Origin of the sequence: Streptomyces sp. NPDC026672 (assembly GCF_040638185.1) — a bacterium.
Classification (GTDB): domain Bacteria; phylum Actinomycetota; class Actinomycetes; order Streptomycetales; family Streptomycetaceae; genus Streptomyces.
Window position 1 is genome coordinate 57388 of sequence record NZ_JBEZXS010000016.1, and the last position, 55819, is coordinate 113206.

Here is a 55819-nt window from a genome sequence, read left to right on the forward strand (position 1 = left end):
ACCGACCTGATCCAATGAACTGTCGGGCCTGCCACACACCGTCCGGTGGCCCGTGACGTAAATCGGGAACGCCTCGTCGATCAGCCGACTCCCTCTTGACCAACAACTTGAGTCCCTGCGTTCGGTGCTCTCCCGTAACCACGTGTTGACGGAAGTGCTGGCGCGAACTGCGGCATTGGGCCTGCCCGGGTGGTACGTGACGGCCGGGTGTCTGTTCCAGACGGTATGGAACGTGGTCACGGAGAGGCCTCCGACCAGCGGTATCAAGGAGGCAGACCGGATACCGGCCGACGGACTCGGCGACCATCACTGACCACGGCCAGGATGTCCGCCGCGTCGGCCGTCCGCTCCCGTCGAGGCCCGTGCCGCCGACGGCCGCTGTCCGTCGAGGCCGAGGGCGCCGGCGTCAGGTGGTGAAGACCTTGCCCGGGTTGAGGATGCCCGCCGGATCCCACACCCGCTTGATGCCACGGTGCAGGTCCAGTACCGCCGAGCCCAGTTCGTCGGTCAGGCCGCGCATCTTCAGCAGGCCCACGCCGTGCTCGCCGGTGACCGTGCCTCCCAGCGCGAGCGCCTGGTCGACGACCTCTTCGAACACCCCGCGGCAGCGGGCGAGTTCCCGCTCGTCGCCGCGCGGCACGACCAGCATCGGGTGCAGGTTGCCGTCCCCGGCGTGCGCCAGGGTGGCGATGTGCACGCCGTGCCGCGCGGCGACGTCCTCGATGCGGGCGAGCATCTCGGGCAGGAGACTGCGGGGGACGCAGACGTCCTCGCTGAGCACCATGCCCAGGCGTTCCAGCGCGGGGTAGACCAGGCGCCGGGCGGCGAACAGGGCGTCCGCCTCGGCCGGATCGCCGGAACGCGCGCTCCAGGTGGCGTCGGCCGCCTCGAAGCAGGCCAGCACGGTGTCCGCCTCCTGGGCGCCCACCGCGCCGGGCGCATCGCAGCGGGCCAGCAACAGCACGTCGCCGCCGTCGGTGAGGCCCATGTTCTTCCACTCGTCGACGGCGCGCAGGGAGAAACGGTCGACGAGTTCCAGGGCGCTCGGGACCACACCGGAGGCCACCACCCGGGCGACGGCCCGGCCGGCGCTCGGCAGGTCGGCGAAGTAGCCCACGACGGTGTGCTCCTGGGCGCGCTCGCCCCGCAGCCGCACCGTAACCTCGGTGACCAGGCCCAAGGTGCCCTCCGAACCGACCAGCAGACCGGCGAGTTCGAAACCGGCCGAGCTCTTGGCGGTGCGCCGCCCCAGCCGGACCACGTCACCGCGACCGGTGACCACCTCGAGGCCCAGCACGTAGTCCCGGGTGACGCCGTACTTCACGCAGCACAGTCCGCCCGCGTTGGTGGCAACGTTCCCGCCGATGGTGGACCACGGGGCGCTGGCCGGATCCGGCGGGTACCAGAGGCCCTTGGCGGCACACGCGGCACGCAGGTCCTCGTTGACGACGCCGGGCTGTACGACGGCCAGCCGTTCGTCCGGGTCGATGCGCAGGACCCGGTCCATCGCCGAGAAGGACACCACCACCGCGCCCTCGACCGCGTTGGCGCCGCCGGACAGGCCGGTGCCTGCCCCGCGGGCCACGACCGGCACGCCGTGCTCCGCGCAGTAGGCCACGACGGCCGCCACCTCGGCGGTGCCGTGGGGCTGCACCACCGCCGCCGGGAGCGCGTAGGGCGCGCCCGCTGCTTCGTCGTGGGCGAAGGACGCCACCCTGGACGGGTCGGTGATCACCCGTCCGGCCGGGAGGAGCCCTGCGAGATCAGTCGGTGTCGTGGTCACCCCGGCGAGGTTGGCACCCGGGGCGACAGCCGTTCAATTGGCCGTTGGTACAGGCCGTGGCACCTGTACCAACGGCCAATTGCCCGGCCGTCGAGGCTTCGGCCAGCCTTGCTTGACGTCAGGTCAAGGCCGTGTCCGCGGTCCTCAGGAGGGTGAGTCGATGACGGCAGTGCTGATGGGAATCGGAGGCTTTCTCCCGCCCGTGACGGTCACGAACGACGACCTCTCCCGCACCCTGGACACCACGGACGAGTGGATCCGTACCAGGACGGGCATCCGGGAGCGGCGGTTCGTCTCCAAGGGCATGTCGACGGGGAGCATGGCCGTGACGGCAGGTGAGCGTGCCCTGCGGTCGGCCGATGTGTCCGGGGTGGACGCCGTGGTCGTGGCGACCACATCGCCCGAGCGTCTCTGCCCGGCGGTGGCGCCGGAGGTGGCGTCGCGGCTGGGTCTGGGACCGCTGGCCGCGTTCGACTTGACCTCGGCGTGCAGCGGCTTCCTGTACGGGCTCGCCACCGCGTCCGGCCTGATCGCCGCCGGCACCGCCGACACCGTGCTGTTCATCGGGTCGGAGGCGTTCTCCACGCTGGTGGACCCGGAGGACCGGTCCACGGCGCCGATCTTCGGCGACGGCGCGGGCGCGGTCGTCCTGCGCAGGGGCGAACCGGACGAGCCCGGTGCGCTGGGCCCGTTCGACCTCGGCAGCGACGGCGCGCTGGCCGACCTGCTGGCCATTCCGGCGGGCGGTTCCCGGCAGCGTTCCACCGACGGCGGCCTGGGGCACGCCACGGTGCCGACGGGTGACTGGTACCTGCGGATGGAGGGGCGTCCCCTCTACACGCAGGCCGTCGAACGGATGACGCAGTCGGCGCAGGCGGCCCTCAAACGCGCCGGCTGGTCCGCGGCGGACGTCGACTGGTTCGTCGGCCACCAGGCCAACGTCCGGATCGTGCGTGCGATCGCGGAGGAGCTGGAGCTTCCCGGGGAGCGGGTCGCGGTGAACATCGACAGGGTCGGCAACACCCTGGCCGCGTCCGTGCCCCTGCTGCTGAACGACTACGCCGCCCGCGGGGACCTGAAGGCGGGCCAGCGGGTGCTGCTCTCCGCCTTCGGGGCCGGTCTGTCCTGGGGCTCGACCACTGTCGTGTGGCCGGAGATCCAGGCGGAGTCCGTCGACTGACGGCTTCTCGGTTCCGCGTCCCCCGTTCCCTCTTCACCTCACGAACCCCTGCAGCCTTCCAGGAGGAGACATCATGAGTTCCGCCTACGACCGCGTCGTCGAGGTCTTCGTCGCCCGTTTCGATCTGGACGCCGAGGCGGTGGTGCCCGAGGCCACCTTCGACGACCTCGATCTCGACTCCCTGTCGCAGCTCGAACTGGCCACCGCCCTGAAGAAGCGCTTGGGCGTCGTGATCAGCGACGAAGAGCTGTCCGAGATCTCCTCGGTCTCCGACATCGTCGCCCTGGTCGAGAAGAGGGGCGCCGCGGTCCGATGACCGGCTACGCGACCGCCGTCACCGGCATCGGGCTGGTGACCCCCGCCGGTATCGGCGTCAAGGAGAGCTGGGACCGCGTGGTCGAGGGCAGGCCGACGGCGGCGCACCACGCCGACCTGGAGGGCCTGCCGGTGACCATGGCGTGCAGGGTGCCCGACTTCGCCCCGGCCGCTCTCGGGCGCACCGCCTGGCAGTGGGACCGCTACTCCCAGTTCGCCGTCGCCGCCACGCGCGAGGCGCTGGACCAGGCCGGGCTCGTCCCGGGCGAGTGGGCGGACAGCTCACGGGTGGCGGTGATCCTGGGCTCCGGCGCCGGCGGCACCGCCACGCTGGAGGCGCAGCACCGCGTACTGCTGGAGGAGGGACCGGAGGAGATCTCCGCCATGACCCTCCCGATGGGACTGCTCAACATGGCCGCCGGCCAGGTGGCGATCGACATCGGGGCCAACGGGCCGTGCTCGGCCCCCTGCACGGCGTGCGCGGCCGGGGCCAGCGCGATCGGCCTGGGCCGTGAGCTGCTCCGATCGGGGCTGGCCGACATCGTCGTGGCCGGTGGTGCCGAGGCGCCGATCACGCCGCTGTACCTGTCCTCGTTCGCGAGGATGCGGGCGCTGTCACGGCGGCTCGACGACCCGGGGACCGCATCGCGTCCCTTCGACACGGCCCGCGACGGGTTTGTGCTCGGCGAGGGCGCCGGAGTCGTCGTGCTGGAGTCCGAGGAGCACGCGCGGGCCCGGGGCGTGCGGCCGGTGGCCCGGGTCATCGGGTACGGCGCCTCCGCGGACGCGCATCACGTGACGTCCCCGCACCCGAAGGGCAAGGGCGCCGAGCTGGCGGTCCGTGCGGCGCTCGCGGACGCCGGGCTGACCGGCCGGGACATCGGCTATGTCAACGCGCACGGCACCTCGACCCCGCTCAACGACGTCATCGAGGCGGGGGTGATCCACCGGGTGGCCGGCCCGGACGTGCAGGTGAGCTCCACCAAGGGCGTCACCGGGCACCCGCTGGGCGCGGCCGGTTCCATCGAGGCGGCGTTCGCGGCGCTCACCGTGCACCACGGTGTGATCCCGCCGTCGGCGGGCACCGCCGAGGTCGATCCGCGGGTGGAGGTGGACGTGGTGCACGGCGCGGCGCGCCACGCCCGCGTCGACGTGGCCTTGAGCAACTCGTTCGGCTTCGGCGGCCAGAACGCGGCCCTGCTGATCGCCTCGGCCTGACCCTTTCCTGAGCTCCGCCTGATCGCGGCTGCCCCCTCCGCCGGTCCCCTCACAACCCCACCGCGGGAGTCACAGCCGCGGGAAAGGACCCACACATGACCTCGTCGGCCTCCGCCGAACTGTCCCGGCTGCTCTTCGACGGCAGGTACGAGCAGACGCACCAGGACCTGCACGAGCTGCTGCTGGACCCCGTCTTCGACTCCCGCGAAGGGCTGAACATGACCGAGGCCGGGAAGCTGGCCTACGAACGGTCACGAGCCGTGCACGCCGGACTGGAACGTCCGCAGGAGATCCTGGCCGATCCGTGGCGGCTGTTCGCGCTGGCCGAGTGGCCGTCGCTGGTGGACGTCTCCACGTTCTCGCTGCTGATGGTGCACTACAACCTGGCCCTCGGCACCGTCGTGGAGCACGGCGACCGGGAGGACCTGAAGGACCTGTTCGACGAACTGGACCGGCTGGACTCCTTCAGCCCGTACATGGCCACCGAGTTGGGCTACGGCAACAACGTGGCCGCTCTGCGCACCGAGGCGGTCTACGACCCCGCCACCGAGACGTTCGTCCTGAACACGCCCGACGCCCTCGCGCAGAAGTACATGTCCTACAGCGGGTTCCAGGACGTCCCCAAGCTGGCCGTGGTGATGGCCCGGCTGAAGGCGGACGGCAAGGACCACGGTGTGTACCCGTTCCTCGTCCGGATCAGCGACGGGAGGCAGTTGTGCGAGGGGGTGCACGCCGCGCCGTGCCCGGAGAAGCCGGTGCAGGGCCTCGACAACGGCCTCACCTGGTTCGACCACGTGCGCGTCCCGCGTCGCCAGCTGCTCCACGGTGACATGGGCGGCTTCGACGACGACGGCGTGTTTCGCCCGGCGTCCGGCAATCGGCGCAAGCGGTTCCTGCGCGCGATGAACCGCATTCTGCCCGGCCGGCTGTGTGTGTCCAGCGCGGCGACGGGTGCGGGCCGGGCGAGCGTGTACATCGCGCTGCGGTTCGCGGCGCAGCGGCTCACCAACGCGCCCGGCCGCAACGACCTGCCGATCATCGAGTACCGCAGCCACCAGCTCGCGCTGTACACCGCGTTGTCCCGGACGTACGCGATGACGCTGCTGCTCAACCGTGCCAAGCGGGAGTTCACGGCGGCGCCGCGGGATGCCGTCCCCGCCGAGCTGAACCATCTGGTGTCGATCACCAAGGCACTGTCCACCTGGGAGATGACCGACGTCGTCGCCACCTGCCGTGAGCGCTGCGGTGCGCAGGGCATCTTCAGCGCGAACCGGATCGCGGACTACGGGTCGTTGCTTCAGGGCCTGGTCACCGCGGAGGGCGACAACCAGGTGCTGCTGGCTACCACTGCGGGGCAGATCATCGCGCAGTACGGCGACGGCGCCGAGCCGGACCCGGCCCCCGACCCGGCGGGACGGGACCTGGAGGACCTCGCGTTCCTGGTGGCGGCGGTGAGGCACCGAGAGGCGGAGCTGCTCCGCGAGGCCGCTGCGGCCATGGCGGACGACACCGGCGATCGGACGTACTTCGAGGCCTGGAACGGCGCCATCAACACCGGCCTGGAGATGGCCCGGGCCCGGGGTGTACGGACCGCGCTGGAGTGCTTCGCCGCCGCGGTCGGCACGCTGGAGGACGAGTCGGCGCGGACGGCGCTCGGCCTGCTGGCCGCGCTGTACGGGCTGAGCGAGGTACGCCGGGACGCCGGCTGGTACCTGGCGCGCGGTGTGCTGACCGCCGAGCAGGTGGAGCGGCTGCCCCGGGAGGCGGACACGCTGTGCGCGCGGCTCCACCCGTACACCGACGTCCTGATCGGCGGCTTCAACCTCTCCCCGGAACTGCTGCGGGCGCCGATCGCCGCTGACGACTACGTGAGTGCCTTCCAGCAGCGCACCGGCGCCTTCGGACCGGCCGCCGGCGCGGTCGCCGAGGGGAGCTGAGCGCCATGGCGAGGCACAACTACTTCTGCCCGATCCGCTGGTCGGACATGGACGTCTACGGCATCGTCAACAATGTCTCGTATCTGCGTTACCTGGAGGAGGCGCGGGTCGACTTCATCTTCCGGATGGCGCCGAACGACGGCGACGCCTTCTTCAAGGACGGGTCGGTGGTGGTGGAGCACCGGATCCGCTACCGGCGCCAACTGGTCCACCGGCACGAACCGGTGGGGATCGAGATGTGGGTCTCCGACCTCCAGTCGGCGACGGTGGCCATCGACTACGTGGTCCGCGACGGCGACACCGTGTATGCCACCGCCTCGACCGTGATGGCGCCGTTCGACTACGGGGCCGGGCGGCCCCGGCGGCTGACCGACGAAGAGAGCCGCTTCTTCGAGAAATACCTCGAGACACAGGCGGCCGACTGAGATGCGGCTGCTGCGGATCGGACCGCCGGGTGGTGAGCGGCCCTGCGCGGTGGGCCCCGGCGGCGTGGTGCGGGACCTGTCCTCGTGGGTGCCGGACTGGACGGGTGCGGCCCTGGACCCCGACGCGCTGCAGGAGACGGCGGCGCGGCTGGCACGGGAGGCCACCGGGCTGCCGACGGTCGACCCGCTCGCCGGGCGGGTCGGCCCGCCCGTCCGGCCGGGCGGGCATCTGCTGTCGATCGGGCTCAACTACCGGGCGCACGCCGCAGAGGCGGGCCTGGCGCTGCCCGACGAGCCGATCGTGGCCAGCAAGGCGCCGACCACGCTGGTCGGCCCGTACGACGACCTGCTGCTGCCGCCGGGCGGTGACAAGACGGACTGGGAGGTCGAGCTGGCCGTGGTGATCGGTCGGCGCGCGCAGTACCTGCCGGACCCCGCCTCCGCGCTGCGTCATGTCGCGGGGTACGCCACCGGCAACGACGTGTCGGAGCGGAGCTGGCTCCTGGAACGCGGCGGGCAGTGGGTGAAGGGCAAGTCCTTCGAGTCGTTCAGTCCGCTGGGCCCGTACCTGGTGACCCCGGACGAGGTGGGCGACCCCGGCCGACTGCGGCTGACCTGCCGGGTCAACGGCCGGATGATGCAGGACGGGTCCACCGCGGACATGGTCTTCGAGGTGTCCCACCTGCTCTGGTACCTGAGCCAGTGCATGGTGCTGCACCCCGGTGACGTGGTGCTGACCGGGACGCCCGGCGGTGTCGCGCTGGGCCGCCCCGACCAGCCGTACCTGCGGGCCGGTGATGTGGTGGAGGCGGAGGTGTCGGGGCTGGGCGCACAGCGGCAGTGGTGCCGGGCGGTGGTACTGGGCGACGCCGGGGCGGAGGCCCCGACGGTCGCGGCCGCCCCCGTCCTGCCTGCCTCGCCCGTACGGACCCGGTCGTGACCGGGCGTCGGCCCCGGCGCGGTCCGCACCACCACGGTCCGGCCGACCACGGCGCCTGTGGGCGCGTGGATCCCGGAAGGAGAGGGAACGGATGACCGTCCAGCAGGGACTCACGGACCAGTCTTCGGCCACGCGCACCGGCATCGGGGCGCGGGTGGCCGACCTGCACGCGACCAGGGAACAAGCGCGCGGCGGTCCGAGCGAGCGCGCGACCCGGGCCCAGCACGCCAAGGGCAAACTGACCGCCCGCGAACGGATCGACGTGTTGCTGGACGCGGGGTCGTTCAACGAGATCGAGCAGTTGCGCCGGCACCGGGCGGTCGGCTTCGGCATCGAGGACCGCAGACCGCACACGGACGGCGTGGTCGCGGGCTGGGGGACGGTCGAGGGCCGCACCGTGTTCGTGTACGCGCACGACTTCCGGATCTTCGGCGGGGCGCTGGGCGAGGCGCACGCGGAGAAGATTCAGAAAGTCATGGACATGGCCATCGCGGCCGGTGCTCCCCTCGTCTCGCTCAACGACGGTGCCGGGGCACGCATCCAGGAGGGCGTCTCGGCCCTGGCCGGCTACGGCGGCATCTTCCGCCGCAATGTGCGGGCCTCGGGGGTGATCCCGCAGATCTCGGTGATCCTGGGCCCGTGCGCGGGCGGCTCGGCTTACTCCCCAGCCCTGACCGACTTCGTGTTCATGGTCCGCGGCACCTCGCAGATGTTCATCACCGGACCCGACGTGGTGAAGGCCGTCACCGGCGAGGACGTCAGCCAGGAGAAGCTCGGGGGCGCCGATGTCCACGCGGAGCTGTCGGGTGTCGCGCATTTCGTGTACGAGGACGAGTGGACCTGCCTGGGCGAGGTCCGGTACCTGCTGTCCCTGCTGCCGTCCAACAACCGGCAGAACCCGCCGCCCGTCCCGTGCGTCGACCCGGACGACCGGCGCAACGACGCCCTTCTCGACCTGGTTCCGGCCGAGGGCCGGCTGCCGTACGACATACGCCGGGTGATCGAGGAGATCGTCGACCACGGCGACTTCCTGGAGGTCCACGAGGGGTGGGCACGCAACGTCGTGTGCGGGCTGGCCCGGCTCGGCGGCCTGGTGGTGGGCATCGTCGCCAACCAGCCGCTTGCTCTGGCCGGGGTGCTCGACATCAAGGCCAGCGAGAAGGCCGCCCGGTTCGTGCGGACGTGCGACGCCTTCAACATTCCTCTGCTGTCGCTGGTGGACGTGCCGGGCTTCCTGCCCGGGGTGGACCAGGAGCACGACGGGGTGATCCGCCACGGGGCCAAGCTGCTGTACGCCTACTGCGAGGCCACGGTGGCGCGGGTCCAGTTGATCCTGCGCAAGGCGTACGGCGGCGCGTACATCGTCATGGACTCCCGCTCGATCGGCGCTGACCTCTCCTACGCCTGGCCGACCAACGAGATCGCGGTGATGGGCGCCGAGGGCGCCGCGAACGTCATCTTCCGCAAGCGGATCGCCGATGCCGACGCCCCGGACGCCCTGCGGGCTCAACTGGTCAAGGAGTACCGGTCCGAGCTGATGCACCCCTACTACGCGGCGGAGCGCGGCCTCGTCGACGACGTGATCGACCCCGTCGAGACCCGGGCGCTGCTCATTCGCGCCTTCCGGATGCTGCGGAGCAAGCACGCGGACCAGCCGTCCCGCAAACACGCCAACATCCCCCTGTGACCTGAGATCTCTTGCCCCGGAGCGCACCCATGACGATCACCTTCACCACCGAGACCGCCGGCCGCCGGCCGGCCGCCGAGCGGGCGGCAATGATGGAGTCACCCGCCTTCGGCGAGGTGTTCACCGACCACATGATCAGCATCGACTGGGAACGGGACCGTGGCTGGCACAACGCCCGGCTGCACCCGTATGGGCCGCTGGTGCTCGACCCGTCGGCCCAGGTGTTCCACTACGGCCAGGAGGTCTTCGAGGGCATGAAGGCATACCGGCGCCAGGACGGCACGGTGGTGACCTTCCGCCCGTACGCCAACGCGGCCCGGTTGAACCGCTCGTGCGCGCGAATGGCGATGCCGCAGCTGCCCGAGGAGACCTTCGTCGAGGCTCTCGAGCTGCTGGTCGGTGCCGACCGCGACTGGGTCCCGGACCGGCCCGGGCACAGCCTCTACCTACGCCCTTTCATGATCGCCACCCAGCCCACCATCGGCTTCTACGGCCCTTCCTCCGCCTACCGGTTCATGGTGATCGCCTCGCCCGCGGCCTCGTACTTCACGGCCGGGGCGAAACCGCTCACCGTGTGGCTCTCCCAGGACTACACCCGGGCGGCCCCCGGCGGCACCGGCGAGGCCAAGTGCGGCGGCAACTACGCGGGAACGCTGGTCGCGCAGGCGCAGGCCAAGGAGATGGGCTGCGACCAGGTGGTCTGGCTGGACGCGGCGGAACGCCGCTGGGTGGACGAGATGGGCACCAGCAACCTCTTCTTCGTCCACGGCGACCGGCTGGTGACGCCGGAGCTGTCCGGGACGCTGCTGGCGGGCGTCACCCGGGACTCGGTGCTGACCCTGGTGGCCGAGCTCGGCCACCAGGCCGAGGAGAAGCGGATCAGTGTGGAGCAGTGGCGGGCCGACGCGGAGTCGGGGGCGCTGACCGAGGTGTTCTCCTGCGGCACCTCGTCGATGATCACCCCGGTCGGCTGCGTCCGGAGTGCGGACGGGGACTGGACGATCGGCGGCGGCACGCCCGGCCCGGTCACCGAGCGGCTGCGCGCCGAGCTGACGGGGATCCAGGACGGTTCGCGACCTGACCCGTTCGGCTGGGTCCACAAGATCGCCTGACCGGCGTCCGCCGGGTGCGGGCCAACCAAAGGTGCAGAAGGGTGCGTGGAAGACATGAGCCGTTCGGTCCTCGTGACCGGAGGGAACCGGGGGATCGGCCTCGCCGTGGCGCGTGCCTTCGCGCAGGCCGGCGACAAGGTCGCGCTGACCTACCGCACGGGTGAACCGCCGCGGGCCGCGACCGACCTCGGCTGCCTCGCCGTCACCTGCGACGTCACCGACTCCGCGCAGGTGGAGCGGGCGTTCAAGGAGGTGGAGGCGGCACACGGCCCGGTGGAGGTACTGGTGGCCAACGCCGGCATCACCCGGGACCGGCTGCTGCTGCGGATGACCGAGAAGGACTTCACGGACGTGATGGACACCAATGTGACGGGCGTCTTCCGGGTGGTCAAACGGGCCGCCGAGGAGATGGTCGACGCACGGCGGGGACGGATCGTCCTGATCTCCTCGACGGTCGGCCTGTTGGGCGCGGCCGGGCAGACCAACTACGCGGCGTCGAAGGCGAGTCTGGTCGGCTTCGCCCGGTCCGTCGCCCGCGAGCTGGGCTCACGGGGGGTCACCTGCAACGTGGTGGCGCCGGGCATGGTCGACACGGACATGACCAAGGCGCTCGACGGGAAGCAGCGTACGGCCGTGTTGAGCAAGGTACCGCTGGGGCGCAGCGCGGAGCCGACGGAGGTGGCGGCTGCGATCCGGTTCCTCGCCTCCGAGGAAGCCGCCTACATCACCGGGACCGTCCTGCCGGTGGACGGCGGCTGGGGCATGGGGCACTGAAGCCGGGGCATGGGGCACTGGAGCCGGGCCGGCGCGCGTGCTCAGGAGTGCTCCGAGACGAGTACCGCGCGCGTGCCGGGCTCCAGCGCCCGGAAGACGTGCGGGACGTCGGCCGGGTAGCTGATGTAGTCGCCCGGGTGCAGTTCCACCGGTTCGTCGGCGGTGCCCACCAGGGCCCGGCCGGCGCCGATCACGACATGCTCCACGACGCCGGGCATGTGCGGGGCGGAAAGGCGCTGCGGACCCGGCTCGGCCGCGATGCTGTAGACGTCCCGCCGCGCCCCCGGGGGAGAGGCGGCCAGCAGGGTGGCCCGGTAGTCGCTCTGCGCCGAACCGATGGCCGGTCCCTCGCCGGCGCGGATCACCTGGACAGGGGGACGGGAGGCGGCCAGCAGTCGGGAGAAGGGGATCTCCAGGGCCACGCACAGCGCCCACAGCGTCTCCAGGCTGGGATTGCCGGTGCCGGACTCCAGTTGCGAGAGCGTGGACTTGGCGAGCCCGGCGCGTCGGGCGACCTCGGTGAGAGAGAGCCCCGCCCTGACCCGTTCCGCCCGCAGGGAGGCGGCGATCACTGCCAGGGGCGGCTTGAGAGTGGGGTCGACGTCGGACACGCGTGTTCGCTCCAATGGTCAATCGTTCGCCTTGACGAACACCCTCCAGGGTGTTCACTATAAACGCCATGCGTACGTTATGGGAAACACTGGGCAAGGGGCCATTGCGGGACATCGCGCTCGTCTGCCTGGCCGTGGGGGCCATCGGTCTGTCGTACGGGGCCATCGCGGTCACCTCGGGTTTCCCCTGGTGGTTCCCGGTGCTCATGGGCGCGCTCGTCCTGGCGGCGTCGTCCGAGTTCCTCTTCGTCGGGATCATCGCCGCCGGGGGAAGCCCGATCGCCGCGCTGCTGGCGGGTCTGCTGGTCAACACCCGCCACCTGCCGTTCGGTCTGGCGGTGCCCGATGTGCTCGGGCGGGGCTGGCGCGGGGTGCTCGGCACGCACCTGATGAACGACGAGACGGTCGTCTTCGCCATCGCCCAGGAGGGGCTCGCCCGCAAGCGGGCCGCGTACTGGGCCTGTGGCCTCGGCATCCTGGCCTGCTGGCCCGTCGGCGCCGCGCTCGGCGCGCTGCTCGGCAGCGTCATCCGGGACACCGACGCCCTCGGCCTGGACGCGATGTTCCCCGCGGTGATCCTGGCCCTGATCCTGCCCGCGACGAAGGACCGGGCACTGCGGCGGACCGCGCTGGCCGGCTCGGCGATCGCGCTGGCCCTCACCGCCTTCCTGCCGGCCGGACTGCCGGTTCTGGCCGCGCTGGCCGCGCTGCCGCTGTTCCGGATGAAGAACCTCGAAGGAGCAGCGCGATGAGCAATCCCTTTCCCCTGCTGCCGGCTCTGGCGACGATGCTCGCCCTGGCGGCCGGGACCTTTCTGCTGCGCCTCTCCGGTCCCGCCCTGCGGGCGAAGGTCACCTTCCCGAAGCAGGTCGAGAAGCTGCTGGAGGTCTCGGCGGTCGTGCTGCTGGCCGCACTGACGGCCACGGCGGCGCTCACCGAGGGCGACGGTTTCGCCGGCGCGGCCCGGGCGCTCGGGGTACTGGTCGGCGGAGTGCTCGCCTGGCTCAGGGCCCCCTTTCTCGTCGTCGTCCTCGCGGCTGCCGGGACGGCGGCGCTCCTGCGACTCGCCGGCGTTCCGTGACGTCATCCGAACACACCCGAGGAGCGCCCGGAGGCACCTCTCCGGGCGCTCTCGCTCATTTCACTGGGTGATGCATCGCCCGAGAATTCAAGCCTCATAGCGAAATGCAGCCACTCATCTCAGATATTGGATCTGGCATTGCTCAATCGGTAGCGACCGAGTAACTTAACGTAAGGCAACGACCTCCAAGGTCGGCCACCCGTGTACGCATTGCTCGGATTTCGTTCGGGATGCCGTTCCATCGAGATGCTCGGGGGGAACCATCGTGGGTGGGGGAGTCGGACTCCTTCCGTTGCTTGCACCGCAGGGCTCCCGTCGTGCGACCCGATCACGACGGGCGTTCGACCCGCCATCCTCCCCACGGCCGCCCGGAATTCCTTTTCGGCGTCGATGTCGGCCCTGCGCCTTGGCGACCGCCCAGAATTTCGAGGATGCTCCGGTAGGTCGCGGACGAAATTCCGCGCATTTGCTGCGCCCATATCGAGCCACCCGGAGCGAGGCGAATCGGCGGGTTGGGCCGAGGCCGGTCGAGCCGACTCCAAGTACGCCACCGGAAGCAGTCGAAATCCACACGCTTCGCAGCACAATTCGACTGGCCGAGAATTGACTGCCTGACGTGCCCCGAAGCCTGCCCTCATTCGTTTCCCGGAACGAATGACGCACCGTTCGCCACCCCCATGCGCCGCGGCCGACCGGCTGGACGACCTGCCCTTCCACTCACCCTGCGGGCCTCACCGGCGAGGCCCGCACGCGTCGGCGCGCGCAGACTCACCCCATGAGACGACCGCCCATCAGCCAGAGGACACCGAGGAACCGTCATGCGCCCCGCAGAACCCTTGACAACGTCCCACCACCTCGTCGCCGGCCAGCAGGCGGCCCTGGTCCACCACCACGTCTGGGACGCCGCTCTGACACGAGTGCCGCTGTTATCCGAGCGTGAACTCGACGTCTTCCGGAAGCTGGCGGAGGGGGCGTCGAACCGGGCCATCGCGACCCAGCTGGTCATCACCGAGCGCACCACCAAGGCCCATGTCGCCCAAATACTCGCCAAACTCGACGTGGAGTCCCGTCTCCAGGCCGGCATCGTTGGGTTCGCCTGGGAGATCCTCACCCACAGCACCGCGATCCCCTGCGCCACCGACCCGACCAGATGCCACACCCTGGGACTGAGAACTGCGAGTCCGGGTTACGGCTGAGTACACATCACGGACGGAACCGGTGCCATCTCAGTAGCTGAGTTGCAGCAGGCGGCCGACGACGCCCATCTCCCGCTGCGGCAGCTCGATGACCGCGTGGAACGCGACCGGCAACGCCGGACGCGGCTCGAAGCCACCGAGGAGCGCCGACTGGAAGCCGAATCCTGGTTTGCGTTGGTGACGCTCGCGCACCGCGACGCCTCTGCCGCGCAGCGCCGCACCGAGGTCGACGAGCTGGTCCACGGTGCGGTGGAGAGCGCCGTGGCCGCGCTGGAGGAGCTGGGCGGGCTCGGCACGGGGCACACACGCGCGGTGGAAATGGCGCGGCTGGGTGCCCTGTTGGACGGGATGGTGGTGCAACTGCTGGCCCGGCAGGCGCGGTTGAGTCCGCAGCAGGCGCGGGACATTTTGGTCCAGCATCTGGCGGAAATCTGCATCTGGGGGAGCGGTGCACAAGTTGGTGCCAGTTTGCCGGTCAGGCCAAAGCAGCCGTGCTGTTCGCGATGCTTTGCGAGACCGCGCAGAACACCCGCAGCGCGGTCAGTCCCGCCTTGTTGTACAGGGAGTTCAATCATGACTGTCACCACGCCCTACGGCTTTTCCAGCACAGCCACAGAAGTGGCGCAGGGCGTCGATCTCACTGGCCGCCGTGCGATCGTCACCGGAGCCTCGTCCGGCCTCGGTGCGGAAACGGCTCGCGTGCTGGCCGGAACGGGAGCCGCCGTCAGCCTGGCCGTGCGCGACGTGACGGCGGGAGAGCATGTAGCCAAGGGCATTGCCGAGGGGACCGGAAACCAGGAGTTGCACGTCGCCCACCTTGACCTGGCCGACCTTGGGTCCATCGCCGCCTTCACTGCGACCTGGCAGGGCCCGCTGCACATCCTGGTGAACAACGCGGGCGTCATGGCCTGCCCCGAGCAGTACACCGAGCAGGGCTGGGAGTGTCAGTTCGCCACCAACCACCTCGGCCACTTCGCTCTCGCCACTGGCCTGCACGATGCGCTCGCCGCTGACGGCGCCGCCCGCATCGTCGCCGTCAGCTCCACCGCCCACCAGCTGTCTCCGATCGTTTGGGACGACGTCCACTTCGCCTTCCGCCGCTACGACCCGTGGCTTGCCTACGGCCAGTCCAAGACCGCCAACGTCCTCTTCGCCGTGGAGGCGACCCGCCGCTGGGCCGAGGACAACATCACTGCCAACGCCGTGATGCCCGGCGCCATCCACACCAACCTTCAGCGCCACACCGAGGGCGGTCGCGGCAGCGGCAGGGTCTCACCCGAGTTCCTCAAGACGGTCGAGCAGGGCGCCGCCACTTCGGTCCTCGTCGCCACCTCGCCCCTGCTGGAGGGTATCGGCGGGCGCTACTTCGGCGACTGCAACGAGGCCGAGGTTCTGGACCACCGGGGCGCCCCATTGCAGGGCGTGGCCCGCTACGCGGTCGACCCGGACAATGCCCGGCGCCTGTGGACGCTCTCGAAGAAGCTGATCGCAGACGCCAACTGAACCGCCCTGCGCCCCGTTCGCCGCTGCGTCTGTCCACGGTTGGCAGGGCCAGTGGAAAGACGTCGGGCAAGTGCGGGAAGCGGATGGCATCCCTTTGTTGGCGAACGCATCCGCCAGTGTCCGGGGACAGGGCGGCCATGAACTACGTCGTCTCCGCCCGCCCGGAGAAGACCTCCCGGCTCCCGTGACAACGACGGCAGACCGAGAGCGGCAACGCCGCGGGGGCCGTCACCCCGGACACACCGCAGTTGCGGTACGCGTATGCGCAAATACAGTTAGTAGTGACATTTCGGGTGGTCCGGTGCGGTTGTTTCGCACTGGGCCACCCATTGTGTGTGACTCGAGGAGCACCTGGATGCAGCCCCAACCGGAAGACTTGCGCGCGGAGGCGACCTACCGCGACGACGGTGACATCAAGCTTGAGGGCATCTCCCTCAACTGGCGGATCGGCCAGAACGGCCCCGACCAGGGCAACACGCAACCGCCCGACTGGAACAACGGGCAGCCGCCCTACCCACACCACTACGAGGTGTGGCTGAACGGACGGCCGGCGCAGACGGTGGACGTGTACTGGGCGGTGTACTGGCCGCACTGGCAGGCGGCGAACCGGCACTGGGTGTGCCTGGGCGAGACCCCGGCCGACGAGTACCGGGTGAAGATCCGGGCCCGGCACGCCGACGGTCCGTGGGGGCCGTTCACGGACGAGCTCACCGTCGACACGGCCTCCTCCAAGCCCTACAACGCGTTCATCCCCGCGAGCACCGAGGAACGCGGAGCGGGCGGGGAGAGCGGCCGGGAGCGGCACGGGAGCCTGGAGGTGCCGGTCAGCCGCGCGATCCGGACGATCCGCGACCTGGACGATGCGCCGATCTGCCGGGAAGCGCGCAGTCGGAACACCTCCACCACCTGGCAGGAAGTCGTGCCGGTCGGCACGGCCGACGATCCGCCGTGGAACGACGGCCGCGGGTACCTGGAGTACCGGAAGTTCTTCCGCGACGCGGATGTGGCGTCGGCCGCCAACCCCGCCTTCCAGGGCCTTGACCTGGCCGGCGCGGACGGTCACGGCGACTGGCCGGTCACCACACTGGAGGCCGTCGACGGCCGGCACACCTTCACCTACCGCTACACGCAGAACCACATGGGTCCGAAGTGGACCCACCAGTGGTTCATCACCAAGGAAGGCTGGGACCCGGCTCAGCGCATCTCCTGGGACGCGCTGGAGCCGACTCCCTTCATGGTCGAGCACCACGGCGGCGGCACGCACGCTGACGAGCAACTGCGGTACACCACCGAGGCGCTGGCCAATCGGCGGGGACGGCACGCCATTGTCAACATCTGGGGCGGCGGCGACGCCGGCCCCGGGTCCAAGGGCGAGTTCTTCGTCAGTGTCTCCGACGTCGAACTCCGCTAGCCACCTGGCCCGGCGTGGTGCGGCGCCGCGGCCTCCTCGGCCGGGGGCTTTCGGAAGGTGATCCGACGCCGACCGCCTTGGCGTGGGCGCATGCCGACCTGGAGTCGACTTCCGGTCGGCGTGCGCTCGCCCGGACGGTCGGCGTCCGCCCATCGCGACTCAGGACGGCCACGTTGCGCCGACCGTATACGGAACTCGTACGGCCCGCCCAAGAGCTGGCTCCATGCCGCTCGGGGCTGTCCCGCGGCCACATGGGGCCGCCGGGCTTCGTCACCGCACGCCCGTACAAACGGGCCGGGTGCCGCACCCTCCCGTCCGACCCGAGAGGTGAGCCATGAGCACACGCATATCCACCACCCCGTCCCCCTCCGCGCAGTCGCTCTACCAGGCGATGTCCGGCCTCGGCGGCCCGCTGAGTTCCGGCGAGGGCGCCGCGCCGGACTTCGCCGCCGCACCGCGTGCCGCAGCCGGCGAGCAGCCGTCCGTGCTGATCCTGGGCGCGGGGGTCGGCGGCCTGACCGCCGCCTATGAACTGGGCAGACTCGGCTACCGTTGCACGGTCCTGGAACCCCAGCCCCGCACCGGCGGCCGCAACCGCACCGCCCGCAAGGGCGACAAGCTGTACGAACTCGACGGCGAGGGCAACGCCCCGGTACTCACCCACACCTGCGCCTTCGACCAGGACCTGTACCTCAATCTCGGCCCCGGTCGCATCCCATACCACCACCGCCGGGTCCTGAACTACTGCGCCGACCTCGGGGTGGCACTGGAGCCGTACATCATGGAGACCACGGCGAACGTCATGCACCGCGCGGGACACACCCCGCCCGGCCGTCCGTGGCGCAACCGCCGTGTCGCCAACGACACCCGCGGCCACCTCGCCGCGCTCCTTTCGGCCACCCTGACCGGCCGCGACGAGTTCACCGTGCTGCTGCGGGACCTGCTGCGCAGGTTCGGCGACCTGGACGAGGAGGGCGAGTACCACGGCTCCACCCGCTCCGGTTACACCGAGCCCCTCGACGTCCATGACTTCCCCACGCCCGCGTCCCCGCTGAGCCTGGCCGACCTGGTCGCCTCGGAGTTCTGGAAGCACCGCTTCTACCAGCCGGTGGACTACCTCTGGCAGGCCACGATGTTCCAGCCGGTCGGCGGCATGGACAAGATCGTCCACGCCCTCACCGAACGGATCACCTCCGAGTACGAGGTGACCGTCGAACTCCAGGCAGAGGCCACCTCGATCGACCTGGCGGGTGACGGCGTCCGCGTCACCTACCGTTCCGGCGGCCAGGACGTGACGACGAGGGCCGACTACTGCGTGAGCAACATCCCGCTGCCCGTCCTCCAGCAGCTCACCCTGACCGGCTTCTCCCCGGAGTTCAGGAACGCCGTGCGGGCGGTCGGCTTCGCGCCGACCTGCAAGGTCGGCTGGCAGGCCAACCGGCGGTTCTGGGAGGACGACCACAACCAGATCTACGGCGGCATCAGCTGGACCGACCACCCCATCACCCAGTTCTGGTACCCGTCCAACGACTACTTCTCCGAGACCGGCACCCTCACCGGGGCGTACAACTTCGGCGAGAACGCCGAGGACATGGGCAAGCGCGCGCCGGCCGACCGCCTGACCCTGGCCCGGGACGGAGCGGCGCAACTGCACAAGGAGTTCCTGGAGAAGACCACCGTGCCCCAGGACCTGGGCGTCACCATCGCCTGGCACAAAGTGCCCCACCAGCTCGGCGGCTGGGCCGACTGGGACCCGTCCGACCCCGCCCACCAGGTCGCCTACAAGCAGCTCCTCCAGCCCGAGGGCGACGGCCGCTTCTACGTCGTCGGCGACCAGGCGTCCCCGCTGCCCGGCTGGCAGGAGGGAGCCATGATGTCGGCGCAGTACGTCGTCGCCCAGATCCTCGGCATCCTCCCCCGCACTGCCCCCGACACCGTCCAGGTCCCCGATGCCGCCTTCCTCACCCAGGGACTCTGACCGCGGCCCCTCCGCGGTCCCACGCGGATGGCAGCCGATCACCGTGCGGCTCCGCCGCGCCTCGTGACGGCCGTCGGCTGCCCTGTTGCCCGTCGGGGCGGGAATGTGCGGTGGGTGTGGGTGGTTGTAAGGGGTGTGGTTGTGAAGGGGACAGTGTCCCCGGGCCTCACCTATTGCCCATGAGGACGATCGTTCGGCTGAAGCCTCATGGAGCCTTTCGCCGCGTAGGCGACCGCCCTTCACGACCACACCGCACCACCAGCCCCGGCCGGCGCCCTCGTCGACCGGGGCTGTCGTGTGCAGGTCGCCGTCGGCGAGCAGGAGCGCGGTGAGGCCGCCCATCGAGTGTCCGACGATGTGGAACCGGTCGATCTGCCGCGCCTTGAGCACCTGCTCGGCGACGGAGACGAGGAACGGGATGGAGACCGGACACTTCAACGCAGGTCGCACCGACGGTGAGGGGGAGCGTGAAGCGTTCGAGCTTCCGGCAAGGCTCATCGGACTGCCTCCATGTGGTGCACGGCCGGCTCGTACGAGCACACACGGATGCGCCCGGGCGCGTTGAACGCCTCGCCGGGTACGACCGCGAGGTGAACGATGCCGAGGAGCTTCCCCACCCAGTCCTATGGCGGCCGGGCAAGCCGGTGTGACAGGTGTGCGGGCTTCTGTCCTGTCGCCTACCCCACTTGGGCGATAGACGCGCCTTCACCGTCGCCCAGTTCTGCGCGGCGGTCTTCAGGACGCGGGCTTGCGCAGCAGCCACTGCCCGAACGTCCGACGTGGAGGCCGTACCGTCACTTTGCCGTGGGCCTTCTGGCCGACCAGCTCCACGCGCAGCGTCGTCGGTGTGTCCGAGGGCGCCCGCATGCGGCGATGTGTGAGTTTGCAGTGGACCAGGGTCAGCCCGTCGACATCGACCTCGACGCCCGGTCGCGTGATCAGCGTCAGGCTCTTCCCCGCCATGGCCACGTCGATCCTGAGGGTGTCCTGCGTGATCACGGCCTCGGTGAAGTCGAGCGTCACGTCGCACCAGGTGACCGCGAGCTCCAGCCTCCGCGGCAGTACCCAGCGGCCCGTCCGCTCGACCGCCCCGCTGAACACCTGCTCGATCCGGACGACGTCCTTGACCTCTGCCGCCGTACCGTCCGCGGCGGTCGTCAGGACCGGCAGGTCGGCGGTGAGCACGGCCAGTTCGCTCAGAGTCCGCGCGGACAGGGCGGTTTCCAGGCGCTCGTCCAACTCGTCCGCGCTCAGCAGACCGTCCCCCGCCGCGATGCGCAGCACATCCACCACCCGGTCCCGGTCCGCGTGAGAGGCCCGCAGCTCGGGCGACGAGCCGAGGTCGGAGCGCTTCCCGGTGGGCGAAATCTCTCCTGACATGCATCCGTCCTGGTCCTGTCGAAGGTCCCCGTGCGACGCCGGCGGCGCGAGGAGAAGACTAGCGCTATATCGCGACACGGTTCCCGGTTGGACCATTGCTCGGAGGAGGGGTGGGTGAGTCCGAAGGTCGCCCTTTTGTGGTGTCGCGTGGCGTCGAGTGGTGCCATCTGGTGCCACGTGGCGCCATTCCGGAGCCCCCAGGATGCGCGCGTGGGCCTGATGCCGCCGTGGGTCACGTTGGTGCCACAGCGTGAGGTGCCACTTGGGCTTGCATTTGGCGCCACGATGATGCCATCATGGCGCCATGGACCTCACTCCGTATGTCGACACTCTCCGCCGTGAACTTGCGGTGGCCGCCGACGCCGGCGGCGAAGAAGCCCGCGAGCTGGCCGAACGGCTCACCGCACCTCTGGAGTCGGCGACCCGTCTCACCATGCTCAATGTGCTCTCCGTCGCCATGGACGAGATCACCCGCGAACTCGCCCCCGGCTCTGTCGACGTACGGCTGCGCGGGCTGGACCCCGATTTCGTGGTGACGCTGCCGCCCGCGTATCGCAGCGCCCCCGCGGAACCGGCCGAGCCCGTTGAACTGCTCAAGCCCCCGTCTCCCGCCGATGGTGACGAGGGTGGCACCGCCCGCGTCAACCTGCGTCTGCCGGCGCACCTCAAGGCGCGGGCCGAGGAGGCCGCGAGCCGCGAGGGTCTGTCGGTCAACGCGTGGCTGGTGCGGGCCGTGTCGGCTGCGGTCGACGGCGGCGCACGACCGCGTACCGCGGAGAAGTCCCAGAACATCGGACAGAGCTTCACGGGGTGGGTGCGCTAGCCGCGCCCGCGTCCCCCGGAGCGTCCCCCAGAGAAAAAGAAGCAGCGCACTCACACCACGTCCCACCAGCGGGGACGTCCCAAGGACTCAAGAGGACGGGACAACCATGCCTTCTTTCGACACCCCCGAACCGATCTCGGTCACCGCCTACGTGTACGCCGGTTCCATTCAGTTCACCGCGGGCGACCGCCCCGACACCGTCGTCGAGGTGCGTCCCCGCGCCCCGAAGAAGGACCTGGACGTGCGTGCGGCCGAGCAGACCGAAGTCGCCTACGCGAGTGGCGTCCTGACCGTCACCACGCCCAAGGCCAACCTGCTCGGGCGCGGCGGCGCCGTCGACGTGACGGTGGAACTGCCCACGGGCTCGCGCATCGACATGACGGGCGCCGGGGCCAGTGTGATCGGCGAGGGCCGACTCGGGGACGTCCGGGCGAAGACCTCGGCCGGCGACGTCCGCCTCGACATCACCGGCCCGCTGAAGCTGACCGCGTCGCACGGCTCGATCACCGTGGACCGGGTCGAGGGGCCGGCCGAGATCACCACCAGCACCGGCAACGTGCGCGTTGGCCACGTCGACGGCCCCGCCGTCCTGAAGAACTCGCACGGCACCACGACCGTCGGCACCGTGACCGGTGAGCTGCGGGTGAACGGCGCCAATGGCGCCATGGACATCACGTGCGCCGAGGCGTCGGTCACCGGCACCATGACCAACGGCTCCCTTCGCATCGCCGAAGTCGTCCGTGGCGAAGTGCAGTTGGAGACCTCCAACGGCTCCATCGAGGTCGGCATCCGCGAGGGCACCGCCGCCTGGCTCGACGTCAGTTCCAACCGCGGCCAGGTGCGCAACTCGCTCACCGAGTCCGAGGCCCCGGAGGAGACCGAGGATTCCGTCAAGGTCCGCGCGCGGACCAACTGGGGCAACATCGACGTCCGTCGCGCCAAAGCCTGATCGGCACATCCCCAAACCGCTCCGTCCCCCACCCGCATCAGCCTTCGAATGGAGGGCCTCATGCCTTCATCTGTCATGCCCACGCCCAGGCGAGCCGACGGTCGTTCGTCTTCGGTCGCCATTTCCGCCGTCGGACTGCGCAAGTCGTACGGCGACAAGACCGTCCTCGACAGCATCGATCTGCGCATCCCGGCCGGGTCCGTGTTCGCGTTGCTCGGCCCGAACGGTGCCGGCAAGACCACCACCGTGCAGATCCTGTCCACGCTCGTCTCCGCCGACGGCGGGCAGGCCCAGGTCGCGGGTCACGACCTCGCCGCCGATCCGCAGGCCGTGCGCGCCGCGATCGGTGTCACCGGGCAGTTCTCCGCCGTGGACGGGCTGATCACCGGTGAGGAGAACATGCTCCTGATGGCGGACCTGCACCACCTCTCCCGGCGCGAGGGGCGGCGGGAGAGCGCCGAGCTGCTGGAGCGCTTCGAGCTGACCGGGGCGGCGGGGAAGCCCGCCGCCACCTACTCCGGCGGCATGAAGCGCCGCCTCGACATCGCGATGACCCTGGTCGGCAGCCCGCGGATCGTCTTCCTCGACGAGCCGACCACCGGCCTCGACCCGCGCGCCCGCCACACCATGTGGCAGATCGTCCGCGACCTCGTCACCGGCGCCGGCGTCACCGTCTTCCTCACCACCCAGTACCTGGAGGAGGCCGACGAACTCGCCGACCGCATCGCGGTGCTGAACGACGGCCGGATCGCGGCCGAGGGCACCGCGGAGGAACTGAAGCGCCTCATCCCCGGCGGCCACATCCGGCTCCGCTTCACCGACCCGGCCGCATACACGAACGCCGCCTCCGCCCTGCACGAGGCCACCCGGGACGACAAGGCCCTCGCGCTGCGCATCGCCGGCGACGGCAGCCAGCGCGAACTGCGCTCCCTGCTCGACCGGCTGGACTCGGCCGGCATCGAGGCCGACGAGCTGACCGTGCACACCCCCGACCTCGACGACGTCTTCTTCGCCCTCACCGGCAACACCGGCATCCCCGACCAGCCCAAGGAGAACACCCGATGAGCACACCCCAGGCCCCCGCCCACCCGGCGACCCGGTTCTCCCTCGCCGCACGCGACTGCTCCACCATGCTGCGCCGCAACCTGCTGCACGCCCGGCGCTATCCGTCCCTCACCCTGAACCTGCTGCTCACACCGATCATGCTGTTGCTGCTGTTCGTCTACGTCTTCGGCGACACCATGAGCGCGGGCATCGGCGGCGGCGGACCGGACCGCTCCGCGTACATCGCCTACCTCGTCCCGGGCCTGCTGCTGATGACCATAGGCTCCACCACGATCGGCACCGCGGTCTCCGTCTCCAACGACATGACCGAGGGCATCATCGCCCGCTTCCGCACCATGGCGATCCACCGCGGCTCGGTGCTCATCGGGCACGTCATCGGCAGCGTCCTCCAGTCGGTCATCAGCGTGGTCTTCGTGGGTGCCGTCGGTGTGGCGATCGGCTTCCGCTCCACCGACGCCACTGCTCTGGAGTGGTTCGCGGCGTTCGGACTGCTCGTCCTGTTCGCCACGGCCCTCACCTGGATCGCCGTCGGCATGGGCCTGGTCAGCCCCAACGCCGAGGCCGCCAGCAACAACGCCGTGCCGCTGATCTTCCTGCCGCTCATCTCCAGCACCTTCGTGCCGGTCGACGCGATGCCGGGCTGGTTCCGGCCGATCGCCGAGTACCAGCCCTTCACACCAGCCATCGAAACCCTGCGCGGACTCCTGCTAGGCGCCGGCATCGGCCACAACGGCTGGCTCGCCGTGGTCTGGTGCCTGGCTCTCGCGCTGCTCGGCTACTTCTGGGCTACCGCGAAATTCAACAGCACCGCCGGGCGCTGAGCCCGTTCTTCGGCCCAGGCCGAACTCGTACACACTCCAGGCGGAGGGCCGACGCAGGCGGGCCCTCCGCTCGCAGGAGTCCGACTCCCACCGTCATTCGGCGCCGAGTTCCTCCAGCACCTCGGCGGCAGTGCTGTTCCCCCGGCCCGCCAGGCGCCGCAGTTCGCCGAGGTCGTCCTGTTCGACGGCGAGTTCGATGAGCTGGTCGGCCGCGGTGGAGTTTCCGGTTTCCGCGAGACGCCGTAGCTCGCTTATATCGCCGAGTTCGGCGGCCAGTTCGATCAACTCGTCGACGGCATCCGCGTCACCGTGATCCGCGCGCTCGCGCAGAGCGGCCAGATCGGACTCGTGGAACAACTCTTCGGGTTCGGTCGTCATGAAACCACTCCGTGGGCTTCGGGCCCAAGGCGATGTCCCGGGCCGGGTTGTGTCCTTCAGTGCTGTGTGTCGGGTTGTGGCAGCTTTCCGGAGGCACGCAGTGCCTCACGGCGCGTATGCCACTCGTCCCGTAGCGCGGGCAGGCGCTCGGCGAGGAACTCCGCCAGCGCGACCATTTCTTCGAGCGGGGCCCGGCGCGTCGGCGCTGCCTGGGCGAGCAGGTTCAGCCCCTCCCGGAACAGTGCCGCGTGCTCCAGGTGGAGAGTTGCGTCGAAGTTCTGCGGCTGCCGGCCGGTCGGGTTCAGGCTCACCCGGTCCATTCGTTCGCCGGCCGAACGGGCGCGTCGAGCCAGGTCGTAGTTCTCCAGTAGCTTCACAGCGCCCGTGATCGCGCTTCGGCTCGCCAGGAGCGCGTCGCTCAGTTCGTCGATCGACTGCTGGGCCGGATCGCAGACGAGCAGATAGCCGAGCAGGCGTCCGGCCATCGGCGGGAAACCGTAATGGCGAGCGTAGAAGCGTCCGACGTGGTCGGCGAAGATCAGCTGGGAGTCCTGCGGCACCTTCGTAATCTAGCACTGATCGTCGAGATGACACTTATTTTTGTCATCTCAGCCAAGTGGAAAACCGGCTCAGGGGCGGGCGAAGGTGTCCCTGGCTGACTCGCGTGCACGGGACGAACTGTCGGGGGACAGGCATGGCATGGCTGCGGCGCGGCCGGGCGTGCGGCCTGGTGAGCATGAGGCAAGCGCACCTTCGACATTCCTGGTCACTGAGCGGTGTGTACCGTGAAGTTGCAGGCCACGGGTCTGGCGCGGGTGGATCCGGGATGCTCGTGCTGGTCGTGGGCGGACGACTTCGGTGAAGATCGTCGGTCATCGGGAGACTTCGCGGTTCCTGAGAACCAGCAGGCCCTGACCATCGCCGCCAGTGTGACGTCCACGTCATCGGCTGCCACCGTTCCCGCTCCCTCCGGCCGCACCGCTCCACCGCCCTGTCCTGCGAACTTGCCGGAATGGCAACGTTGATCGCGTGGGGCGGATGCCGCGCCGCATGATCGACGGGTAACCGCGCTGGCCCGCGAACCGAGGAGAAGCCCATGCAGCCCGAGCGCACCGCCGAGCCCCGCCACCGCACCGTCGAGGCCCCGGCCGGGCGCCTGCACCTGGTCGAGGAGGGCACCGGCCCGCTGGTCCTGCTTGTCCACGGCTTCCCCGAGTCCTGGTACTCCTGGCGCCGCCAGCTCCCGGCCCTCGCCGCGGCCGGCTACCGGGCGGTGGCGATCGACGTGCGCGGCTACGGCCGTTCCTCCAAGCCGGAGGCCGCTGACGCCTACCGGATGCTCGACCTGGTGGAGGACAACGTCGCCGTCGTGCGCGCCCTCGGCGAGGAGAACGCGGTGGTCGTCGGCCACGACTGGGGCTCCAACATCGCCGCCGCCTCCGCCCTGCTCCACCCCGGGGTCTTCCGCGCCGTCGGCTTGCTGAGCGTTCCCTACGCGCCGCCCGGCGGCCCCCGCCCCACCGACGTCTTCGACCGGATCGGCGGCCCCGAGCAGGAGTTCTACGTCTCGTACTTCCAGGAGCCGGGCCGCGCCGAGGCGGAGATCGAGCCGGACGTCCGGGGCTGGCTCGCCGGCTTCTACGCCGCGCTGTCAGCCGACACCATGCCCGCCCGGGATGAGCCCGACCCGCACTTCGTCGCGCTCGGCGGCCATCTGCGCGACCGCTTCCCCGCAGGCCGGCTCCCGGCCTGGCTGAGTGAGGACGACCTCGACGTCTACGCCGGGGAGTTCGAGCGCACGGGGATCACCGGCGCACTCAACCGCTACCGCAACATGGACCGGGACTGGGAAGACCTCGCCCCGTACCGCGGAGCCCCGATCAAGCAGCCGTCCCTGTTCATGGGCGGCGCCCTGGACGCCTCCACCACCTGGATGTCCGACGCCATCGACGCCTACCCCACCACTCTCCCCGGCCTGTCGGCCTCCCACCTCCTGGACGGCTGCGGCCACTGGATCCAGCAGGAGCGCCCCGACGAGGTCAACCGCCTGCTGACCGACTGGCTCGCCACCCTCCAGAGCTGAACCGGGCGGGCTGCCTGCAAACCGGGACGCCACCACTTGATCTGCCTCACGCGCACGACGTCCCGACGACCGCGGACGTTCTCCCCTCCACTCCATCACCGGCGCCACGCACCAGGGGGCACGGTGGGCAGCCGTCGCTGCCGTACGTGTTTACTCACTGGACTGTGCTACTCGCCGACCGCACCGTCGATTGCTTCGCGCAGTAGGTCGGCGTGGCCGTTGTGCCGCGCGTATTCCTCGATCATGTGGGTGAGAACGTACCGGAGTGAGATGTCCACGCCACCGCAGTTGACGGTGTCGTCGAGGGAAGCGAAGGAAGAAGCCACTGCGCGGGCACGGTCGCACTCCTCGCGCCAGACTTCGAACGCCTCGTCCACGTCGGCGTCCTCGACATGGAACTCGGCGAACGTGCCGTCGACCTGGCCGGGCCAGAGCGACTTGACGTCCTCGGCGTTCAGGGCGAAGCGGAACCAGCTTCGCTCGACGGAGGCCGCATGGCGTACCAGGCCCAGAAGTGTGAGACCTGAGGTCGGGATCACCCGCTGTTTCAGCTGTTCGCCGGTCAGCCCCCGGCACTTCATGGCCAGGGTGGCCCGCTGGTAGTCGAGGAACGAGGTGAGCGACGCGCGGTCGTCGGCCACCTTCGAGGGGGATGTGCGCTGGTCATCGTCCACCGGAACGATGATGGCAAGGACACCCTCCCGCAGGCCACACCTTCGCGCAAACCGTCGGCCACCAACTCCCAGCGCCCCCACGGCCTTTGAGACACGGTTTTCGACCAAGGCGGCCGGATCGTCGAACTCGGTGCGCTCCCGGCCGGTTGGGCGTCACAGGGCATGGTGGAATTCGGCCCTTACGTGCCCTTCTCAGCCAGAGCCTCCACGCCTGCACGCAAGAAGGTCATCGCTGCGGCGATGTCCTCGCGTGTCGGTGTGGGGCCCAGGGAAGAGCACAGGGCGGCGGCGGCCGCGGCCGTCATCCGGGCGCCCCTTTCGTCGGGAGATGCGTCCGTGTCCTCGATCAGGCGGCGCGCCCCGCGCTCGACGATCTCGGCCATGCGCGCCTTGTGGGGTGCCAGCAGTTGCGGGTTGAGGGCGAGCATGCGCTCGGTGACCGCGCTCAGCTCCTGGGGGTGGTCCAGTTCGCCGTACAGCCAGTGCTCGACGGCGTCGATGACGTTCCACTCCGGTTCGCGCTCGCTGATGGCGGTGTGGAGCCGGGCTTCGAGCGCGTCGAGGTGCGCCAGGGCGAGGTCGAGCTTGGCGGGGAAGTACAGGGTGACCGTGCGCCGGGAGACCTCGGCCTTCTCGGCGATGTCGGTGATCGTGGCGGCCTCGTAGCCGCGTTCGGCGAAGAGCTCGTGGGCGGCACGCAGGATCGCTTCCCGCTTCTTGTCCTTGTTCAGCTGCCTCAACCCGTCCGCTGCCATGACCCGACCTTACCATCCGGATAATTTTGCACTCAGTGTAAGAACGTCTAGAGTCCAGGACGTGCGGGGCTCCCAGGGAGATCGAGGTGCCGCGGCCTGGTGGCCGCCGATGCTCTGCCCCGAACGACATGAACAGTGACTTTTCCGGAGGAGTGGACATGAATCTGCCGTTGGTCGGCAAGATCGCCGTCGTCACGGGCGCGAGCCGTGGGGTGGGCAAGGGGATCGCACTTGAGCTGGGTGCCGCCGGCGCGACGGTCTATGTGACCGGTCGCAGCGTCGCGGCGGGGCAGCTGCCCGGCACCGTGGACGAGACCGCCGAGGAGGTGACGGCGTTGGGCGGCAAGGGGATAGCCGTCGTCTGCGACCACCACAGCGACCTGGAGGTGGCGGCTGTGTTCGAGCGCGTGCGCCACGAGTACGGACGGTTGGACCTGCTGGTCAACAACGTCTTCTCGGCGCCGGACCTCGGAGCGTGGCTCGGCAGGCCGTTCTGGGAGTTGCCCATCGCCGCGTGGGATCAGGTGCTGGACATCGGCACGCGGTCTCACTACGTCGCGAGCGTCTACGCGGCACCGCTGCTGTTCACCGCGCAGAGGGGGCTGATCGTCAACATCTCGTCAGAAGGCGCACGCCAGTATGCCCACAACACCGCGTACGGCGTGGGCAAGGCCGCGCTGGACAAGATGACGGCCGACATGGCGGTGGAATTGCGTCCGCGGGAGGTCTCCGTCGTCTCGGTGTGGCCGGGTCTCGTTCGGACCGAGTTGGTCGACGCCGCCTCGCGGGCGACTGGTGACGGGGGCTCGGAGATCGAGCTTCCCGGCGAGGGCACGTTCGACGTCGGCGCAGCGGAGTCGCCGCGTTTCGTCGGGCGGGGTGTGGTGGCGCTGGCGGCCGACCCGGCAGTACGGGACCGATCGGGATCCGCGGTGTCCACGAGGGATCTCGCACATCACTACGGCTTCGCAGATGTAACCGGCACGGTGCCGGGCGCCGGCGACTGAAGCAGCCTCATCACGATCATCCATGTGTGGGCGCGCGACGGCACGAATGTGCCGGGCCGTGTCTGCGCCGTAATCGCTGACCTGCCCGTGCCCCGCTGGTTAATTGGGCGTCGGGGCACAGGCAGGTCGACGGTGTTGCACGTCGGGATCAGGTGACGGTCCAGTCGCGCAGCTGGCGGGCGATCCGGGCGACGCCGAGCGCTCCGGAGGCGGCGTCCCGCACGAGCGCGACGGCGGCCTTGGGCGGGTAGTCGAGTGCGCGTCCGTTGAGGATCAGATAAGCCTCGGTCGCATGCCAGGCGAAGGCATCGTTGGAGTGCTCCAGACACGGCAGTTTCGCCAGGGTCTGCAGCAGCGCGCCGGCCTTGAGATGCAGAGATCCATAGATGTCGCGTTCCATCGCCCGCGCATTGACCCGGGCGACAGCGGCGTACAGCGGTCCGAGGTCGTCGACCTGCGGGTCACCGTCGAGCAGTTCGGCGGCGTGCAGCAGGAACGTGACGTCGAGGGGGAGGGGCTCCGGCTGGGTCACGCGGCGTGGCCTTGCCCCTGGTGCCGCTCAAGATCTCGACGGGCTTCCTGCTCGGCCGCCCGCTGCTCTGCACCGGGGTCCAGACTGCTGGGCTCGGCCGCGAAAGCCGCGCCGCTGCGGGCCATGGACGCCTGGAAACCCTCCAGGAACTTCCGCTCCACGGCGGTCGCACGGTCGTAGGCGGCAGAGAGGATGTACTCCTGCATGCTGACCCCCGCCTGCCTGGCCGCTGCCGCGATGGCAGCCCGCTGAGCAGGATCGGGGAAGCGCAGGTTCATCGCTTTGGGATCCGACATGGTATCCATGGTACCAGTGGTACCCCGTGCACGTCTCAGGGGTGACGCGAACGCTCCCGGCTCCAGGCTCGATCGTTACGGTGATCAACTCGACCATCGCGGACATAGGGAGAGAATTCACCGCCAACGGGGGCGGTTCTGGCTGCTCCCACGCGCCAGTCGGGTACGTACCGGGGCACGACAGCCTGCGTGTCAGGCGGGCTCCCACAGGGCGGGCACTTGCGTACGCCGGGGGTGGCGGAGTTTCGGCATGGCGGTGCCCCGGCGAAGGGGGTAGCGTGATCGATAGAGCAGTCGTGGTTCCGAAGTCGTTCGCCCGCGGTCATCTTGCCCGCGGGCATTTTGCTGTGCAGCGCTCTTTGGACCAGGGCGATCACCTCAGGCCCGTACCTGTGCGGGCTCGAACCCTCGTCGAAGGAGACAGACATGGCCAAGGGCACTGTGAAGTGGTTCAACGCGGAGAAGGGCTTCGGCTTCATCGCGCAGGAGGGCGGCGGCCCGGACGTCTTCGCCCACTACTCGAACATCGCCGCCCAGGGCTTCCGCGAGCTGCAGGAGGGTCAGAACGTGGAGTTCGACGTCACCCAGGGCCAGAAGGGTCCCCAGGCGGAGAACATCCGCGTCATCTGATCCTGACGCCCGAATCGGCCCGGCACCCCAGAGGGTGCCGGGCCTCCGCGTTCGACCGCGCCCTTCCATGACCCCAAGCGCGGCACCCCGGCGGACGGCACGGGGGTGGAAGGAACACCGGGCCCAGCTACGGACGTCGTCCGGCAAGGGGGAGCGGGTAGTTCCGGCACAGCGTGCGTACCGGCCGGGGTTCGTCGTCCAGCGCGGTCCGCAGCGCGGGGAGTCGTGGCCGTTACCCCCCCCGAGCCGCCACAGCGGACCCACGGCCGCCCCGCTCCCGGAGCTACGATCCGGTCATGGCCCTCACCGTGAACGCCGTGGACCGGTTCGAGGGCTCCAGGCCCCGCCTCCAGGCCATCGCCTACCGCCTCCTCGGCTCCGCGACCGAGGCGGAGGACGCCGTGCAGGACACGTTCCTGCGCTGGCAGGCCGCCGACACGGACCGCATCGAGGTCCCCGAGGCGTGGCTCACCAAGGTCCTCACCCGTCTCTGCCTCAACCAGCTCTCCTCGGCCCGCGCGCGGCGCGAGACGTACGTGGGGGCGTGGCTGCCGGAGCCGCTGCTCGCCGGCGACCCGATGCTCGGCCCCGCGGACACCGCCGAGCAGCGCGAATCCGTCTCGTACGCCGTCCTCACCCTCCTGGAACGACTGTCCCCGAACGAGCGGGCCGTGTACGTGCTCCGGGAGGCGTTCGGCTACCCGCACCAGGAGATCGCCGGGATCCTCGACATCACCGAGGCGGCCAGCCAGCAGATCTTCCACCGCGCCAAGAAGCACGTCACCGACGGCCGGTCCCGCACCGAGGTCGACGAGGCGGCCGCGCGGCGGATCGTCGAGGAGTTCCTCGCGGCCGCCGCCAGCGGTCGGACCGACGCGCTGGTGCGGATGCTCACCGCGGACGCGGTCGCCATCGGCGACGGCGGCGGGAAGGTCCCCGCGCGAGCCAAGGCGTTCGAGGGCGCCCGGGCGGTCGCCGCGTTCATGCGCGGGCTCTTCCGGCCCAGCAAGGCCAAGCGGACGCTCGTCGGCGGCTCGCCCGGCGTCTGGGCAGCCACCGTCAACGGTGCTCCCGCCCTCGTCGCGGTCCTCGACGGACAGGTCATCGGCGTCATGTGTCCGGAGGTCGGCGCCGACGGCATCGTCGCGTTCCGCAACCAGGTCAACCCGGACAAGCTCGCACGGGCGACCCGCCTATGGGCCACGACCGACCACGGTGAACCGCTGGTGCTCCACGCCTTCTGACCGGTTCCGAGCAAGGTGTGACCTGCTTCACATCGCGTTCCTGTCAGGAATCCGCGGGCTGCCCGGTTCAAGAGGCGAATCCGCGGGAGACAGGAGCACGGACATGCAGCACCGCATCATCGTCCTCGGAGCCGGATACACCGGAGCCATCGCCGCCGGGCGCCTCGCCAAGCGGCTGCACCGGGACGACGTCGCGATCACCCTCGTCAACGCCGAGCCCGACTTCGTCGAGCGGGTCCGGATGCACCAGGTGGCCGTCGGACAGGACCTCGCGCCCCGGCCCTTCAGCGCGATGTTCGCGGACACCGGCGTCGACCTGCGACTCGCCCGGGTCACCGGCGTCGACGTCCACCGCAGGACCGTCACGGTCGTCGGCGCCCCCGACACCGGGTCGGCAGGCCCAGCCGAGGAACTGGAGTACGACACGCTCGTGTACGCCCTCGGCAGTGGCTGGAACCCCCAGGGCGTCCCCGGCACCACCGAACACGCCCACGACATCGCGGGGCGCCCCGGCGCCCTCCGGCTCCGCGCGCGCCTGGCCGGCCTGAGCGCCGGGGAGCGCGTGGTCGTGGTGGGCGGCGGACTCACCGGCCTGGAGGCCGCGACCGAGATCGCCGAGGCCCGCCCCGAACTCGACGTCGCCCTCGCCATCCGCGGCACGCTCGGCGACTGGCTCTCGCCGAAGGGCCGCGGACACCTGCGCGGCACCGTCGACCGGCTCGGCATCACCGTGCACGAGAACGCCGACGTCACCGGCGTGGAGGCCGACCGCGTCACAGTCGCCGGCGGCGCGGACCTGCCGGCCGCGGTCACCGTGTGGACCACCGGCTTCGCGGTCCACCCGATCGCCCGGGCCACGGCGCTCCAGGTCACCGACACGGGCCGGATCGTGGTCGACCGGACCATGCGCTCCGTCTCGCACCCCGAGGTGTACGCCGTCGGCGACGCCGCCCTCGCGATCGGCCCGGCCGGCAAGCCACTGCGCATGTCGTGCGCCACCGGCACCCCGATGGCCTGGCAGGCGGCGGACGCGATCGCGGCCCGGCTGACCGGCGGGAAGATCCCGACCACACCGCTCCGCTACTTCAACCAGTGCATCTCGCTCGGTCGCCGCGACGGCCTGATCCAGTACGTCACCGCCGACGACCGCGCGGTGCGGGCGGCCCTGACGGGCCGATTCGCCGCCGTCTACAAGGAACTGGTCTGCAAGGGCGCCGCCTGGGGCGTCGCCAACCCGCTCCTCGGCATGCCGGCCCGACGCCGCCGCGTCGTCAGCCGGTCGACGGCCGCGGCAGCCACGGCGGAGGCGACCGCCTGAGCCCGGCCGCGGGACGAGTGCCACCGCACGTCACGCGGCGAACGGCACGCGCCCGCGAGCTCCGGGCTCTGGCGGCCGCTCTGTCTCAGGCGGGCTCCGCCTGAGACACGTGGACGAGCCGGCTTCCCGAGCTGATCTCCAGGACCAGAGACCGCTCGGGCCTCGTCGGGGGTTTTGGCCGCGCACCGAGCGGACCGGTCTCAGAATCGAAGAAGGGGCCGAGACGCGAGAGGGCCGGTGAGTGATGGCGGAGGAACCGAGGGCCGCGATGGCCCTGTTTCTGGAGCGCTCGCACACCGCCTCCCCGCAACAGGTCGCGCAACTGGTCGACGAGGCGGCCCGTCGACTCGGGTTCGCGTCGGCGGCCGTCTATCTGGTGGACGTGCAGGAAGACCAGCTGGTGCCCCTGCCCGGCACCGTGGGCCAGGGCGATGCCGCCCTGGCCATCGAGGGGACGGTGGCCGGATGGGCGTACCGGACCATGTCGCTGCGGCTGTCCCGTCGGCAGCCACTGACGGTGTGGCTGCCTCTGGTCGACGGCATCGCACGGATCGGCGTGCTGCGCGTCACCGCCGACCAGCTCACTCCCGCCCTGCTGGACGGTGCCACGGAGCTGGCCGCGGTGACCGCGCTGACCATCGTCTCCAAGAGCGGGTTCAGCGACCTGTTCAGCCGCACCGTCCGCCGGCGCCCGATGACCACCGCGGCGGAGATGGTGTGGGCGTTCCTGCCGCCGCGCACTCTGGGCACCGACAAGGTCACCTCCAGCGCCGCGTTGGAGCCCGCCTACGAGGTCGGCGGAGACGCCTTCGACCATGGCCTGGACGACGGACGTCTGCACCTGACCGTGGTCGACGCGATGGGCCACGACCTGGCCGCGGGACTGGCCTCCGCCGTCGCCCTGGCCGGCTGCCGCTCCACCCGGCGCGCAGGCGGCACCCTGACCGACATCATCGACCGGATCGACGAAGACCTGCACCGATGGCAGCCCGGCGGCCTGCTCACCGGCGTCTTCGCGCATCTGGACCTCGACACCGGGCAACTGGCCTGGATCAACGCCGGTCATCCGCCGCCGCTCCTGATCCGCGCCCACCACGTCATCCCGGGGGCGCTGGAGGCCCAGGGCGAGCTGCCGCTCGGCCTCGGCCCGGGCTACCCGGCCTCCCGGACCGTGCGCCAGGCCCAGCTGGAACCCGGCGACCGCGTCCTGATCCACACTGACGGCGTCACCGAGGCCCGCTCCGCCGATGGCCGGCCTTTCGGTGAGGACCAGCTCGTCGACTTCGTCTCCCGCGCGCTCGCAGCCGGCGAACCCGCCCCCGAAGCCCTGCGCCGCCTCGTCCACGCCATCCTCGACCACCACCACGGCCAGCTACAGGACGATGCCACCATCGTCCTGGCCGAATGGCACCCGGACACCGACGACACCGGTACGGAGTCGTGAAGCGACTTCCGGCGTGTCACTCGCGACCGATACCCGCGAGGTTCGGCCCGTCGAGCAGCACATCCGCAGCTTTCTGGTAGTGCTGTAGCTGACCCCGCCGGCTGCGGTGATCGGCGTCGGAGTCGCCCTGCCCCTACGCCGAGGAACTTCTGCGCTGCGTCCGTGCGACCCGTGCTCGACCGCACCGCGCGCGTGGCAGTTGGCCAATGGGCCCCGCCGAGGCGGGGCGTGGTGCTTTTCGGCCAGGTTTTCGCGTGTGGGGACGCGGGGGCGGGGGACCTGGTGAGGAGGCTGGATTCAGCGGCGTACCCATGGGGCTGGCCTGGCTCAGGCTTCTCTGGTTCAGCCAACGAGCCAGGGAGGCCACCCGGAACGTCATGGGACGGTGCTCTGCTCGCAGACGCGACGGGCGATCTCGCGGAGGCGGGCCATGATGATGCCCATGCCCATGCCCTCGCCGATGGTGTGGCGGGTGGAGACGGCCTGTTCCATGGTCTCGGTGAATGCGCCTGGCGCCAGGTATGAACCTCCGGGATCCGGTTACACGGCATGTGCCCCGTGGGTCACGGGGCGTTGGTGCGTGACAGCCGACTGCCGTCGACGCCACCGTTCACAAGGGGGAACAGCCGTGATGTCCGACAAGTCCTCGGGATCGCTGAGCCAAGAGGGAGCCGCCCTGGCAGGGGAGGTCGCGGCCTATCTTCTCGTCCGGGCGGAACGGGACCAGGCACAGCGCGAGGCCGAGCTGCTGTGCTCCCGGCTGCCGTGGCTCACCACCGCTCAGACAGAGGACGTGGTACGGCGTTACGTCGAGCAGCACCTCCTGTCCACCGCACAGGCGACGCACACCGACGCCGCCCGGGCCCACCGGCTGCGCACGGAGTACGAGAGGCGCTACCTCACCCTGCGCCGCACCTTGCTGAAGCTGCACGCCGCGTACGCGTCCGCACTGCTCGTCTGCGCCGCCGCGGCGGTCACCGCGGGTGAGCTGGTCACCCGATAACGGGTCTCGATCGACCGTTCCCCGTCGTGGTTGTGCGGACGGTCATGGGCCGCTGCGGAATCCTGGCTGCTCGGAAACAGGAGCGGCACCGCATCGATCCGCACGTCGGAGAGAACGACGACCGCCTGGCCGAGGATCAGCGCTGCAGTGCTCTGAGGACCATGTCCCCGAAGCGGCGCCATGTCGCGGGGTCGCGTTCCGCCAACCTCACCAATTGCAGGGCCGTGCCGCACAGGAGCACCCGTAGATCCAGCAGTGTGATGTCCTCCCGTAGCCTCCCGGTGGCCCGTGCCGTCTCCATCGTGCCCGCGAGTGTCTCCAGGACGGACGCGGCGGCCGGAGAAGCTGCGTCCGCGAGCCTCTCCGCGAGCAGACGGTTGCGCGCCAGGGTCTCGAAGAGTTCGAGGACGTAGAGGCGGAAGCCCTTGTAGGGGTCGGCTTCACGCGATGCCGGTGCGGTGCGCTGTTCGAGTTCGACAAGGCTCAGCCCCGTGACCGTCTCCAGCAGGTCCTCCTTGGTGGGGAAGCTCCGGTAGACCGTGGCCTTGCCGACCTGGGCCCGCGCGGCGATCAGGGGGACGGAGGCCTGGGTGCCGTACTCGCGGAAGACCTCGACCGCGGCGGCGACCACGCGTTCGTGATTGCGACGGGCGTCCGTCCGCCTCGGCGTGTTGACGGCTCCCTGTCCGGATTCGGGAGCTGTGGAAGGGGTCATGGAAGCGGGAACCTGTCTCAGGGGATGGGGACGGACGGCCACGTCCATGATCTCAGGCTGGCCGCACCGGTGGGCAACCCCATGGGTGCGGAGGATGAGCTCCACCGCCCACAGCGGGTCTGCCCACCGGTGCAGTGTGAACGTGTCCCGCCAAGCTCCGAACGGCCTGGCGGATGGTCAGTCGGAGACGCTGTCGGAACTGCTGTCGGAACTGTCGGAAGGCGTGTCCAGTACCGGTTCGCCGTCGTAGACCTTTGTCACCTCGACGTCCAGAACGGTGGAGATCCGGCCGAACGTCCAGTAGTAGCCGATCACTTGGAGCACTTCGACCAGTTCGCGCTCGGTGAGGAACGTGCGAGCCTGCTCGAATGTCTCGTCGGAGACACGCGGGCGTTGTACTGCCTCGGCGGTGAAGCGGAGCAGGACGCGGTCGGAGGGTGTGAGCTCGGGGCTGTCGAGTTGCCTGGTGCGGATGAGTCGCCGGGTCCGCTCGTCGACTCCGGCCGCCTGCGACATGGGGTCGTGCTGGGCGGCGACGAACGTACTGCCGGTGTACTCGGCGACGGTGAGGATCACCAGCTCACGTGCCCGGGCCGACAACTCCAGAGCGGTGAACTGTGCTTTGGCGAGCTGCACGAACGGCTTCACTGTCCCGGCTGAATGGGACAGCATCTTGACCATGGGATCGGGCGGCAGGGAGGTGAGGAATTCGCGGACCTCGGCCGGGAACGACGCGGGGTCCGGATCGGTCAGGCGGGGCATGCTGTACTCCGATCGTGCGGGAATCAGCGGGTCTCGTCCGCGCTGATGTCGAAGCCGGTCTCGCTCAGGTGCCGGAAGCGGCCGTCCTCCGCGAAGGTGCCGAAGATCGCGATCTCCCGGCTCTGGGTGGAGCCGTCCTCCAGGGTGATGTGGAAGACGTGGCGCTCGGCGTAGGTGGAGCCGTCACGGAGTTCGTCGAGCACGGTCACCGTGCCCTTGGTGACCTGGCTCCGGACGCGGGCGACCATGTGCGCGAACTCTTCGCGGCTCAACGTTCCCCCGTCGCTGCGGTGGGTGTAGTCGGGGGAGTAGTAGCGGTCGAGGAGCGTGTGCAGCTCGTCGTCGGGGTCGGTCTCGAAGATCAGGGCCCGAAGGGCTTCGCTGATACGGGCGTTGGGCATGGCTGGGTGGTCCCTCGCGTGCGGGGTGAACTGGAAGCGGACCCTGGGGTCCGCTAACAAGCTTAGCGGACCCCAGGGTCCGTTTCCAGCGGCTCCGACGCGGATTCGGCCCCCGCCTCGGGGGCGACGACGGCCGGGCGAACCGCCTGACCGGGGCGACTCGGCACAATCTCGACCCCGTCAGTACCCCTTGCACTCCGTCGGGTCCGGGGTGCCCGGTGGGTCCTTGATGCCGATCAGTTCGGCCAGGTTCTTCCTGTACATGGACTCCCAGCCTTTCTTGTCCGCCAGGATCTTCTTCAACGCCGAGCACACCTCGTTCTTCAGGCCCGGCTGCCCGGGGAGCATCGCCACGCCGTAGTTCTCCGTTCCTGCGATGTTGTCCAACCGTCGCACCTGGCCCGGATTCTTCTTGGCGTAGCCGGCGAGAATGACGTCGTCCGAGGCCACCGCGTAGACGTTCGTCCTCTCGTCCAGCAACTGGTCCAGGCAGCGCTGATAGGTGGCGGGCGGAGATTTCATCATGGTGAAGCCAAGTCCGGGCAGCACCTTCGCGTACGTCGATTCCCGAGCGGTACACACCTCAACGCGCAGTTCTTTCAGGTCGCTGGGGTCGTTGATCGTGTACTTGCTCGACTTCTCGCGGACCAGGAACCCTCGGCCCGCCGTGTAGTACGGGCCGGCGAAGTCGACTTCGCTGTCCTTTCTGATGCTGTACGAGGCGACGACGAGATGTACCGTCTTCTTTTTCAGTTCGCTGCTCCGGTTTTCGGTTGTGACCGGGACAAGCTCGACGTCGTCTTCATCCGTGTACCCCATGTGCGCGGCGACCGCGTATGCCATGTCGACGTCGTAGCCCACGTACGTGTTCTTCTCGCCCTTCACCCGTTCGCTCAGGCCAGGCTGATCAGCCTTGATGCCTATCCGTAGTGTGGGATGCGTTTTCTTCCATGTGTGTGCCCCGCCGCCCCGGCTGTCGGAACCCGCGGCTTTACTGTCTTCGTCTTTTGTGCCCGAGCCGGAGCCGTTCGCCACGAACCAACCGGCGGTGGTCAGCAACGCCACGCACAGGGCTGCCGCCACCGCCTTCGGCCCCTTCCGGAAGCCAGGCCGCAGGCGCCTTTCCACGAGTGCCGGGGGAGCCGGGTCGGGCGCAGCCCGAGAAGACGCGTCGGGGCCGGAGCCCCTCGGCGCAGGGTCCGGTCCCGGTAGGGGTGCTGACGGGTGCGTCGCGGCCTTGGCCGAGGCCGCGTTCGGCGGGTCGCCCAGTACCTCGCGCAGCATCGTGTCCGCGGTGGCCGCGTCCAGGCGCTCGCTGGGGTCTGTCCGCAACAGCCCCCGGATCACCGTGGTGAGGGGGCCGGCGTACTGGAGGACCGGGTTCGGCGACTGCCGGATGTGCTCCTGGACCTCCCAGACCTCGCTGCCCCCGAAGGGGAGATGGCCCTCGACCATCTCGTACAGCGTGATTCCCAGCGCCCACAGGTCGGACGCGGGGGTGGGGCCACGGGAGCCGGGTGCGAAGAGTTCGGGCGCCAGGTACGGAGGTGTGCCGATGACGCTGCCGGACCGGGTCACCGGGGCGGCGCCCTCGAACGTCGCGATCCCGAAATCCACCAGGATCACCAGCCCGTCGTCCCGGACCAGCACGTTGCCCGGCTTCACATCGCGATGGACGACCGATGCCGCATGCGCTGCCCGCAGACCTTGGAGGATCTGATGGCCGATGTCCGCCGCCCTAGGCACGGCGAGTACCCTCTGCCTGCGCAGCAGGTGTGCCAGAGACCCGGCATCGAGCAGCTTCATCACGATCCAGACCTGGTTGTCGGTCTCGACCTGGTCGTAGACCGACACCACGTTCGGGTGCTCGATCTTGGCGATCGCCTCCGCCTCCCGGCGCGCCCGCTGCATTGCCGCGGCCTGGGTGCCGGCGGTCATCGCGTTGCGGTCGAGCAGACCTTTTACGGCAACGAATCGACGCAGCCGCTGGTCATGGGCCTTCCACACCTCGCCCATACCGCCGCTGCCGATCGGTTCCAGCAGCTCGTAGCGGCCCTCGATCACCACATTCGGGCGGTCGGACGCGGGTGAGGTTCCAGGGGGCGGTGTCCGGGGCCACTTCTGGGTCGCCCCTAAGTCCGCACGCGGAGGGGCGCTGCTCGCCCAGTGGTCGTCGAGGCCACCGTCTGCCCCGTCCCTGTCTTCACCTTGCATGCGCCCCCCTCACAGCCTGCACTGGACAACAGTAGACGCTCGGTCAGAAGTACGTGGAGAGGGACGAACCGCTCCGGGGCCAGGGGAAGTTCTGTGCGTCGGCTCCAGCCGCCATGACATGGGTGAGCGCGCCGGCTGTCCATCCCACCCACGCTCGAAGGGGGATGTGGGACTGACGCGTAGTGCGTTCGCCGGCAGTGGAGGATCGGGCGACGGCGGCAGATGCTCCCGGCGGTCCGGGGCCTCGCGACCTGGGCCATCGGGCCCGGCATGTCGTCTTCCGGGAGGTGCTCGACCGGGTCGGTGACAAGTCCGAAGGCCGGGCCCGAGCAGCGGGTCCGGCCTTCGTTCAGGAGCGCGCGGCTCCCGTTCCGCCCTCGCGGCGGACGATCACGCGTCCGGCGCGGAGGGGCGGGTGAAGCTGAAGCTGTCGATGTTCCCCACGCCCGGCGAGGAACCCGTCGCGATCAGGAAGACGTCGTGCACACCCTTGGTCGGGGTGATGGGGACCGACTGCGGGATGTACGTGTCGAAGCCTCCGCTGGACAGCACGGTCACGGTGCCGATCACCGGCCCGGTACGGCCGTCCACCCGGATCTCGAACTGCCGTCCGCTGTAGCCGGGGTCGTCGCCGATGCTGCCGGTGAACCAGTCACGGCCGGTGCCGAAGTCGACTCCGGTGTACTTGACCCAGTCCCCGCCGTCGAAGTTCCCCAGGACGCTGCCGGTGCCCGCCTCGTGCCGGCCGACCCCGCTGCTGTCGGAGTACCGCTCGGCCTGCACGGTCGTACGCTCCACCGCCGAGCCGCCCACCCACTTCTTCACGCCGTACTGGTAGGCGCCGGCGTCGGGACGCCGGTCCTGGTACCCGTCGGTCGCCGGCGGCCTGACCACGCCCGCCGAGCGGGCCGGGGAACCGGCCTGGAGCGAGAAGTCGTGGTTGAGCGGGTCGGTGAACAACGGGTCGGTGGAGTAGGGCAGGTTGTGCGTCTGGGAGACGTTGGCCGGGCCGTCGGTGTCGCCGATGTTGTTGGCGATGTCCATGCCGCTGTAGTTGCCGCCGAAGAAGCTGACGGCCCTGCTGTCGGTGCCCGAGGTGTTGTTGTAGACCTTGTCGCCCGAGGAGGTGTCGCCGTTGAAGAGGACCACGCCGTACGAAGTGGCGTCCCAGGCGACGTTGTTGTGCACGGTCGCGTTGAAGACGTTGTTGTCCAGGTAGATGCCCGGCGCGAGATTGCCCCGGCCGGCGAGGCCCGGACTGTGCAGCAGATTGTGGTCGAGCACGCTGCCCGCCATGTCGACCGTGCAGCACACATAGATGGCGCCGCCGTCGGTCACGAGCGTGTTGTACCCGGAGAAGTCGTTGTACGAGATGTGGTTCCCGGGGAACTTCTGCCCCGTCATCTTGTTGTCGACGTTGAGGTCGCTGCGGCCCACGTTCGCCACGGTGTTGTGCGTGATGGAGTGGTCGGAGCCGATGACGTTGATGCCGGCCGCGTAGCTGCCGAGGTAGTCGACGTTCGTGATGGTGTTGTTGGTGACGGCGTTGTGCTTGCCGGCCACCACCACGCCGTTGCCGGCGCTCCAGTCGACCGTGCTGTTGCGGAAGCTGTTGTCCGTACCGTCGAGAATGATGCCCGAGGTCGACTCGCCGGCGGTGAGCATGGCGCAGCCGTCCGGGTTCTGCACCATGTTCGGGTCGGGGTCGAGGTCGTCGTACGCGGAGACGTACCGCGCGGTGATCCGGTCGAGCACGTCATGGGTGGACGTCGCCGCCGTCTGGACGGTGGTGCCGCGCAGGCCGATGCCGACCAGTGAGGTGTAGGAGCGTCCGGACAGGTCGAAGCCCAGCTCACGCTGCTTCGCCTCGACGGTGTGGTCGGCCGGGCTGTCCCCGTCCTTCGTCCACAGATAGAGGGAGTGGCTGCCGGCGTCGTAGAACCACTCCCCGGAGTGCCCGAGCAGGCTCAGGCGTCCACTGAGGGAGTAGGTCGTCTTCTGGTTCGGGCTGAGGCTGATGCAGTTGGGCAGGGAGTCGGCGGTGAGGCTGCCGACCGAGGAGTCGGTGACCTTGGCGGTCTCGGTCACGAACCAGTTGCGCGCGGTGAGCCGGGCGCCCTTCCAGTAGCCGGCGGGCTGGGTCAGCGCCTTGTCGGACAGGCTGGTCTGGGTCCCGGACTGCGCCGTCGCCCAGTTCGGCGTGAGCGGATTGTCGCCCGGGTAGGGCCACTGCGCCTCGATGTTCATGGCGCCGTCGACGAAGACCTGATTGCCGGGCAGGCCGGAATCGATGGTGACGTCGGCCCGGTAGACGTGACCGTCGCCGACCGCCGAGGCGAACGCCGAACCGTCGATCGTCGAGTCGTCCGCCTTCAGCTGGGAGAGGTCGTCGTCGGTGACCTTGGACCAGCCCGTCACCGGGTCGGTGCCGTCGACGGTCACGCGTGCCCCCGGCGCCGCGCGGTAGGTGATGCGGGCCTGTGCGGTGCCCTGGTGGGCGGGGGCGATGCTCTCGCGGTAGGTGCCGGAGGCGATCTCGCAGGTGTCGCCGGCGGTCATGACCACGGCGCACTTCTGTATGTGCGCGAACGGAGCGGACGCGGAGCCGCTGTGGGCGTCCGATCCGGAGGGACTGACGTAGTAGGTCCTGCCGTGCGAGGTCTGCGCGCCGGCGGCGACCGTCCCCGCGGACAGCAGCACCGTGGCGGACACGAGCGCCGCCAGCCGCAGTCTGGACTGGTTCATCATTGATCCAATCGCCTATCGATGATCGGGCACGTTAGCGACGCGTGCGCGGCCCGGTCAATCTTTGCAACACTATCGATTAGATGTGATGTGCCTCGGCGGAGCCAAACGCCGGCCGCCTCCCCCGCCAACTCCCCAGGTGGCGCCCCGACCGCGACGGCCACGCCGGTGGACCGCCCCCGAAAAACGACTGTGCCCCGCGACCGCGAGGTCACGGGGCACAGCGCCGATCTACGCCGGCTCAGTCGACGGGAATCTCTCCCCGGGCGTGCGCGGCGAACTTCTCCGCCGCCAGCCGGGGATGACCCGACTCCAGCGCGAGCAGCAGACCCGTGTGCTGCTCGGCCATGTCCTTCCAACTGCCGGTGAACAGCGGGTCGGACACCACCCGCAGCGCGCGCAGGCTGGGCTCCATCACGGCCCACACCTTCGGCAGGAACGGGTTGCCGCTCGCCTCGCACACCATCCGGTGGAAGACGATGTCGGCGTCCCGGAACAGCCCCACGTCGCCCGCCGCGGCGGCCTCCCGCATCAGCTCCACCTGGGCGCGGAGCTGCGCCATCGCCTCCGGATCGGGGTGTTCCGCCACCGTACGCGCGGCCAGCTCCTCGATGACCACGCGCACTCCGCGCGCGGCGTCGGCATCGTCCTGCGACACGGTGGCCACAAAACTGCCCCGTCTCGGGATGTGCTGCGCCAGCCCCTCGTGCACCAGACGCTTGACCGCCTCCCGGACCGGCGCCTGGCTGACGGCCAGCTGGCGGGCGATCTCGGACTCCACCAGACGGTCGCCCGGCTTCAGCTCTCCGCCGATGATCAGGCCGCGCACTCGTGTGTACACCTGGTCGGACAGCAGGACCCGCGTCAGCGGCTGTCCGATGGCGCTCGCCATGAAGCCCTCCTTGTGTAGACCTCTTCGCATCCTATCGATGCTCGCGTCGATTTTGTTGCAGCCCCTTGACAGGCCGATGACGTAGGCGTTCATATCGCCTATCGATAGAAGCGAATCCGAGGGAGCGCGTCATGAGATACACCAGAGCCGCCGGTGCCGCCGCCGGCACCCTGCTCTCGCTCAGCCTGGTCACGGCCTGCGGCGGCAGCGGCGGAGGGTTCCAGTCGAAGGAGGGCGGCGACACCAAGGCCGGGGCCACGGGCACCGTGCGGATGCTCGTCAACATCACGCCGAACCTCACCAAGGACTACTGGCGCAACCTCGTCGCCCCCTTCGAGAAGGCCAACCCCGGCATCAAGGTGCAGATCGAGGCGCCCACCTCGTCGGACGGGGCCGTCGACACCACGCTGCCCCAACTGCTCGCCGCGGGCAGCCCGCCCGACGTCGTCGAGGGCTCCCACAGCAACAAGGTCGTCCCGTATCTGCGCGACCTGTCGGACCAGTCATGGGCGAAGTCGGCGCCCATGGCCGACGCGCAGCGCCTCGACGGGCACCTCTACGACGTATCGATAGGCCAGCAGGCACAGTCGCTGATCTTCTACAACAAGACCGCCTTCGCCAAGGCCGGCATCAAGAGCGAGCCGACCACCATGCAGGAGCTCACCGCCGACATGGCGAAGCTCAAGGGCGCGGGCTACCTCCCGATGCGGACGGCGGGGGAGTGGGTGACCGAGGCGCAGTTCATGCAGCTGTTCGTGCCGACGCTCACCACCTCCGACCCCGACTGGTACCTCCAGGCCGCCAAGGGCAAGCGCTCCCTGGCGAAGGACCTCGGGCCGGCCGCCGCGCTGTACAAGTCGTGGATCGACAAGGGGTACCTCGACAAGAACGCCCTCGGCACGAAGTACGCGGACGGTGAGACGAACTTCCTGTCCGGCAAGGCAGCGCTCTACCCGATGGGCTGCTGGTTCGTGGCCGCCGAGCACGCCGCGAAGAAGGACTTCGAGGTCGGCGTGTTCGCGGCGCCACAGATGACGAACTCCTCGACGCCGAGCCTGTCCGTCACCCCCGGCTCCAACTACCGGATCTTCAAGGCCGGCAAGCACCAGACGGCCGACGCCAAGCTCGTGGAATTCCTGACCACCGACAAGGCGGCCGTCGAGAGCCAGCTCAAGCAGGACACCTCGTACCGCACCGGCTACCCCTACCACCTCTCCCCGCTCTCCGACGAGGTGCAGAAGCTGCTCGACGACTCCGCCGGCGATCACCAGGCGATCATGGGCGGCGGCGAGTACCAGATGCCGGCCGGGTTCGAGGACGAGGAGGGCAAGCAGATCCAGAGCCTCTACACCGGGGGGAGCCCCGCCACGGCCATGAAGAACGTCGACACCTGGCTGAAGGCGCAGCCCAAGTGAGCGTTCACTCCTCGCCCCGCCCGGCCGCACCACCGCGCTCCCGCCGTCCGGACGGTGCACGGACACCGCTCCGCCCCCGCACCGCACGCACGCGGGACCGGCTGGCCGGAGCGGTGATGGCCACCCCCGCAGTGGTGCTGTTCACCGTGATGATGGTCGTACCGCTCGCCCTGTCCGCGTACCTCAGCCTGACGAACTGGGACGGGTACACCCCCGACCCGGACCTGATCGGCCTGCAGAACTACCGGCAGCTGCTGCACGACCCCGAGGTCCGGCACGCCGCCTGGGTCACCGGCCTCATCGCGGTCGTCGGCACCGCCGCGATCAACGTGGCCGGCCTCGCGGTCGCCCTCGCGATCGCCACCCCGGGACGGCTCAACACCCTGCTGCGCACCGTCTTCTTCTACCCGTACGTCATCAGCGCGCTGATCATCGGCTTCCTCTGGTCGGCGCTGCTGTCCACCGACGGTGCGATCAACGCGGTGCTGCGCGCGGTCGGCCACGCCGGGCTGCCCTTCCTGTCCCAGCCCGGCTGGGCGCTGGTGAGCCTGATCCTCGTCATCGTCTGGTCCGGCTTCGGCTTCGCCCTCGTGCTCTACATCGCGGGCCTCCAGACGGTCCCGGCGTCGCTCGTCGAGGCCGCCCGGCTGGACGGCGCGGGCCGCGGCCAGATCCTGCGCCACGTCACCCTGCCCATGATCGCGCCGATCGTCACCGTGAACATCGTGCTCACCCTGGTCTCCCTGCTGCGCACCTACGACCTGGTCCTGTCGCTGACCGGGGGCGGTCCGGCGGGCTCCACGCAGACCGGTGCCTATCTGATCCTCGCCGAGTCCTTCCAGAACAACGTGCTCGGCTACGGCTCCGCCCAGTCGGTGGTCCTCACGGTCATCACCGCGGTGGCCGCCCTGGCCGTCACCCTGCTGCGCCGACGCACGGACACGGGAGCCGCCGCATGAGTCCCGAACCGGGCCCCCTCGCCCAGCTGTCCGACTCCCTCGCCCCGCCCGCCGAGAGCGGTCCGCCGGTCCCCGCCGCCGACGGGCCCGGCCGCCCCACATCACCGGGAACCCGGATCGGGCCGTGGACCGTCGCACGGCCGCTCGCGCTGGCCGTCGGCGCGCTGGTGATGCTCACACCGCTATGGGTCCTGGTCGTCAACGCCTTCAAGTCCGAGCAGGACATCCGCAGCTCGCCCTTCGGGCTCCCGCTGTCCCGGCTGAGCCTGTCGCACCTCCACGACGCGCTGACCGACCCCGACTTCGACGTGGTGAAGGCGTACGGTGTCACGATCCTGTTCGTGGTCCTCGTCAACGTGCTGTCACTGCTGGTCGCCGCGCCCGTGTCGTACGTCGTCGCGCGTGGCCGCAGCCGGTGGCACACCGCGCTGCTCCTGCTGTTCGTGGCGGGCACGTTCGTACCCAGCCAGGTGCTGCTGATCCCCGTCGTCTACGTGCTGAAGTACCTCGGGCTGATGGGCACCATCCCCGGGTTCGTGCTGTTCGAGACCACGCTGACGCTGCCGGTGTCGGTGTTCCTCTACAGCGCGTACATCCGCACCGTGCCGGCCGAACTCGACCAGGCGGCGGCGGTGGACGGCGCCGGGCGGCTGCGCACCTTCTGGCTGGTGATCTTCCCGCTGATGCGGCCCGTCGTGGCCACGGCGGTGATCCTGCACAGCCTGAACGTGTGGAACGACTTCGCCAACCCGCAGATCATCCTCGGCCCCGGCAGCGGCCTCTACACCGTCACCACCGGGGTGTACGCAGCCGTCGGCAAGTACTCCACGCACTACGCGGTGGTCTTCCCCAACCTGCTGCTCGCCGTGCTGCCCGCGCTCGCCTTCTTCGTGATCATGCAGCGGCACATCATCAGCGGCCTGACCACCGGCGCCACGAAGGGCTGACATGAGCGACACCGACACCCCCGACCAGCCCCCGGTACCCGAGATCACCGCCAGCGTCCCGAGCACGGCACCCCCGGTCTGGGCCGTCCTGCAACGCCGGCTGTTCGACGACCTCGACACCGCCTGGCGGGCCTTCCGCGACCGCTTCACCGACCCCCGGGACGGCCGACTGCGCTTCACCGGCCGCATCGACGACCGCGACGGCGCCGACGACTTCTACGAGGCGTTCTTCAACTGGCCCGCCCTCTACCTCCTCGGCGGCGCCGACGACCTGCTGCCCGCCGTCAAACGACACTGGGCGGGCGTCACCGCCCAGCTCACCGAACTCGGCCTCTACAAAGACGAGTTCGAACGCGGCTACGACTGGTTCCACCAGGGCGAGGCGCTCCTGATGTTCTACGGCATCTGCGCCGCCGACCCCGCCGACGAGGACTTCCGGCGGCGCGCGCTGCGCTTCGCGGAGCAGTACCTCCCCGGCAGCCCCACCGGTGTCTACGACCCCGAGGCGCGGATCATCCGTACCCCGCACAACGGCTCCGACGGACCACGGCCCGGCCTCGGACCCCAGTGGGACGACGGCTTCTCCGCCGACCAGCCCGGCATGCGCCCCTACGGCCTGCCGCTGGAGGACGTGCCCGGCATCACCTCCTGGGACGATCTCGCGGACCCCGCACTCGCCGTCCGCATGGGCCGTCACATGCGCGACCGCCTCGGGCGCGGCGACACCGCCGTCAACCTCGCGGCCACCGCCCTGCTCACCAACGCCTGGCTCTACGACCACGATCCGCGGTTCGCCTCCTGGATCCTGTCGTACGTCGACGCCTGGCGCGAACGCGCCGCCGAACACGGTGCGCTGCCCGACAACGTGGGGCCGTCCGGCACGGTCGGCGAGGACCACGAAGGACGCTGGTACGGCGGCCACTACGGCTGGACCTGGCCGCACGGTGTGCACTCCGTCGGAGCCGCCGCGCTCGTCGGTGCCCTGAGCGCCTGCCTGGTCGGCGACGACCTCGACCGCCTCGACCTCGCCCGACGCCCGCTCGACCAGGTCTGGGCACAGCGCCGCACCGGCGTCCTCGGCGACCAGGCCACCAGCCAGCGGCACAGCTGGGAGCCACTACTCGGCGACGAGGCCGCGAAACCCGTGAACCTCCTGCCCACCCGCGTCGGCGTCCACGGCTGGTTCGACCCCCAGCCGGCCCAGACCGCCTACTGGACCTGGCTGTGGTGGTTCGGCATGCAACCGCAGGACCGGGCCCGCCTCGACGCCGTACGGGACGCGGCCGGCTACGACTGGAGCGCCGTCCGGGCCTTCCGCAACAAGGAGGAGGCCGGGCACGAACCGCCCTGGCTGGCCTATCTCGCGGGCGCCAACCCCGGCTACCCCGAACAGGCCCACCACATGGCCCTCGCCCAGGTCCGCCACCGCATGGCGCTCCTCGCGGCCGACGCCGACACGGACGACGACAGCGACCTGCACCGGTGGCAGCGGCTGAACCCCGTGGTCACCGAGGTGCTCACCCAACTGACCACCGGCGCCCCGCAGACCCTCTACAACGGCGGCCTGCCCCTGGCCAGGGTCCGCTACGACGACCTCGACCGCGCCCGCCCCGGCCTGCCGCCCGACGTCGCCGCCCTCGTCGACCGGCTCGACGCGGACCGGACCGGCCTGCACCTCGTCAACCTCAGCCCGACGCACACCCGCAGACTCCGCGTCAGGGCCGGCGGCTTCGGCGAACACCTCATCACCACCGCCCACTGGGAGAGCACCGCCACGGACCGCACACCAGACCCGCGCGACTACGCGCTGCCCGTGCCCGACACCCGGCCCGAACACGCCGACGTGCACGGCAACACCCTGCACATCACCCTGCCGCCCGGACACGAGCTGCGTCTGCGGCTCGGCATGCGGCTCCACGCGCTGCGCCCCACGCACCAGCGCGCCACCGAGGAATCCAGGAGAACCCCGTGACCGACACGTCCTCTTCCCCCGCGTCCGACCACACCGACGGCACGGACGCCCTGTCCGCCGTGTGGCCGTTGCCCGTCCGGGGCGAGACACCGGGACGGCCGGACAGCGCCGAGGTCAGGGCGCTCGGCGCGGTCAGCGCCGCCACCGCCTGCGCCAAGCTGAACGAACTGGGCATCCGCCGCACCTACATACAGGGTCCCGCCCCGCTGACACCGGGACAGAAGGTCACCGGCCGGGTCCGCACCCTCCAGTTCATGCCCCAGCGCGAGGACGTCGCCAGCGGCCTCGGCCAGGAGTACGTCGAGCGCAGCACCGCCCTGTGGGCCGTGCTCGAAGCCGTCGAGCCCGGGGACGTCCTGGTCGTGCAGGCGTACGGGAGCGCCTTCACCGGCTGCTTCGGCGACATGCTCGTCCGCTACTTCAAGCGCAAGGGCGGCGCCGGCATCGTCGTGGACGGACGCATCCGCGACGCGCCCCGGGTGCGACGGCTGGGCGTGCCCATCTGGTGCACCGGCACCACCCCCCACTACGCCTCACAGTCCGAACTGTTCCCCTGGGCGTACGACGTGCCGGTGGCGGCCGGGGGCGTGCTCTGCCTGCCCGGCGACCTGGTCGTCGCCGACGACGACGGCGCCGTGATCGTCCCCCGGGCCAAGTCGTCCCTCGTCGTCGACAGCGCCTCCGACCACGAGCAGTGGGAGGAGTTCAGCAGACTGCGCATCGACGGCGGCGCCCGCCTGTCGGACTACTACCCCCTCACCCCCGACAGCCGTGAGGAGTTCGAGCAGTGGCGCGACTCTCGCACGGCCTGACCGGCCCCCTGCGCGGGGCGGCGGCCCTGCCCCGGCTGGGGCTCGGTTGCGCCCCCATCGGCGACCTGTACGGGCCGGTCGACCCCGCGGACGCGATCGCCACCGTGCACACCGCGCTCGCCTCGGGCTACGGACTGCTGGACACCGCCCCCAAGTACGGCGACGGCCTGTCCGAGGCCCGCCTCGGCCGGGCACTCGCGTCCGTCGACCGCCGCACCTACCGGCTGTCGACCAAGGTGGGCTGGGACGTCGCCGAGGGCCGCGCCCCCGTCCCCGCGTTCGACGCCGACGGCGTGCGGCGCAGCGTGGAGGGCAGCCTGCGCCGCCTCGGCGTGGACCGCTTCGACATCGTCCATGTGCACGACCCGGACGACCATCTCGACCAGGCCGTCGCCGAGACCGTGCCCGCGCTGCTGCGGCTGCGCGACGAAGGGGTCGTGGGCGCCGTCGGGGCCGGCATGAACAGCGACCGGGCACTCGCCGAACTCGTGCGCCGCACCGACCTGGACCACGTCCTGATCGCCGGCCGCTACACCCTGCTGGAACAGGGGGCCGTCACCGGACTGCTCCCGCTGTGCGCCGAGCGGGGTGTCGGAGTCGTCGCGGCCGGTGTTTTCAACTCGGGCCTGCTGGCCGATCCGCGCCCCGGCGCCCCGTACGACTACCGGCCGGTGCCCGCCCCCGTACTGGAGCGGGCGCTGCGGATCCAGGCGGTCTGCGCCCGGCACGACGTGCCGTTGCGGGCCGCGGCGCTGCAATTCCCGCTCGCCCACCCGGCCGTGACCACCGTGCTCGTCGGATGTGTCAGCCCCGCCGAGGTCACCGACAACGCGGAGCTGACACGTATGCCGCTGCCCGAGGCGCTGTGGAACGATCTCCGGGAGGCCGGCCTGATCGAATCCGGGGCGCCGTCGCCCTGACGACGGACGTCGGCAACCGCCGACGATCCTCGAACCACGCACCCCGAACCATCCTCGAACCACGCACACCGAACCGGGAGACCGTGCCGTGCCCCTCGACCCGTACTTCGAGACGCTGCTGCGGCCGTTCAGGTCCGGGGGGCCGGCCGACCGGGCGGCCGAGGTCGAGCGGTTCTGGACGGTGCCCGAGCGGTACCGGCCGCCCGTGACCGACACCCACGACGACAAGGTGCCGGGACCGCACGGCCCGGTGCCGGTGCGGGTGTACGCACCCGCGGACGGTGCCCCCGCGCTCGGCGCGCTGCTGTGGGTGCACGGCGGCAGCTTCGTCAGCGGGAACCTGGACGTCCCGGAGGCGGACGCCGCGGCCCGGGCACTCTGTGTCGCCACGGGGTGTGTGGTGGTCGGCGCGACGTACCACCTCGCCGGGCCCGGCACTCGCTTCCCCGTGCCGCACGACGATGTGCTCGCCGCCTGGCACTGGGCCCGCGGGCACGCCGGGGAGCGCGGCCTCGACCCGGAACGGACCGTGCTCGGCGGGGCCAGCGCCGGGGCCAACCTGGCCGCCGGGGCCGCGCTGCACACCAGGGACGAGGGCCGGGCCCGGCCGGCCGGGCTGGTCCTCGTGTATCCGACCCTGCACGCCACGGCACAGCAACCGAGTGCCGAACTGGCCGACAGGGCGGCCGAGTTGCCCGACGAACTGCGCTGCCCTCCGGAAGCGGTCGCCCGGATGACGCAGGACTATCTCGGCCCCGACGCGACCGGCGTGCCCGATCACGCCATGCCGGGCCAGGCGCAGCTGCGCGGACTGCCGCCCACCTTCCTGATCAGCGCCGAGTACGACGACCTGCGCTCGTCGGCGGAGGCGTTCGAGAGGGCGCTCGCACGGGCCGGTGTGCCGACGCGGGTGCGTCTGGAGGAGAGCAGCCCGCACGGTTATCTCGCCCATCCCCTCAGCCCGGGGTTCGACCGCTCGGTGCACGCCGTCGCGGACTTCCTGCGGTCCCTGTGGGGGCGTTGAGAGCGGGGGAGACGGACACGGTCCGGGAGCCGTGTTTTCCGGGTGTCCGCCAGTGGTCGCGTGCGGAGGGGGAGCCCCCACTCACACCTTCCAGAAGCCACCGAGCTGGTACGGGTCCGCCACCTCGTCGAAGCCGATCGGCCGCAGTACGTAGTCGCACGTCAGCGTCCGGTACGGAGCGGCCGGTCCGCGTGCCCCGTAGTCGGCGGGATCGTCGTGCAGTTCGGTCGTGAGCACCATCTCCCGGTGGACCGCGCCCTCCGCCACCTGGTTCACCAGCGGGTCGTCCGCGAAGTGGATCTGGTGCGTCAGCATGTGGTGGCCGTCGTGCGTGACGTTCGCGTGGATGTGGCGCGCGCGTGAGGTGGCCTTGCCCAGCCTGTGCAGCAGTTCCGCGGTCGCCGACCCCGGCGCCGTCAGTGATTCCAGGCCCGGCACGACGGTCCGGTACTCGTAGCGGCCCTCGGCGTCGGTGGTGATCTTGCCGCGCAGGTGGTACTTGGGAAGGTTGTGGTCGACGATCCGCAGCGGCCCGGCCTGCTCGGCGGATATCCCCGAGTACCAGCCTTCGGCGTTCGTCTGCCACAGGTCCACCACGGCCCCGCCGAGGGGCTCGCCCGAGGTCGACCGCACGGTACCGGAGACGATGAGGGTCTCTCCGGGCTCGTCGGGAGCCATCGGCAGCACACCTGGATTGTCGATCTCCGGTGCCCCGGCCACATAGGCGGGCCCGAGCGCCATCCACGGGGAGGCGCCGTCCCGCTCCGGGCTGGCGTAGGCCCTGCCGTACGTGACGTCCTGCATCGGGATGCCGATCAACATGTTCGCCGCGAGCAGGAGTTCTCCCGTCTCGGCCAGCTTCGTCACCCAGGTGATGGCGTGACCCAGCTCTTCGGGGGTGATGCCGTGCCTGATCGTCTGGTCCTCGAGCGCGCGCTGCACGGCGTCGAAGACCACGCGCAGCCGTTCGTCCTTCGCGGCGCCCGCTACCGCTTCGGGAGTGACCGTCATGTCGCCTGTCCTTTCCGTGGACGTGTCCGTGAAATAAGTGACGCACATGCGTCATTTAATGGCAACGCTCTAACCGGCGCAGGTGCATCACTTGTCTCGGTATGATCGGCCCATGGCCGAAACGGGACCGGACAGACAGCTGCGGGCGGACGCCGAACGCAACCGGCAGCGCATCATCGCGGCGGCCCGGCAGGTGTTCGCCGACGAGGGCCTGGGCGTGTCGATGCGCTACCTCGCCCAGCGCGCCGGGGTGGGCGAACCGACCCTGCGGCGCCGCTTCCCGACCAAGGCCGACCTGATGGCGGCGGTGTTCGAGGACAAGGCCACCGCCTATGCCGACGCCGCCGCCAAGGCGCTCGCCGACCCGGATCCCTGGCGCGGTTTCACCACCTTCGTCGGGGCCCTGGCCTGCATGCAACTCGGCGACCGAGGCTTCACCGAGGTCCTGACCATGACGTTCCCCAAGAGCATCAGGCTGGAGGCGCAACGCCGTCGCGCGTACGAGAACATCGGCATGCTGATCGCCCGGGCCAAGGCCGCGGGCGCGCTGCGTGAGGACTTCACGCCCGAGGACATCATCCTGGTGCTGATCGCGCACGCGGGCGTCGTGGCCGGCGGCGGCGACATCGCGGACAAGCTCTCCCCCCGGCTCATGGCCTACCTGCTCCAGGCGTTCGCCGGACCCGCCGCCGGGCCCCTGCCCGCCCCGCCGACCATGATCGAGACCTACCGCGCCCTGCTGCGGATGCACGAGGACGGCGAGACCGTGACCTCGTTCTGACCGCGCACCGCGCGACGGATCGAGGGCGCAGTGATCCGGGACAAGTGACGCGGCCTCGCCGGTTGATGCTATTTTTGACTCGTAAGCCGATCGGTGCGCTGTGTCGTTTCGCGGTGTTCTGGCCGCTGGTACGTCTCATCTTCCCGTGTGATCCATGGAGTGCCCCGTGCCCCCTTCGGTAAGTGGCGTGTGTGCGTCTCTTGTGGTGCGGGGCTGAGGACTTCCCCGGAAGGGTGGTGCACGATGGAGATCGGTGCGTTCACGTTCGCCGACGTTCCGACCGGTGACGGGGCCGAACCCGCCCGGCGGATCCCCGAGTTGCTGGAAGAGATCGCCCTCGCCGACGAGGTCGGGCTGGACGTGTTCGGACTCGGCGAGCACCACCGGGCCGGGTTCGGGGCGCCGGCGCCGGCGGTCCTGCTCGCCGCCGCGGCGGCCCGGACGACGCGGATCCGGCTCACCAGCGCGGTGACCGTCCTCGGCTCGGACGATCCTGTGCGGGTGTTCGAGCAGTTCACGGCCCTGGACCTGGTCTCCCGGGGACGAGCCGAGATCATGGCGGGACGCGGGGCGCTGCTGGATTCGTTCCGCCTGTTCGGGTACGACCTGCACGACTACGACGCGTTGTTCGACGAGAAACTGCGTCTGCTGCTGGCGCTGCGCGAGCCCGGCCCGGTCACCTGGTCGGGACGGTTCAGGCCCCCGCTGCACCAGGAACTCGTGCTGCCGCGGCCGGTGCAGGAGCGCATTCCGGTGTGGATCGGCGTCGGCGGGAGCCGCAACTCCGTGGTGCGCGCGGCATCCCTCGGCCTGCCCCTGGCCGTGGGCACGATCGGCGGGACGGCCGAGCACTTCGCCCCCATGGTCGAGCTCTACCACGAGGCGCTGGAGCACTACGGCCGGCCGTCCCAGCCGGTCGCCGTCACCGTGCACGGCTTCGTCGCCGACACCTCCCAGGCCGCCGCCGACGTCTACTTCCCCGCCGACGCCGCGCTGTTCAGCTCGCTCGGCGCCGAGCGCGGCCTGCCGCCGGTCACCGCGGCGGACGCGGCGGCGAAGAACGGCCCCGGCAGTATGTACGCGGTCGGCTCGCCCGGCCAGGTCGTGGAAAAGCTGCTCCACCAGTACGACGTACTGGGGCATCAGCGGGTCATGCTCCAACTCGCCCTCGGCCCCGTGCCGCACCGCGAGATCATGCGGGCCATCGAACTGCTCGGCACCGAGGTCGCGCCGACCGTCCGTGCGGAGGCCGCCCGATCGCGGGCCAACGAGCAAGGAGCGACCCGGGCATGACGCCGCGCCGGCATCCTCGTGCGGCTCCGCCGGGAACCAGGGGGGACCGGCCGCCGAGGAGCCGTGGTGCGGTTGCCTCACCTCGTCGCCCTTCAGGCGTCACCGGCCCTGTCACCCCACCGAAACCGAAGGTGTCCACGTGAGGGCCCGTCGCCGATGCGGTCGTATTCGGTCCTTTGGTCACTTCTTGACAGGGTGCAGTTGGATTTCGCGGTTCGCGAAGAGGTGGACGTATCCGCAGCGCCAGCAGATGAGTCCGGTTGCGGTCTCGTCCGCCCAGGCGACTTTGAAGAGTTCACCGCCGGTGCTGTTGAGTTTGACTCCGCGTTCGCGGAACTGGTCGCTTCCGCAGATCTGGCAGGTGATCGACATGTCGCCGATCGATGCCTTGACCGGTTTGGCCATCGGTCCGTCCCCCCCTGTCGGCTCGTTCGCCGTCGTCCGTGCAGGAGATCATGGACGTGGCGGGAAATGACGGGAGTTGAGCAACATCTGAGGGCAGATCGCCGGGCCGCCGCCGCGCCGTCACGGCACTCGGGTTCACCCGCTCGCCCTGACCTTGTCGGTGTTCACAGGAGCAGGACCAACATCACCGCCATGCCCACGGCCATCGCCGCGTGGCAGGCGGGTTCGGCCGCCTCGTTGGGGATGAGCGCGACGGTGCCGCGCACCGCCGGCGTGACGGCACGCCCTCGGTCGAACGCCCGGGACAGCCACAGCAGTCCGAGCGCGACGAGGACGACGGCCAGGAGACCGGCGGTCCACTGCCGGCCCGCCTGGGTCAGGGACATGGCACTGAGCGCACCCGGACCGGACATCTCCATTCCCGGCATGTCGTGGCCGGCGCCCTGGGCGCCGGAGGACATTGCTGGTCCGTCCATCACCGCCACCATCCAGGCCATGGCCACCATCATGGCGATGTGCGGCAGCGCGGCCAGGAGCCCGGCCGCGCGCGAATCCGTCCCCGAGGGGCGCACCGTCGCGGCGGCCACGAACCACAGCGCACCGGCCGAGAAGACGAGGATCTGCGGATCGGCGGGAAGACCCATGCCCCAGGGCCAGGCCATCGCGGCCATCAGCGCGCCCATGACGGCGTGGAAGGTGTGGCCCACGCGGTTCGGGACCGTTCGACCCGGTGTCGCCGCCAGCCACAGCGCGTTGAGGGTGGGGAGGACAAGAAGCACGGTGAGGATCCATCTCAGGCCGGTCGCGGTGATCACGCGGCCGCCTCCGTTCGCGCGGCACGGCGCCGGCGCACCGAGCCGAGGACGCAGTCCACGACGACGAAGCACAGCAGGGGCAGGCCGAACAGCGGTATGTAGTAGCCGATCACGGCGGTGACCAGGACGGCGGGCGCGAGGAACCAGCCCGGCACCCTCCGCCAGGCACCTCGCGCGGGCGCC

55 protein-coding genes and 2 pseudogenes (2 of these 57 running past the window's edge) are annotated in these 55819 nt (G+C 70.3%); 38 read left to right on the top strand and 19 right to left on the bottom strand.

The features are described from left to right. Positions 1–18: the 3' end of a hypothetical protein gene (locus tag AB0F77_RS20030; RefSeq protein ID WP_361949987.1), read on the top strand. The gene continues 1053 nt to the left of window position 1, outside the view; 18 of the gene's 1071 nt are visible here — the last part of the coding sequence; its start codon lies off the left edge, out of view; it ends in the stop codon at positions 16–18. A gap of 43 nt (positions 19–61) precedes the next feature. After that, positions 62–277 (top strand): annotated as a pseudogene (locus AB0F77_RS20035) (nucleotidyltransferase family protein); the annotation flags it as partial. Positions 278–406: 129 nt separating this feature from the next. On the opposite strand, the gene AB0F77_RS20040 reads toward AB0F77_RS20035, so the two are convergent. After that, a complete protein-coding gene (locus AB0F77_RS20040) occupies positions 407–1783 on the bottom strand; it encodes an FAD-linked oxidase C-terminal domain-containing protein (protein ID WP_361949990.1) in 1377 nt (458 codons plus the stop codon). A 160-nt stretch (positions 1784–1943) separates the two neighbouring features. On the opposite strand from AB0F77_RS20040, the gene AB0F77_RS20045 reads away from it, so the two are divergent. The 9 genes from AB0F77_RS20045 (at position 1944) to fabG (ending at position 11371) form a co-directional block, all read left to right on the top strand. Next, positions 1944–2963, top strand: a complete 1020-nt coding sequence (locus tag AB0F77_RS20045) for a beta-ketoacyl-ACP synthase III (protein ID WP_361949993.1) — start codon at positions 1944–1946, stop codon at positions 2961–2963. A 73-nt stretch (positions 2964–3036) separates the two neighbouring features. Then, entirely contained in the window at positions 3037–3279 is a 243-nt protein-coding gene (locus AB0F77_RS20050) for an acyl carrier protein (RefSeq protein WP_361949996.1), read from the top strand. Then, positions 3276–4496: a beta-ketoacyl-ACP synthase II gene (locus AB0F77_RS20055; protein ID WP_361949999.1), complete on the top strand. Its 1221-nt coding sequence runs from the start codon at positions 3276–3278 to the stop codon at positions 4494–4496. Before AB0F77_RS20050 ends, AB0F77_RS20055 begins: the two co-directional genes overlap by 4 nt. Before the next feature lie 95 nt (positions 4497–4591). Beyond that, complete coding sequence (locus AB0F77_RS20060) at positions 4592–6433, top strand: acyl-CoA dehydrogenase (protein ID WP_361950002.1); 1842 nt, start codon at positions 4592–4594, stop codon at positions 6431–6433. Between the two features lie 5 nt (positions 6434–6438). Then, on the top strand, positions 6439–6858 hold the full coding sequence (locus tag AB0F77_RS20065; protein ID WP_361950005.1) for a thioesterase family protein: 420 nt from the start codon (positions 6439–6441) through the stop codon (positions 6856–6858). A gap of 1 nt (position 6859) precedes the next feature. Then, entirely contained in the window at positions 6860–7798 is a 939-nt protein-coding gene (locus AB0F77_RS20070) for a fumarylacetoacetate hydrolase family protein (protein ID WP_361950008.1), read from the top strand. 91 nt (positions 7799–7889) lie between these two features. Continuing rightward, on the top strand, positions 7890–9485 hold the full coding sequence (locus AB0F77_RS20075) for an acyl-CoA carboxylase subunit beta (protein WP_361950011.1): 1596 nt from the start codon (positions 7890–7892) through the stop codon (positions 9483–9485). A gap of 29 nt (positions 9486–9514) precedes the next feature. Beyond that, the gene (locus AB0F77_RS20080; protein WP_361950014.1) at positions 9515–10597 is read left to right on the top strand and encodes a branched-chain amino acid aminotransferase; all 1083 of its coding nucleotides are present in this window, start codon (positions 9515–9517) and stop codon (positions 10595–10597) included. 54 nt (positions 10598–10651) lie between these two features. Continuing rightward, the gene (gene fabG, locus AB0F77_RS20085) at positions 10652–11371 is read left to right on the top strand and encodes a 3-oxoacyl-ACP reductase FabG (protein WP_361950017.1); all 720 of its coding nucleotides are present in this window, start codon (positions 10652–10654) and stop codon (positions 11369–11371) included. Positions 11372–11412: 41 nt separating this feature from the next. Here fabG and AB0F77_RS20090 read toward each other — a convergent pair whose 3' ends face one another. Continuing rightward, on the bottom strand, positions 11413–11982 hold the full coding sequence (locus tag AB0F77_RS20090; protein ID WP_361950020.1) for an XRE family transcriptional regulator: 570 nt from the start codon (positions 11980–11982) through the stop codon (positions 11413–11415). A gap of 68 nt (positions 11983–12050) precedes the next feature. Between AB0F77_RS20090 and AB0F77_RS20095 the strand changes: the two genes are divergently transcribed. From AB0F77_RS20095 to AB0F77_RS20125, 7 genes and pseudogenes are all read left to right on the top strand, one after another. After that, entirely contained in the window at positions 12051–12734 is a 684-nt protein-coding gene (locus AB0F77_RS20095) for an AzlC family ABC transporter permease (protein ID WP_361950023.1), read from the top strand. After that, positions 12731–13063, top strand: coding sequence for an AzlD domain-containing protein (locus AB0F77_RS20100; RefSeq protein WP_361950026.1), 333 nt, complete (start codon positions 12731–12733; stop codon positions 13061–13063). Before AB0F77_RS20095 ends, AB0F77_RS20100 begins: the two co-directional genes overlap by 4 nt. 818 nt (positions 13064–13881) lie before the next feature. Next, positions 13882–14259 (top strand): helix-turn-helix transcriptional regulator, encoded by a 378-nt coding sequence (locus AB0F77_RS20105; RefSeq protein WP_361950029.1) that lies wholly within the window; start codon positions 13882–13884, stop codon positions 14257–14259. Positions 14260–14436: 177 nt separating this feature from the next. Further along, positions 14437–14634 (top strand): annotated as a pseudogene (locus AB0F77_RS20110) (hypothetical protein); the annotation flags it as partial. 195 nt (positions 14635–14829) lie between these two features. Continuing rightward, entirely contained in the window at positions 14830–15762 is a 933-nt protein-coding gene (locus AB0F77_RS20115) for an SDR family NAD(P)-dependent oxidoreductase (RefSeq protein WP_361950305.1), read from the top strand. A 355-nt stretch (positions 15763–16117) separates the two neighbouring features. Then, positions 16118–17173: a lytic polysaccharide monooxygenase auxiliary activity family 9 protein gene (locus AB0F77_RS20120; RefSeq protein WP_361950032.1), complete on the top strand. Its 1056-nt coding sequence runs from the start codon at positions 16118–16120 to the stop codon at positions 17171–17173. A gap of 334 nt (positions 17174–17507) precedes the next feature. Next, on the top strand, positions 17508–19151 hold the full coding sequence (locus AB0F77_RS20125) for an FAD-dependent oxidoreductase (RefSeq protein ID WP_361950035.1): 1644 nt from the start codon (positions 17508–17510) through the stop codon (positions 19149–19151). A gap of 735 nt (positions 19152–19886) precedes the next feature. On the opposite strand, the gene AB0F77_RS20130 is transcribed toward AB0F77_RS20125, so the two are convergent. Next, positions 19887–20531, bottom strand: coding sequence for a DUF1707 domain-containing protein (locus AB0F77_RS20130; protein ID WP_361950038.1), 645 nt, complete (start codon positions 20529–20531; stop codon positions 19887–19889). Positions 20532–20835: 304 nt separating this feature from the next. Here AB0F77_RS20130 and AB0F77_RS20135 point away from each other — a divergent pair, with 304 nt between their 5' ends. From AB0F77_RS20135 to AB0F77_RS20150, 4 genes are all read left to right on the top strand, one after another. Continuing rightward, entirely contained in the window at positions 20836–21354 is a 519-nt protein-coding gene (locus AB0F77_RS20135; RefSeq protein ID WP_361950041.1) for a hypothetical protein, read from the top strand. Between the two features lie 106 nt (positions 21355–21460). Next, positions 21461–22303 carry a DUF4097 family beta strand repeat-containing protein gene (locus tag AB0F77_RS20140; RefSeq protein ID WP_361950044.1) on the top strand — a complete coding sequence of 281 codons (843 nt, stop codon included), beginning with the start codon at positions 21461–21463 and terminating at the stop codon, positions 22301–22303. Positions 22304–22363: 60 nt separating this feature from the next. Further along, complete coding sequence (locus tag AB0F77_RS20145) at positions 22364–23368, top strand: ATP-binding cassette domain-containing protein (RefSeq protein WP_361950047.1); 1005 nt, start codon at positions 22364–22366, stop codon at positions 23366–23368. After that, a complete protein-coding gene (locus AB0F77_RS20150) occupies positions 23365–24189 on the top strand; it encodes an ABC transporter permease (protein ID WP_361950050.1) in 825 nt (274 codons plus the stop codon). The genes AB0F77_RS20145 and AB0F77_RS20150 overlap by 4 nt, the downstream gene beginning before the upstream one ends. Positions 24190–24282: 93 nt before the next feature. Here AB0F77_RS20150 and AB0F77_RS20155 read toward each other — a convergent pair whose 3' ends face one another. Both AB0F77_RS20155 and AB0F77_RS20160 read right to left on the bottom strand, forming a co-directional pair. Then, a complete protein-coding gene (locus AB0F77_RS20155) occupies positions 24283–24567 on the bottom strand; it encodes a hypothetical protein (protein ID WP_361950053.1) in 285 nt (94 codons plus the stop codon). A 56-nt stretch (positions 24568–24623) separates the two neighbouring features. Then, entirely contained in the window at positions 24624–25127 is a 504-nt protein-coding gene (locus AB0F77_RS20160) for a hypothetical protein (RefSeq protein WP_361950056.1), read from the bottom strand. A gap of 536 nt (positions 25128–25663) precedes the next feature. Here AB0F77_RS20160 and AB0F77_RS20165 point away from each other — a divergent pair. Continuing rightward, positions 25664–26650, top strand: a complete 987-nt coding sequence (locus AB0F77_RS20165) for an alpha/beta hydrolase (protein ID WP_361950059.1) — start codon at positions 25664–25666, stop codon at positions 26648–26650. A 167-nt stretch (positions 26651–26817) separates the two neighbouring features. Here the strand turns inward: AB0F77_RS20165 and AB0F77_RS20170 are convergent, their stop codons facing one another. Both AB0F77_RS20170 and AB0F77_RS20175 read right to left on the bottom strand, forming a co-directional pair. Next, positions 26818–27324 (bottom strand): DinB family protein, encoded by a 507-nt coding sequence (locus AB0F77_RS20170; RefSeq protein WP_361950063.1) that lies wholly within the window; start codon positions 27322–27324, stop codon positions 26818–26820. 179 nt (positions 27325–27503) lie between these two features. Continuing rightward, positions 27504–28079, bottom strand: a complete 576-nt coding sequence (locus tag AB0F77_RS20175; protein ID WP_361950066.1) for a helix-turn-helix domain-containing protein — start codon at positions 28077–28079, stop codon at positions 27504–27506. A 158-nt stretch (positions 28080–28237) separates the two neighbouring features. Here AB0F77_RS20175 and AB0F77_RS20180 point away from each other — a divergent pair, with 158 nt between their 5' ends. Beyond that, positions 28238–29086 (top strand): SDR family NAD(P)-dependent oxidoreductase, encoded by an 849-nt coding sequence (locus tag AB0F77_RS20180; protein ID WP_361950069.1) that lies wholly within the window; start codon positions 28238–28240, stop codon positions 29084–29086. Positions 29087–29234: 148 nt separating this feature from the next. Here AB0F77_RS20180 and AB0F77_RS20185 read toward each other — a convergent pair whose 3' ends face one another. Further along, complete coding sequence (locus AB0F77_RS20185) at positions 29235–29618, bottom strand: fic family toxin-antitoxin system, toxin component (RefSeq protein ID WP_361950072.1); 384 nt, start codon at positions 29616–29618, stop codon at positions 29235–29237. Next, the gene (locus AB0F77_RS20190) at positions 29615–29923 is read right to left on the bottom strand and encodes a hypothetical protein (protein ID WP_361950075.1); all 309 of its coding nucleotides are present in this window, start codon (positions 29921–29923) and stop codon (positions 29615–29617) included. The genes AB0F77_RS20185 and AB0F77_RS20190 overlap by 4 nt, the downstream gene beginning before the upstream one ends. 417 nt (positions 29924–30340) lie before the next feature. On the opposite strand from AB0F77_RS20190, the gene AB0F77_RS20195 reads away from it, so the two are divergent. The 5 genes from AB0F77_RS20195 to AB0F77_RS20215 all read left to right on the top strand — a co-directional run bounded on the left by AB0F77_RS20195 (position 30341) and on the right by AB0F77_RS20215 (position 35553). Continuing rightward, positions 30341–30544: a cold-shock protein gene (locus AB0F77_RS20195; protein WP_361950077.1), complete on the top strand. Its 204-nt coding sequence runs from the start codon at positions 30341–30343 to the stop codon at positions 30542–30544. A gap of 296 nt (positions 30545–30840) precedes the next feature. Further along, positions 30841–31788, top strand: a complete 948-nt coding sequence (locus tag AB0F77_RS20200) for an RNA polymerase sigma-70 factor (RefSeq protein WP_361950079.1) — start codon at positions 30841–30843, stop codon at positions 31786–31788. 103 nt (positions 31789–31891) lie between these two features. After that, a complete protein-coding gene (locus AB0F77_RS20205) occupies positions 31892–33106 on the top strand; it encodes an FAD-dependent oxidoreductase (protein WP_361950081.1) in 1215 nt (404 codons plus the stop codon). Positions 33107–33374: 268 nt separating this feature from the next. After that, the gene (locus tag AB0F77_RS20210; protein ID WP_361950083.1) at positions 33375–34550 is read left to right on the top strand and encodes a PP2C family protein-serine/threonine phosphatase; all 1176 of its coding nucleotides are present in this window, start codon (positions 33375–33377) and stop codon (positions 34548–34550) included. 631 nt (positions 34551–35181) lie between these two features. Further along, complete coding sequence (locus AB0F77_RS20215; protein WP_361950086.1) at positions 35182–35553, top strand: hypothetical protein; 372 nt, start codon at positions 35182–35184, stop codon at positions 35551–35553. A 136-nt stretch (positions 35554–35689) separates the two neighbouring features. Here AB0F77_RS20215 and AB0F77_RS20220 read toward each other — a convergent pair whose 3' ends face one another. The 6 genes from AB0F77_RS20220 to AB0F77_RS20245 form a co-directional block, all read right to left on the bottom strand. Then, positions 35690–36268: a helix-turn-helix domain-containing protein gene (locus AB0F77_RS20220; RefSeq protein ID WP_361950089.1), complete on the bottom strand. Its 579-nt coding sequence runs from the start codon at positions 36266–36268 to the stop codon at positions 35690–35692. A gap of 177 nt (positions 36269–36445) precedes the next feature. Further along, entirely contained in the window at positions 36446–37030 is a 585-nt protein-coding gene (locus AB0F77_RS20225) for a hypothetical protein (protein ID WP_361950092.1), read from the bottom strand. A gap of 23 nt (positions 37031–37053) precedes the next feature. Continuing rightward, on the bottom strand, positions 37054–37431 hold the full coding sequence (locus AB0F77_RS20230) for a nuclear transport factor 2 family protein (RefSeq protein ID WP_361950095.1): 378 nt from the start codon (positions 37429–37431) through the stop codon (positions 37054–37056). A gap of 180 nt (positions 37432–37611) precedes the next feature. Beyond that, entirely contained in the window at positions 37612–39495 is a 1884-nt protein-coding gene (locus AB0F77_RS20235; protein WP_361950308.1) for a serine/threonine-protein kinase, read from the bottom strand. A 540-nt stretch (positions 39496–40035) separates the two neighbouring features. Next, complete coding sequence (locus tag AB0F77_RS20240; RefSeq protein ID WP_361950098.1) at positions 40036–42390, bottom strand: carbohydrate-binding protein; 2355 nt, start codon at positions 42388–42390, stop codon at positions 40036–40038. A 241-nt stretch (positions 42391–42631) separates the two neighbouring features. Then, complete coding sequence (locus AB0F77_RS20245) at positions 42632–43282, bottom strand: GntR family transcriptional regulator (protein ID WP_361950101.1); 651 nt, start codon at positions 43280–43282, stop codon at positions 42632–42634. 131 nt (positions 43283–43413) lie between these two features. Between AB0F77_RS20245 and AB0F77_RS20250 the strand changes: the two genes are divergently transcribed. The 7 genes from AB0F77_RS20250 to AB0F77_RS20280 all read left to right on the top strand — a co-directional run bounded on the left by AB0F77_RS20250 (position 43414) and on the right by AB0F77_RS20280 (position 51331). Next, positions 43414–44697, top strand: a complete 1284-nt coding sequence (locus AB0F77_RS20250) for an extracellular solute-binding protein (RefSeq protein ID WP_361950104.1) — start codon at positions 43414–43416, stop codon at positions 44695–44697. A gap of 116 nt (positions 44698–44813) precedes the next feature. Next, the gene (locus tag AB0F77_RS20255; RefSeq protein WP_361950107.1) at positions 44814–45656 is read left to right on the top strand and encodes a sugar ABC transporter permease; all 843 of its coding nucleotides are present in this window, start codon (positions 44814–44816) and stop codon (positions 45654–45656) included. After that, entirely contained in the window at positions 45653–46603 is a 951-nt protein-coding gene (locus tag AB0F77_RS20260; RefSeq protein ID WP_361950110.1) for a carbohydrate ABC transporter permease, read from the top strand. Before AB0F77_RS20255 ends, AB0F77_RS20260 begins: the two co-directional genes overlap by 4 nt. Before the next feature lies 1 nt (position 46604). After that, positions 46605–48575: a hypothetical protein gene (locus tag AB0F77_RS20265; protein WP_361950113.1), complete on the top strand. Its 1971-nt coding sequence runs from the start codon at positions 46605–46607 to the stop codon at positions 48573–48575. A gap of 68 nt (positions 48576–48643) precedes the next feature. Beyond that, a complete protein-coding gene (locus AB0F77_RS20270; RefSeq protein ID WP_361950311.1) occupies positions 48644–49387 on the top strand; it encodes a ribonuclease activity regulator RraA in 744 nt (247 codons plus the stop codon). Beyond that, positions 49363–50307, top strand: a complete 945-nt coding sequence (locus AB0F77_RS20275) for an aldo/keto reductase (protein WP_361950116.1) — start codon at positions 49363–49365, stop codon at positions 50305–50307. Before AB0F77_RS20270 ends, AB0F77_RS20275 begins: the two co-directional genes overlap by 25 nt. An 88-nt stretch (positions 50308–50395) precedes the next feature. Then, positions 50396–51331: an alpha/beta hydrolase gene (locus AB0F77_RS20280; RefSeq protein WP_361950118.1), complete on the top strand. Its 936-nt coding sequence runs from the start codon at positions 50396–50398 to the stop codon at positions 51329–51331. An 81-nt stretch (positions 51332–51412) separates the two neighbouring features. Here AB0F77_RS20280 and AB0F77_RS20285 read toward each other — a convergent pair whose 3' ends face one another. After that, a complete protein-coding gene (locus AB0F77_RS20285; protein WP_361950121.1) occupies positions 51413–52342 on the bottom strand; it encodes a catechol 1,2-dioxygenase in 930 nt (309 codons plus the stop codon). Between the two features lie 112 nt (positions 52343–52454). Between AB0F77_RS20285 and AB0F77_RS20290 the strand changes: the two genes are divergently transcribed. Both AB0F77_RS20290 and AB0F77_RS20295 read left to right on the top strand, forming a co-directional pair. Further along, positions 52455–53123 carry a helix-turn-helix domain-containing protein gene (locus AB0F77_RS20290; RefSeq protein ID WP_361950124.1) on the top strand — a complete coding sequence of 223 codons (669 nt, stop codon included), beginning with the start codon at positions 52455–52457 and terminating at the stop codon, positions 53121–53123. Positions 53124–53366: 243 nt separating this feature from the next. Beyond that, positions 53367–54416, top strand: a complete 1050-nt coding sequence (locus AB0F77_RS20295; protein ID WP_361950127.1) for an LLM class flavin-dependent oxidoreductase — start codon at positions 53367–53369, stop codon at positions 54414–54416. Positions 54417–54596: 180 nt separating this feature from the next. Here the strand turns inward: AB0F77_RS20295 and AB0F77_RS20300 are convergent, their stop codons facing one another. The 3 genes from AB0F77_RS20300 to AB0F77_RS20310 all read right to left on the bottom strand — a co-directional run. Then, positions 54597–54821: a hypothetical protein gene (locus AB0F77_RS20300; RefSeq protein ID WP_361950130.1), complete on the bottom strand. Its 225-nt coding sequence runs from the start codon at positions 54819–54821 to the stop codon at positions 54597–54599. A 164-nt stretch (positions 54822–54985) separates the two neighbouring features. Then, a complete protein-coding gene (locus AB0F77_RS20305) occupies positions 54986–55636 on the bottom strand; it encodes a DUF5134 domain-containing protein (protein WP_361950133.1) in 651 nt (216 codons plus the stop codon). After that, positions 55633–55819 carry the final stretch of a PepSY domain-containing protein gene (locus tag AB0F77_RS20310; RefSeq protein ID WP_361950136.1) on the bottom strand. It continues 515 nt past the right edge of the window, so the window shows 187 of its 702 coding nt (coding positions 516–702); its start codon lies beyond the right edge, outside the window — the gene reads right to left on this strand; the stop codon is at positions 55633–55635. The genes AB0F77_RS20305 and AB0F77_RS20310 overlap by 4 nt, the downstream gene beginning before the upstream one ends.

Bases quoted from the DNA above. Each gene is read 5' to 3' on its own strand.
- AB0F77_RS20105 (WP_361950029.1), top strand. From the start codon at position 13,882: ATGCGCCCCGCAGAACCCTTGACAACGTCCCACCACCTCGTCGCCGGC.
- AB0F77_RS20120 (WP_361950032.1), top strand. From the start codon at position 16,118: ATGCAGCCCCAACCGGAAGACTTGCGCGCGGAGGCGACCTACCGCGAC.
- AB0F77_RS20245 (WP_361950101.1), bottom strand. From the start codon at position 43,282: ATGGCGAGCGCCATCGGACAGCCGCTGACGCGGGTCCTGCTGTCCGAC.
- AB0F77_RS20250 (WP_361950104.1), top strand. From the start codon at position 43,414: ATGAGATACACCAGAGCCGCCGGTGCCGCCGCCGGCACCCTGCTCTCG.
- AB0F77_RS20145 (WP_361950047.1), top strand. From the start codon at position 22,364: ATGCCTTCATCTGTCATGCCCACGCCCAGGCGAGCCGACGGTCGTTCG.
- AB0F77_RS20155 (WP_361950053.1), bottom strand. From the start codon at position 24,567: ATGACGACCGAACCCGAAGAGTTGTTCCACGAGTCCGATCTGGCCGCT.
- AB0F77_RS20125 (WP_361950035.1), top strand. From the start codon at position 17,508: ATGAGCACACGCATATCCACCACCCCGTCCCCCTCCGCGCAGTCGCTC.
- AB0F77_RS20230 (WP_361950095.1), bottom strand. From the start codon at position 37,431: ATGCCCAACGCCCGTATCAGCGAAGCCCTTCGGGCCCTGATCTTCGAG.
- AB0F77_RS20215 (WP_361950086.1), top strand. From the start codon at position 35,182: ATGTCCGACAAGTCCTCGGGATCGCTGAGCCAAGAGGGAGCCGCCCTG.
- AB0F77_RS20220 (WP_361950089.1), bottom strand. From the start codon at position 36,268: ATGACCCCTTCCACAGCTCCCGAATCCGGACAGGGAGCCGTCAACACG.
- AB0F77_RS20195 (WP_361950077.1), top strand. From the start codon at position 30,341: ATGGCCAAGGGCACTGTGAAGTGGTTCAACGCGGAGAAGGGCTTCGGC.
- AB0F77_RS20165 (WP_361950059.1), top strand. From the start codon at position 25,664: ATGCAGCCCGAGCGCACCGCCGAGCCCCGCCACCGCACCGTCGAGGCC.
- fabG (WP_361950017.1), top strand. From the start codon at position 10,652: ATGAGCCGTTCGGTCCTCGTGACCGGAGGGAACCGGGGGATCGGCCTC.
- AB0F77_RS20135 (WP_361950041.1), top strand. From the start codon at position 20,836: ATGGACCTCACTCCGTATGTCGACACTCTCCGCCGTGAACTTGCGGTG.
- AB0F77_RS20075 (WP_361950011.1), top strand. From the start codon at position 7,890: ATGACCGTCCAGCAGGGACTCACGGACCAGTCTTCGGCCACGCGCACC.
- AB0F77_RS20295 (WP_361950127.1), top strand. From the start codon at position 53,367: ATGGAGATCGGTGCGTTCACGTTCGCCGACGTTCCGACCGGTGACGGG.
- AB0F77_RS20095 (WP_361950023.1), top strand. From the start codon at position 12,051: ATGCGTACGTTATGGGAAACACTGGGCAAGGGGCCATTGCGGGACATC.
- AB0F77_RS20100 (WP_361950026.1), top strand. From the start codon at position 12,731: ATGAGCAATCCCTTTCCCCTGCTGCCGGCTCTGGCGACGATGCTCGCC.
- AB0F77_RS20080 (WP_361950014.1), top strand. From the start codon at position 9,515: ATGACGATCACCTTCACCACCGAGACCGCCGGCCGCCGGCCGGCCGCC.
- AB0F77_RS20070 (WP_361950008.1), top strand. From the start codon at position 6,860: ATGCGGCTGCTGCGGATCGGACCGCCGGGTGGTGAGCGGCCCTGCGCG.
- AB0F77_RS20190 (WP_361950075.1), bottom strand. From the start codon at position 29,923: ATGGATACCATGTCGGATCCCAAAGCGATGAACCTGCGCTTCCCCGAT.
- AB0F77_RS20140 (WP_361950044.1), top strand. From the start codon at position 21,461: ATGCCTTCTTTCGACACCCCCGAACCGATCTCGGTCACCGCCTACGTG.
- AB0F77_RS20290 (WP_361950124.1), top strand. From the start codon at position 52,455: ATGGCCGAAACGGGACCGGACAGACAGCTGCGGGCGGACGCCGAACGC.
- AB0F77_RS20255 (WP_361950107.1), top strand. From the start codon at position 44,814: ATGGCCACCCCCGCAGTGGTGCTGTTCACCGTGATGATGGTCGTACCG.
- AB0F77_RS20210 (WP_361950083.1), top strand. From the start codon at position 33,375: ATGGCCCTGTTTCTGGAGCGCTCGCACACCGCCTCCCCGCAACAGGTC.
- AB0F77_RS20265 (WP_361950113.1), top strand. From the start codon at position 46,605: ATGAGCGACACCGACACCCCCGACCAGCCCCCGGTACCCGAGATCACC.
- AB0F77_RS20205 (WP_361950081.1), top strand. From the start codon at position 31,892: ATGCAGCACCGCATCATCGTCCTCGGAGCCGGATACACCGGAGCCATC.
- AB0F77_RS20285 (WP_361950121.1), bottom strand. From the start codon at position 52,342: ATGACGGTCACTCCCGAAGCGGTAGCGGGCGCCGCGAAGGACGAACGG.
- AB0F77_RS20060 (WP_361950002.1), top strand. From the start codon at position 4,592: ATGACCTCGTCGGCCTCCGCCGAACTGTCCCGGCTGCTCTTCGACGGC.
- AB0F77_RS20175 (WP_361950066.1), bottom strand. From the start codon at position 28,079: ATGGCAGCGGACGGGTTGAGGCAGCTGAACAAGGACAAGAAGCGGGAA.
- AB0F77_RS20050 (WP_361949996.1), top strand. From the start codon at position 3,037: ATGAGTTCCGCCTACGACCGCGTCGTCGAGGTCTTCGTCGCCCGTTTC.
- AB0F77_RS20045 (WP_361949993.1), top strand. From the start codon at position 1,944: ATGACGGCAGTGCTGATGGGAATCGGAGGCTTTCTCCCGCCCGTGACG.
- AB0F77_RS20300 (WP_361950130.1), bottom strand. From the start codon at position 54,821: ATGGCCAAACCGGTCAAGGCATCGATCGGCGACATGTCGATCACCTGC.
- AB0F77_RS20150 (WP_361950050.1), top strand. From the start codon at position 23,365: ATGAGCACACCCCAGGCCCCCGCCCACCCGGCGACCCGGTTCTCCCTC.
- AB0F77_RS20130 (WP_361950038.1), bottom strand. From the start codon at position 20,531: ATGTCAGGAGAGATTTCGCCCACCGGGAAGCGCTCCGACCTCGGCTCG.
- AB0F77_RS20240 (WP_361950098.1), bottom strand. From the start codon at position 42,390: ATGAACCAGTCCAGACTGCGGCTGGCGGCGCTCGTGTCCGCCACGGTG.
- AB0F77_RS20065 (WP_361950005.1), top strand. From the start codon at position 6,439: ATGGCGAGGCACAACTACTTCTGCCCGATCCGCTGGTCGGACATGGAC.
- AB0F77_RS20055 (WP_361949999.1), top strand. From the start codon at position 3,276: ATGACCGGCTACGCGACCGCCGTCACCGGCATCGGGCTGGTGACCCCC.
- AB0F77_RS20225 (WP_361950092.1), bottom strand. From the start codon at position 37,030: ATGCCCCGCCTGACCGATCCGGACCCCGCGTCGTTCCCGGCCGAGGTC.
- AB0F77_RS20260 (WP_361950110.1), top strand. From the start codon at position 45,653: ATGAGTCCCGAACCGGGCCCCCTCGCCCAGCTGTCCGACTCCCTCGCC.
- AB0F77_RS20180 (WP_361950069.1), top strand. From the start codon at position 28,238: ATGAATCTGCCGTTGGTCGGCAAGATCGCCGTCGTCACGGGCGCGAGC.
- AB0F77_RS20200 (WP_361950079.1), top strand. From the start codon at position 30,841: ATGGCCCTCACCGTGAACGCCGTGGACCGGTTCGAGGGCTCCAGGCCC.